Here is a 57,671-nt window from a genome sequence, read left to right on the forward strand (position 1 = left end):
TTCGACTGGGGGCGTAAGTCATGCCGGACCCGGCGACCACAGCTCCTTGATCAGGAACCACGAAGAAGGTAACGGGGGCGTCAGGTTGCCTGTTCGATCCGAACCGACCACGACAAGCGCTTCGTCGAGGTCTCCACCCGCGATGAAATGGGCAGCACAGCGTTCAGGGCACCCACAACCAAAGCTGGGACGTTTCAGTCGCGTTGTGCCCGCGCGACTTTGCTCGACACGGAACCGCGCGTGTATCCCCGCTAACAGGTGGGTACACATGCGCGGCTGACGAACCCAACGGAACCGCATCGCCACCGAGGTGGCAAACGAAGTCACGCGCTCCGCGACAGGTCTCCCCGGAGATGCGCGACCCGTCAGTCGGGTACGTCCACGCTCATGGCGACGATTCCCTCGGTCGCTCCGGGGCAGTAGGCGATGGAAGTCTCGTTCTTGTTCTCCCAGGAACCGTAGTACCAGTTGACGGTGTGGTTCGGCGCGACACGGCACTGTGCGGCCGCCCGGTGCGCCCGTTGGGTGCACCGGGACTGCACGGCCCAGCTCGCGTACGGGTAGCGCTTCACGGTGCAGTCCGCCGGAATGCTCAGCACCGAGTGGGTGTCGCTTCCCCGGACTGCCGCCGAAGCCGCCGAACCATCGGGATCGGATGTCGCGCCAGCCGGAATCGCTCCGGTGACGGCGAGCGCGGCGGCCGCAGCCCAGGCGCTCAGGGTGCGGGTGGTACGGGTCATGATGATCGTCCCCCTTCCCGCCGGCCGATGCGATGGGCCCACGGCCCCCCTCCCCTGGGGATGCCTGGTGTCGAACGCCTGGTGGCGCCCCTCGGCCGTTGGCGGTGACATGAACGTAAACCGATGATCATGGATGGTCGATGCCCTGATCAGGTGATCAGAACCGCGGACCCGGTGTGCGGGCTCGACAAAGCGGTGGGGTGCGGCATGAGCTGGTGCCTCGTGGCCGAACCAGTCGGGTGTCGAGGTGGAGGAAGTCCGCCGCGATGACGCCTCGGTTCGGGTGCTGGGGAACCGCGGTCAGGTCGGGCCGGTGCGGCGGGCGAAAACCCCTAGTTCGCCTCGCCCGTCAACGCGAACGACCGCAGCCGTCGGGTGGCGCCGACCACGCCCGCCACCACGAACACCGACGCCGTGATCAACGCGGTCGGCACCGACATCGTCGACGAGATCAGCGGGGTGTTGCCGATCGCGTCCGCGACGGCCGTCGCGTGCTGGCGGATGCTGAACACGCGCGCGCCGTCGACGAACGACACCAGCAGGTTCTCCCACAGCACGATGTAGACGAGGCCGACCGCGACCGGGCGCTTGGTCATCACGCTCAGGCAGAGGAACAGGGCGCCGTAGGCCAGCGCGCCGAGGGCGGTGCCGACGACCAGGCCGACCGCCAGCGTGCCGGAGCCCGCGATCACGGCCGCGACGGCCAGCGGCACGGCGGTGGCCGCCGTGGTCACCAGCCAGGCCACCAGGAGCTTGGACAGGACGATCTCCGAGCGCGGCAGCGGCTTGGTGATCAGGTGGGTGATGGTGCCGTCGTCGATCTCCAGGCCGAGCACGCTGCTGCCGACGATCAACGCGGTGAGCGGCAGGACGACCGCGAGCCCGAGGTTGGAGAAGACCAGCGGGCCCCAGTCGGACGGGGTGACGTACTCGTCCTCGCCGGCGACGCCCAGCAGGGTCAGCCCGATCAGGACGATCGGCATGGGGAGCAGCAGCAGCACGCGCCTGCGGCCGAGGAGCGCCCTCGCCGTGAGGCCGATGATCGTCGGGTTCATGTGGTCACCAGGTAGGAGAAGACCTTCTCGAGGGACTCGTCCGAAGGCAGGATCGTGGTCAGCCGGATGCCCCGCTCCCTGGCCAGCTTGGCCAGGACGCGGGTGAAGGTGCCGTAGTCGCTGGTGTGCACCTGCAACCCCGCCTCGGCGAGGCTCACCCCGGAGACCGACGATTCGCCCATCAGCGCCGTCGCGAGGAGGCGGTCGTCGGAGGAGGCGATGGTGAACACGTGCGGGCGGGTGGTCATCAACCGCCGGATGTGCCGGTAGTCGCCGGAGGCGGCGAGCCTGCCCGCCACGATCACCTGCACGGTGCCGGAGAGCTGCTCGACCTCCTCCAGGATGTGGGAGCTGAACACGATGGTCCGCCCCTGCCCGGCCATGCCGTCGAGCAGTTCCATCATGTGCATCCGCTGCCGGGGGTCCATGCCGTTGAACGGCTCGTCCAGCAGCAGCACGTCCGGGTCGTGCACCAGCGCCGCGGCGACCCGGCTCCGCTGGCGCATCCCCTTGGAGTAGGTGGAGATCCGGCGGTCCTGCGCGTCGCGCAGGTCCACGACGTCCAGCGCGGCGCGGGCGGCCGCCTCCGGGTCGGGGAGCTTGTGCAGCTCGGCACCGGCCAGGACGAACTCCCACGCGGTGAGGAACCCCGGCACGCTCTCGCGCTCGGTCACCAGGCCGAGCTTGCGGTACACGGCGGGGTTGGCCCACGCGGGCTCACCGCCGATCACGACCTCGCCCTGCGACGGGGCCAGCAGGCCCGCCATCAGGTGCAGGACGGTGGTCTTGCCCGCGCCGTTGGGGCCGAGCAGGCCGGTCAGGCCGGGGTCGATCGACAACGTCACGTCGTTGACCGCGACCACGTTGCCGTACCAGCGGGAGACACCCGCGAGTTCGATGGTGTTCACGACTCCACCCCCTTGTACCGCCACACCGCGGCCGCCGTGCCGAGCGCGACCAGCGCGACCGTGACCAGGCCGTACACCGGTCCGAACGAGTCGATCGGGACGAGCCTGACATCGGCTCCGAACAGCCACTGGTCCACGCCGTTGAGCAGGCTGTTCGGGTCGAGCAGCCCGGCGAGCCCGCCGATCGCCCCGGGGTTCAGCTCGCCCAGGACGGCCGAGATCGGGGCGGTGAGCAGGAAGACCGCGATGATCATGCCGGTGGCGAACACCCGGCGTCCCGACAGCGACGCGATCGGCAGTCCCAGCGCCGCCAGCAGCGAGGCGTGGACGACCGCGGCGACGAGGCCGACGAGCAGCCCGCCGAACTCGTCGAGCACCCCCGCGAGGCCGTCGTCGGTGTTGAAGGCCATGCCGATGAACATGATCAGCATGGGTGCCGCGAACAGCAGGAACGTCGCGGTGGCCAGCGCGGCGAGCTTGGCCAGCGCGTAGCTCGCCCGGCCCAGCGGGCGGGACAGGTACAGCTGGAGCAGGTTCGTGCGCAGGTCCACGGACACCAGTTCGGGCGCGACCACGGCGACGAACACCGCCGCGGCGAAGGTGAAGGTGGAGGCGATGCCGACGTAGTCGAGGACCGGCTCGGGCAGCTGGCTGTTGATGATCACGATGATCAGCGAGGCGAGGCCGGCCAGGCCGATCAGCCCGATCGGCAGCACCTTCGCCCACGGGCTGCGGCCGAGGCCGTAAGCGCTGCGGACACCGTGGACGTAGAGCGCGCGGGCCGAGTAGCCGGAACCGAGCCTCGGGCCGGTGTAGCGCTGGTAGCCGATGTCGTGGATGACGCCGGGCTCAGGCACGGGACACCTCCTCGGCCGGGCGGTCGCGGAACAGGTCGGCGACCTGGTACCGCTGGCGTTCGAGCCGGTGCAGACCGAGGTCGAGGTCCGCGACGGCGTCCCGGATGAGGTCGTACACCGCGCCGTCGTCCTGGCCGAGGCGGACGGTCAGCACGCGGTTCGCGCGGCGCACGTCCAGTCCTCCGGCGGTGAGCGCGGTGGCCAGCCGCTCGGCGCCCTCGTCGATCTCGACGACGAGCAGGTCGTTGTGCTCGGTCATCGACGACAGCGTGGCCGAGCGCAGGAGGGTGCCCGCGTCGATGGCGACCAGCGACGTGCAGATCCGCTCGATCTCGCCGAGCAGGTGGGAGCAGACCACCACCGAGATGCCGAACTCGGTGCCGATGCGGTGCACCAGGTCGAGCATCGCCCGCCTGCCCGCCGGGTCGAGCCCGTTGGTGGGTTCGTCGAGGAGCAGCAGCTCGGGGTCGTGGACCAGCGCTTGGGCGAGCTTGACCCGCTGCTTCATGCCGGTGGAGTACCCCCCGATCCGGCGGTAGCGCTCCTCGTAGAGCCCCACGTGCCGCAACGTCTCCGACGCCCGCTCCCGCGCCGCCGCGGCGGGCAGGCCGCTGACCCGCGCCATGTGCGTGACGAACTCCGCGGCGATCATGTCGGGCGGCAGGCAGTCGTGCTCGGGCATGTAGCCGACCTTCGCCCGGACCTGCTCCCCGTCCGCGATCGGGTCGAGGCCGAGCACGCGGATCCGCCCGCTGGTCGGCGTGAGCAGCCCCAGCGCGAGCTTGATCAGCGTGGTCTTCCCCGCCCCGTTGACCCCGACCAGGCCGACGACGCCCGCCTCGACGTCCAACGTCAGGTCCGTCAGGGCGGTCACCTTGCCGTCGTAGCGCATTCCCAGCGCGGTGGTCTCTATGAGTGGCACACGAGGACCCTAGGGCCGACCGCCCACCCGCCACATCCGGCCGCACCCCTGAGACCGGCGGCCCCCCGACCCCTAGGGGGTGAACGGCGCGGTGCGGTCGGCCCCGGTGCCGGCTGCTCGGTCGCCGGCCCGCGGCGGGAGTGCTCGCGCGGCGCGCGGTCGAGGCGCCTACCCGGTGCCGATGAGCTGGGTGGCGGCCAGTTCGGCGTAGACGCGGTCCGTGGCGACGAGGTGCGGGTGGGTGCCGACGGCGCGGACGCGGCCGGTGTCCATCACGATGATCCGGTCGGCCGTGGTGACCGTGGACAGCCGGTGGGCCACGACGAGCACGGTGGTGGTGCCGGCGACGTCGGCGATGGTGTCCCGCAGCGCGGCCTCGTTGACCGCGTCGAGCTGGGAGGTGACCTCGTCGAGCAGCAGCAGCCGCGGTCGGCGCAGCAGGGCGCGGGCGATGGCCACGCGTTGGCGCTCGCCGCCGGAGAGCTTGACGCCGCGGTGTCCGACCGCCGTGTCCAGCCCGTCGGGCAGGCGGGCCACCACGGCGTCGAGCCGGGTGGTGGTCAGCACCTCCGTGAGCTCTGCCCGGCCGGTGTGCGGCGCGCCGACGAGCAGGTTCTCGCGCAGGGTGCCCGACAGGACCGGGGCGTCCTGCTCGACGTAGCCGATCGCGGCGCGCAGGTCGGCGAGCGGCTGGTCCGCCAGGTCCTCCCCGTCGAGCAGGATTCGTCCGGAGTCGGGTTCGTAGAACCGTTCGAGCAGGGAGAACACGGTGGTCTTGCCCGCCCCGGACGGGCCGACGAAGGCGGTCATGCCGCCTGCCGGCACTTCGAAGGTCACGGCGTGGTGCACCTCGGGGAGGTCCGGGCGGTACCTGAACCGCACCTGCTCGAAGGCGACCGCGGCCGGTGAGGTCGCGACGCGTGGTGATGCGGCGGGCGGTGCGGTTGCGACGGGCGGTGACGCGACGCGTGGTGACGCGGCGGGTGGGGCGTGCGGTTCGGTGGGGAGGGCCTCGACCTCCTGGATGCGGGCGATCGCCGCGGCGGCAACCTGGTACTGACCGGCCACGTGCGTCAGTTCCCTCAGCGGCGGCATCAGGTAGTACAGGTAGAGCAGGAACGCGATCAGCGTGCCGACGTCGATGTCGCCGGAGACGACGCGGGCGCCCCCGAAGGCGAGCACCATGATGAACGACAGTTGCAGCGCCAGCCCGCCTGTGCTGCCCGCCACCGCGTGCCACGTGGCGGCCCGCACCCCACCCCGCCACGCCCGCACCGCCGAGTCGTGCAGCCGATCGCGTTCGCGCTCCTCGGCGCCGGACGCCTTGATGGTGCGCAGGTTCCCCAGCGCGCGCTCCATCGCCGCGCTCATCGCGCCGACCGATTCCTGCGTGTGCTCCGCGGCGCGCGCGATGCGCGGCACGACCACGCCGAGGACCACCTGCGCCACGCAGAGCACGGCCAGGACCACGACGAGCAGCACCGGGTCCAACAACGCCATCATGGTCATCGTGGCCAGGAGCGTCAGCACCCCCGTGACCCCGTAGACCACCGATCGGGTGCTCACCTCGCGCAGCAGCGTGGTGTCGGTGCTGACCCGCGACATCAGGTCACCCGGTTCGGTGTCGTCCAGGGTGGGGATCCGCAGCCACAGCAGCCGCGACACCAACCGCTGCCGGGCGGCCAGCACCACCGACTCGGCGGTGCGCTCCAGCAGGTACGCGCCGACCGCGCCGATCGCCGCGTGCGCGAGCACCAGCACGCTCATGAGCACCAGCAGGCCGGTGACGACGCCCCCCTCCGCCAGCCCGGTGATCAGGTCCCGCACGACCAGGGGCAGCGCCAGGCCGGTCGCCGCGGTGCCCGCGCTGAGCAGCCCGCCGAGCAGCAGGTTCGTCCGGAAGGGACGGACGTGGTCGAGCAGCACCCGCCACGCCGGTAGGTCGGGTCGTCCGCTCACCGCGGCCACGGTCCGCGATCGGCGGGCCGCGACCACGTCACCGGACCGGGGGATGCTGTTTCGTCACCAGGTGGTCCTCCAGGACGAGCGCGTCCAGCGGCATCGCGAGGAACGCCGCCACCGCGTCGGCCGGGGTCTCGACCAGCGGTTCGTCGCGCCGGTTGAAGGACGTGTTGAGCAGCACCGGAACGCCCGTCCGGTCCGCGAAGCGGCACAGCAGCCGGTGGCAGACCTCGTCCTGCTCCGCGCTCACGGTCTGGACGCGGGCGGTGCCGTCGACGTGGGTCACGGCCGGGATCACGGCGCGCGCGGCGGGGCGGACCGGGACCGCGAACGTCATCAGCGGGCTGGGTCGGTCCAGTTCGAAGAACTCGTGCGCGCGTTCCTCGACCACCACCGGGGCCAACGGACGGAACCACTCGCGCTCCTTGATGACCGAGTTGACGTGGTCGCGCACCTCGGGCTGCCGCGGGTCCGCCAGGATGCTGCGGTGCCCCAGCGCCCGCGGGCCGAGTTCCGAGCGCCCCCGGTACCAGCCGACGACCTCCCCGCGTTCGAGCCGGTCGACGACCTCGGCGAGCAGGTCGTCCTGGTCGAGGCGGGCGGACCGCACCCGCGACCGCACCGCGTCCAACGCCCGGTCGACCATCGACGTCGGGTACCGCGGCCCGTAGTACGCCGTGCGCATGGTCGTGTCCACCGGCAGCCTACGCCGCTTGACCTCCAGCAGCACCTTGCCGATCGCCTGGCCGTCGTCCCCCGGCGCGGGTACCACGAAGACCTGGTCGAACGCCGACTGCCGGGCGACCCGTCCGTTCACCACGCAGTTCAGCGCCACCCCGCCCGCCAGGCAGAGCCGGGTGGACCCGGTCAGGCGGCGCGCCCGCTCCGCCAGGCCCAGCACGATCTCCTCCAGGATCACCTGGCCGGCGTAGGCGGTGTCCATGTCCGCCCGCGTCACCGCGTGCCGGGCATTCCCCGGCGGAGCGCCGCGCGCGGCCACGAACCCGTCCCACAGCGCCTGGTCCTCCGGCGTCGCGGACCCCCACCCGAAGAACTCCCGGCCGAGGGTGTTGGCCAGCACGGCCCGGACGAAACCCGGGGCCACGCGGTACGTGCCGTCCGGCAGCGTCCCGGCGTGCTCCCGCAGGAGGTCCAGCAGCGGGGACGGCCGACCGTAGGCCGCCAGTGCCATCGTCTTGCCCTCGGCGTAGAGCTCCCGCATGCCCGCGAGCGCCCCGACGGCGGTGTAGAAGTGGCCGATCGACTCCGCGGCGAACGGGCCCGAGGACGGGTTGAGCTCTTCGACCAGGCGCAGGTCCGGTCCGACGCCGTGCCAGATGGACGTGGTCGCCAGGTGCCCGCCCGACTCGCCCTGACCGTCCAGCACCAGCACCGCGGCCTCGTCGTAGCCGGACCCGAAGAACGTGCTGGCGGCGTGGTACAGGTGGTGGTCGCAGGGCACCAACCCCACCGAGTTGTCGATGTAGTGGTCGTCGTCGCCGCCGAAAGATCGGCTGTACCGGTCGATGCCGCGGAGGTGGTGATAAGCCAGCCCCGAGTTCCAGTGGTGTTTGTAGCGCTCGCCCACCCGTTCCGAGGCCAGGGCGACGATCTCGCCCTCCGGGGTCAACAGCGCGATCCCGCCGTCGTGCCACGTGCTCGCGTGGCCGTGCACCACCGGGGGCGTCACCGCGAATTCGTGGACCGCTTTCCCCGGTAACCCGTCGACGGTTCCCGGTCCTGTGTCCGACATGCGGCGCACCCCCCAATGATCAAATGCCGACTCGCGGGTGTTCGAGGGAACCCGATTATCTCTACCACTCCGCCCGGGATGAGTAGTACCGTTCTGAGGGGGGCGGGCAGATATTCCACGTGCGATAAAAACCACGCTGCTCCGTCCGGGCTCCACGAGTTGCGTCGCGCGCAGGGGAGGCTGCGGTGGGAGTGCTCCCGTTCACGGATTCCACCGCGTTGCGCGACGACGCGCGCGCGCTGGCCGACCGGCTCGCGGAGGACGGTTATCTCCACGTGCGCGGCCTGCTGCCGGAACCGGACGTCGCCGCGGTCCGCGACCACGTCCTCGCGCTGGCGCGGGAGGCCGGCTGGCTCCTGCCCCCGGACGGCGCGGAACCGCCCCTGGCGAACCCGCGCGCGACCACCTGGTGGCCGGACCCCGACTACGTCGCCCTGCACGACCGGATGTGGCGCAACCGCGACCTCCACGCCCTGATGCACACCCCGGCGCTGCTCACCCTGCTGGGCGCGCTGTTCGGCGAGCCGGTCCTGGTCCACCCCCGCAAGGTGCTGCGGGTGGTGCACCCGCGGTGCGGCACGACGCCCCCCGAGACGGGCTGGCACCAGGACTACCCCGGCATCCAGGGCTCGAAGCGGGCGCTCGCCGTCTGGACCCCGCTGGCGCCGGTCGAGCCCGGGACCGGGGCGTTGACCGTGCTGCCCGGTTCGCACCGCGCGGGGCTGCTCCCGATGCGGCTCAGCAACGACGCGATGGTCGGCTGGGAGGCCGACACCGACACCTCCACCGTCCACACCGGGCACCTGGACCCCGGGGACGTGATCATCTTCACCGTCTTCACGGTGCACAGCGGCAGCGCCAACGAGGGTCCCCGGTTGAGGCTCTCGGTGGACTGCCGCTACCAGCCTGTGGGCGACCCGGTCTGCCCCGGCAGCCTTGAGTTCGACGACGGGAAAACCTGGGACGACGTCTACCGCACCTGGCCGAACGGTGGGCGGGGCGATCCGCTCTCGTACTACTGGCGCCGACTCCCGCTCACCCCCGCCGATTACGACTCCAGCCCGGACGCGGCCCGCGACCACGAGGTCATCGCCGCGGCCGAGGCCGGCAACCCCGATGCCCGACGGGCCCTCCGGATGATCGCCGTGTACGGCGTCGACCACGCGATCACGAGCCGGGCGAAAGCGCTGTTGCGGACGCTGCCCGTCGAGTCCCGGTCGGTTCCCGGGACCGGGCGGACGTGCTGCTGACCACCCCGGGTTCACCCGGCGCGCTGGACCGCGCGGTCGCGCTCGGGCGCACCGACCTCGACGGGGGCACGCTGGTCCCGGTGGCGGCCGATCACGCGGCCGGCGCGCACGGGGTGTCCGCCCACCCGGGCAGCGTGACGAGGGAGGTGCTGCGGGCGGGAGCGGCGATGGGGTGGCGGCCGCCAGGACGGCGGGGCTCGACGTGGACATCGTCGACGCGGGCGTGACCGGTCGGCCGGTCGCCGGCGTCGACCGGGTGACCTGCCGCGACGCCAGGGGGTGACCTCGTCGCGGCGAACGCCGTGTCCGACCGGGACACGGGGCTGCTGCTCGACGCCGGCCGGACCGTCGGGGCGCGCGTCGGCGGCCGGGCCTGGTCGTGCTCGGCGAGGTCGGCGTCGACAACACCACCGTGGCCGCCGCCTGCTGGACCTGCGCATCCGAGCCGGCGAGGGCGTTGGCGCCTGCCTCGCGGCCGGGCTGCTGCGCCGGGCCATGGCCGTCCGCGCGACCACCGCGCGGACGGCCGACCCGCCACCGGCGTCCTCCCCGTGAGAGGGCCGCGTCGGCCTCGCCGCGGCGCACGGCGACCGCGGGCGGGCGCTCAGGCGGCCGGGCGGGCAGCCGACCGGGCGCACGTGCCGGCGCCGGGACCCGCCGCCGAGCGGGTCGCGGTCACAGGCGGAAGCCGAAGGACGCGACGAAGGCGAAGTTGTCGGACGAGTTGCCCAGCCGCACCAGCAGGAAGTCGTCGTACAGACCGGGCGGCACGTCCGTGTCGACCTGGACGCGGACCCCGAGGTAGGCGGGGAACGCCAGGCCGGAGAGGTCGACCTCCACCTCCTTGAGGTTGTCGTCGGCGCTGGTGAGCCGCTCACTGGCCAGCACGACGCGGTCGGCGTGGTTCGGCTGGGCGGGGTCGGGCACGTAGGCGGCGACGGTGATGAGGTGCCCCGGGTAGCCCTGGAACGTCTGCACGTCCCTGGTGCGCACGACGATCGTCGTCGCGTCCGGGGCGGCCGGGTCGGTCTTCTCCAGGGTGAGGGGCAGCTCGACGGAGAGGCCGCTGTAGTTGGCGTCACCGTGGATGCCCGGCTCGTCGCCGAGGTGGATACGGCCCTGCCAGACGAGTTCCGCTTGCGGGGTCAACGCCATCATGTCCTCCTGGGTTCGTTGCCGGTGTCTGTCGTTGCCGGTGTCTGTCGTCGTCGTGCGGGCGGCCGTCGAGGCGCGGCCGGTGGTCGTCGTGGGGGAGCGCCGCGGCGGCGGGCCGTCACGGGTCCGGTGTGCCACGGCGACCTCCTCCACCTCAGCGCTTCCGGATCGGCACGACCACCGGTCGGTCGTCGACGTCGACCACCCGGACCCGCGCCTCGTAGTGGGTGGCGAGCACGTCCTCGGTGATCACCTCGCGCGGGGTGCCGCTGGCGACCACCCGGCCACCGGCCAGCAGGACGACCCGGTCGGCGTACGCGCCGGTGATCGACAGGTCGTGCATGGTCGTCAGCACGGTCAGCGCGCGGTCGCGGCGCAGCGCGTCCACGAGGTCGAGCACGTCCTGCTGGTGGCCGATGTCCAGCGCGCTGGTCGGCTCGTCCAGCAGCAGGAGCCGGGTCTCCTGGGCGAGGGCCCGGCCCAGGAACACCCGTTGCAGCTCGCCCCCGGACAACGTCCGCAGGGTGCGGTCGGCGAAGTCCAGCAGCTCCAGCCGCACCAGGACCTCCCGCACCACGTCGAGGTCCGCGGCCGACTCGCGGCCCAGCCGGGGCAGGTACGGCGTGCGGCCGAGCAGCACGTAGTCCGAGACCGTGATGCCCGCCGGCACGACCGGCGACTGGGCGACCGAGGCCAGGACGCGTGCCCGTTCGCGGTGCCGCATCCGCCGCACGTCCCGGCCGAACAGCCGCACGGCGCCGGTCGCGGGCACCAGGCCGCTGACCGCGTTGAGCAGGGTCGACTTGCCCGCGCCGTTGGGCCCGATGACCGCCACCCACTCGCCGGCGGCGACGGTCAGGTCCACCCCGTGCAGGATGCGGTTGCCGCCCAGCTCCACCCGGAGGTCGCGGGCGGTGACCACGGGCTCGGGGGTGGTCACAGCCGCGTCCTGGCCCCGGTGCGCAGCACCAGCACGAAGAACGGCGCGCCCAGGAACGCGGTGACGACGCCGATCGGGATCTCCGCGGGCGCGGCGGCGGTGCGCGCCACCAGGTCGGCCAGCACCAGGAACGCGCCGCCCACCAGCATCGAGACCGGCAGGATGGTGCGGTGGCTGGCGCCCGCGAGCAGCCGCACCGTGTGCGGCACGATGATGCCGACGAACCCGATCAGCCCGGAGACCGACACCGCCGCCGCCGTGCCCAGCGACGCCGCGGCCGTGAGCACGTACCGCGTGCGCTGCGGGTCCAGTCCCAGCCCCGCCGCTTCCGCGTCGCCCACCGCCAGCACGTCCAGGTCCCGCCGGTGCGCCAGCACGACCACCGCGGTCACGACCGCGTAGGGCAGCACCAGCAGGACGTCGCGCCAGCCCGCGGTGCCGAGCCTGCCCAGCAGCCACGAGTAGATCTCGCGGATGGCGTCGGCGTCGCGCTGCATCAGGAACGTCTGGCCGGCGGACAGGAAGGCGGACACCGCGACGCCCGCCAGGATCAGGGTGGCGGGCGAGCGGTCGCCACCGCCCGTCGCGAGCGCGTAGGTCAGGGCCACGGCGGCGACCGCGCCGACGAACGCGGCCAGCGGGGTGGCCAGCGGCAGCGCCGCCGTGGCGCTGCCGCCCGCGCCGCGCCGCAGCGTGATCACCGCGGTGACCCCGAGGCCCGCGCCCGCCGCCACGCCGAGGAGGTGCGGATCGGCCAGGGGGTTGCGGAACACGCCCTGGTAGCAGGCGCCGGCCAGGGCCAGCAGGCCGCCGACCAGCAGGCCCAGCACGACCCGGGGGAGCCGCAGTTCGACCAGCAGCGCCCGCTCCCGCTCCGACAGCCCGCTGTCCAGGTCGACGCCCGGCAGCAGGGAGAGCAGTTCCATGGCCACGCCGGGCAGGGGAAGGGCGACCGGCCCGGTGCTCACCCCCAGCACCAGCGCGGCGAGCACGGCCAGCAGGCCGATCACCAGCCACACCGGCCGCAACCGCGGGGGCCTCAGCGCCACCGGGTCGGACGCCTGCCCCGCGGGTCCGCCGCCGTCGACCGGCTTCACCACGAGCGGCCCCTCATCCGACCTCGCCCGCCGCGTCCGCGACCGCCCGGACCAGCTCCACCACGCGTGGGCCCCACCGCGAGGCGATGTCGTCGTCCAGGGCCACGATGCGGTTCGTGCGCACCGCCGTGATGTCGCCCCACCCCGGACGGGCCTTGACCGTGTCGGCGGACTGCTGGCAGCACTTGGTGTCGGCCAGGAAGATCAGGTCCGGATCGGCCTTGATCACGAACTCGGCGGACAGCTGCGGATAACCCGTGCCTGCCTGGCCGGAGTCCACCGCGTCGGCCACGTTGACGAGCCCGACCTGCTCGAAGAGCTTGCCGACGAACGTCTGGCCGGTCACCGAGTACAGCGTCTGGTCCAGCTCGTAGTAGTAGGTCGGCTTGTCCTGCCGCCGCGGCACGTCCGCGATGATCCCGGCGATGTCGTCCTTCATCCGCGTCACGAGGTCCGTCGCCTCGTCGACGTGGCCGGTGAGCCTGCCGAGGTCGCCGATCTGGGTGTAGGTGTCGTCCAGGGTGCGGGCCGGACCCGCCAGGTACACCGGGATCTTCAGCTTGCCGAGCTGGTCCACGATCTGGTTGAGGTCGTCGGAGATCACGACCAGGTCCGGCTCGTACCGCGCGATGGCCTCGGCGTTGGGCTGGAAGCCCGACAGGTCCGACCGGGGCGCCTCGGCGGGGTGGGTGGAGTTGTCGTCCACCGCCTCGACCTGCTCGCCCGCGCCGATCGCGAACAGCACCTCGGTCGCCGAGGGCGACAGCGCGACGATCCGGGTGGGCCGCTCGTCCAGGGTCAGCGAGCCGGCGGTGGCCGGGAACCCGGCCGTCCCGGGGGACGTTGTCGGCGCGTCCGCGGGGGTGGAGGTGCCGCAGGAACCGGCCACCAGGCCCAGCGCCAGCGCGGCCGCGACCAGCACGCGAGAATTCCTCGACATCGAGCTCCCCCTGTCGAACCGAACACCCCATATCCGCGGTAATCGCATTGCCGCCGATTCCGCGGGTCCCCGCGGACACTAGACCCCGGGGCAGAATCTAACCACCCCACCCCGAATTGGCGTGCCCCTTTCGGGGGAATCGACTGGTGAACCCCGTTCGGCGCAGCGTATTCCACGTCTCGGGTAACGCTCGTGCTCCCGCGCCGGTGGCTTTGGGGTGGGCTCCGGCGTATTTCACCCGGGCGGTGGGCTCGTCCGGGTCCGGCGGGTACCGGGTGCGGATCGGCGTGGACCCCGGCCGGCGGGTGTGGTGCGAACGACCGGTGCGGCCCGGTCGTCCCCCGGATACCCTCGCGGTCGCGAGATCGGGGTCGACCGTCGACGAACGACCCCGTCCGGCTTCGCACCGACGACCTCCGCCGTCACGGGCGTCGGTGACGTCATCGCGGCCGGCGGTCGAGCGCCCCGCCGGTCGCCGGGGAACCGGTCCACTTCCCGTTCGCGCCCGCTCCGGGTGGTGGTCGTGGACGTCGCGACCGGTACCCCGACCGCCACCGCGGGCAGACGGGCAGACGAGGGAGAACCGGATGACGAGGGACGACGACCCCGGGGTGGCCGCCGAGCTGGACCGCCTCGACGCGGCGGTCAGAGCGGCGCCCGCGGGGGACACGACGGCGCAGATCGCGCTGTGGCGGCGGGTGACCGCGTTGGAGCACTGGTTCTTCATCGCGCGGGGCTTGGCCGACCAACCCCGCCCCTACGCCGTGGCGGCCGGGCAGGGGCCGATGATCTGCCTCTACAGCAGCGCCGCGCGGGCGGACGAGGCCACCCGCGCCCTCGGGCTGGTCGACCCGGGTACCGGCACGGCGCCGTTGTTCAGCGTGCCGGTGCCGGCCGCGATCGACTACGTCGCCTCGTTCGGCGGGGGCGGCGTCTTCGGCGTGACCCTGGACCACCCGCGGCTCGGCCACTACATTCCGCTGGCGAACCTGGGTCTGCTCAAGGGCTGGGTCGAAGGAGCCGGGCGGTGACCGGCGCCGACCCGGGTGACAGCTTCGTCGAGGTGATCGCGCGCGAGGTGGAGGCCGACCCCGGCAACCCGGCGTTGCGCGAGGACTTCATCACGCTGCTGCTGGAGCAGGACCCGGACCGCGCCGCCGGCGAGCTGAAGGCGTTCGAGGCGCTCGGCGGGGATCCGGCGCGGGTCCGCGTGCTGCGCGCCCGGCTGGTGGCGGCGCGGTTGCGGACCTCGAACCCGCCGCCGCCCGCCGAGGCCACGCGCCCGGCCGCACCCGTGGTCAGGCCCGGTGCGGACGAGCCGACGCCGGTCCCGGTCCCCGCCCACGACGACCGCCGGGACAGCGGCGCCGCCGGGTCGGCGTCGCTGTGGGACGCCGAACGCCCGGCGGTGACGCTGGCCGACGTCGCGGGCCTCGCCGAGGTCAAGCGGCACCTGGACACCGCGTTCCTGGCCCCGCTGCGCAACCCCGAGCTGGCGGCGGCGTTCGGGCAGAAGCCGGGCGGGTCGCTGCTGATGTACGGCCCACCCGGGTGCGGCAAGACGTTCATCGCCAGGGCCATCGCCGGCGATCTCGGGGCGTCCTTCATCCACGTGACCCTCGCGGACCTGCTCGGCAAGTGGATCGGGGAGAGCGAGAAGGCGATCCGGAGCGTGTTCCGCAACGCCCGCGCGGCATCGCCGTGCGTGGTCTTCTTCGACGAGTTCGACGCGCTCGGCGGACGGCGGACCTCCGGTGGCGGCGGGTCGCAGGCGATGCGGATGCTCGTCACCCAGCTGCTGGAGGAGCTCGACGGCGTGGCCGGCGCGAACGACGGCGTCTACTTCCTGGCCGCCACGAACCGACCGTGGGACATCGACTCCGCGCTGCGCCGACCGGGCCGGATCGACAAGACGGTGCTGGTGCTGCCGCCGGACGCGGTCGCCAGGGCGGCGATCGTCCGGGGCGCGCTGGCGGGCAAGCCCGCCGGCGGTGTGGACGTCGTCGCCGTCGCGGCGGCCACGGAGGGGTTCTCCGGTGCCGACCTCGGCCACCTGACGACCACCGTGCTCCAGCAGGCCATGGTCGAGTCGATGAGCAGCGGCGAGCTGGTGCCGGTCACCACCGACGCGGTGCTGGCCGCGGTCGGCGGCATCACCCCGTCCACGGCGTCCTGGTTCGACCAGGTGGCGCCGGTGCTGGAGTACGGCGTCGACGACGGCACCTTCGACCAGCTCCGGGCGTACCGGGTCGGGCGAGGCATGGGGTGAGCGACTTCGGCCGCGCCGCCGCCGACGACGTGGAGCGGGACCTGGACCTGGCCTGGGAGCTCTTCGCCGCGCAACCGGCGCACCCGAAGGTCGCCGAGCTGGCGTTGCGGGTGCTCGCGGCCCAGCCGGAGCGGAGCAGCGTGACGCTGCTGCTCGCCAACCACCGCGAGGTCTGCGGCGAGGCCGGGGAAGCGCGGCGCCTCTACCTCCGGGTGGCCGGCCGCCGCGACCGGCAGTTCGTCAACGCGGCTCGTGCCCTCCGACACCTGGCGTTCGCCGAGCGCGACCACCCCGGGGCGCTGCGGTGGGCGCACACCGTGCTGGCCGAGGAGCACGAGAACTGGGACGACTGGGTGGAGCTGGGGTCCGCCCGGGCGCTCTGCGGGGAGCACGAGGACGGGTGGCGCCAACTCGACGAGGCGGTGGCGCTGTGCGCCCGGACGACACCGGACGAACTCCCCACCGCGCTCGGGAAACGCGCGGCGTACCTGTTGGCGAGCTTCGCACCACCCGACCGGTTCGTCCCCGCGGCCGAGGAGGCCGTCCGGGCCGATGCGGCGAACTCCTGGGTCGCCCTGATGCTCGGCTGGTCCTACCTGGTGCAGTACCGGTTCACCGACGCCGAACAACTCGGTCTGCGACTGCTGCGCGAGAACCCGACCGAAGGTCTGTCGCAGGGCCTGGTGGAGATGGCCCGGACGATGCTGCGGATCGTCGAGAACGCCCACGCCCAGGACATCACCCTGGAGGACATCCGCCGCACCGGGGTGATCGAGCTGGGGTGGCGCCAACTCCGCGACCAGGTGCTCGGCACCGACCTGGCTTCCGCGCTGGCGGCGTTGGACGACGTGGTGCCCGCCGACCTGCGCGCCGTGCTGCGACCGGGGGTTCCGATCTCCGACGTGCCCCGGGGCGACGAGCTCGGCTCCGGGGTGGCGGAGGACCTGGTGGCCTGGCACGACGGCCAGCAGCCCGGCTCCGGCGCCGCCTGGGGGTCGGCCGAGCCGTTCCGCCTGATGTCGGCGGCCGAGATCATCGCCATGAGCGCCGAGATCGAGGCCGACCAGGCAGCGCACCCGGACTGGCCCGAGAACGAGGTCTGGGAACAGGTGATGACCGACGACGCCGGGGCGTACCTGGTCATGGTCGCGTTCGGGGCGATCGTCAAGCGTCGACCCGGGCACCCCGACGAGCCCGTAGCCGAGTCGATGGCCGACTGGGTCTGGGACCGGGTGGCCGACTTCGGTGGTCGGGACCCGCGGCCGGCACCCCGGAAGACCGGGGCTTCCCCGACCGGCCTCACCCCCGTTCCCGGCACCCCGTCCCCGGGACGTCGTTGACCGGCGTCATCGCGACGATGTACGCCGTCCCGGGCGCGTCCGAGCGCTCCCGCCGTACCTCGACCTCGACGGGCACCGACTCGGCCCGCAGTGGCAGGCTGGGAGGCCGGCCCGGATCTTCGTGTCCGCGCTTCGACGATGACCAGGGGAGACGCGATGACCCGAACCGGCCAGGACACGGGCGCGCCGCGCGTTCTCGGCACGGGGCTGTGGGTCGGGAGCACCGATGGGCGGGTGGTCCGGGCGGTGTCCGCCGGCGGGTTCGACTGGGCGTGCGTCGACGAGCAGCACGGCGGGGCGGCCTGTGGGCGGGAGAACACCGACCTGGTCGCCGCTGTGCGTGCGGCGGGCATCCCGGCCTTCGTGCGCGTCGCCTGGAACCGGCCCGAGCTCATCGGCAGGGCCCTCGACAGCGGCGCCGACGGGATCATCGTGCCGATGGTCGACAGCGTCGAGCAGGCGCGGGCGGCCGCCGCGGCGGCGCGGTTCCCGCCACGGGGCACCCGCAGCTTCGGGCCGATCCGGTCCACCGACGCGGTGACGGCCCCGGTGCCGGCACGGGCGAACGCGGACGTCCTGTGCCTGGTGATGGTCGAAACGACCCGTGGCCTGGACGCGGTCGACGACATCGCGGCCGTGGACGGCGTGGACGGCGTCTTCGTCGGCCCGTTCGACCTGTCGCTGGCCCTCGGCGTGGAGGTGACCGGGTTGCTGACCGACGGCGGCGAGGACGCCCCGCTCCGACGGGTGGTTCGCGCCTGCCGGGCCAACGGGCTCGTGGCGGGCGCGTACGCGGGATCGGTGGAGCGCGTCGCCCACCTCCGGGCGGCGGGCTTCACGATGATCGCCGCGGTCGACGACCTGGCGATGATCGCGCGGAGCGCCGCCGAAGCCGCTGCCGAGGCGAAGGCGCGCTGAGCCTGTACCCGGCGGGCCTTCGCCACGGCAGAGGGCGTGCCCGCCGGGGGGTCAGGCGTCCTCGTCGGGTTCGACGAAGTAGTACAGCAGCACCGGGTCGGGCGCGCCGACGGCCTTGGTCCACTGCCGGCCGTCCCACCCGCACACGATGTTGATCGGGTCGAACCCGGTGCCGGTCGAGAACGCGCCGGGGTGCCGCGTGCGCACGAGGTCGCTCCACCACCCGGGGACCGCGGCGAGCAGGTCGGTCTCGCCGTTCGCGCCGAACCAGGGCACCGAGGCGGCGAAGAAGGTCTCGGTGTCCTCGGCGTCGAAGCCGACCAGCAGCGCGTGGTCCGCGTCGACGCGGTGCAGCCGGAACCAGTCACCGCCGCCCGCGACGTACCGCCCGTCGCGCTCGTCCAGCAGTTCCGCGCCGGCGAGCAGGTCGGCCAGCTCGTCCGGGGGCGGCAGCTCCACCACCGGACGCCCGTCCACCAGCGGCAGCGGCTCGTCGACCGGCGCCAGCAGGTAGCCGCGGACCACCATGGCGGCCGGCGGCACCGGGCGCTGGGGGATGCTGACCGCGAACAGCCACGACCGCGCCTCCTTCAGGTACGCGAACCGGGGGAACACCTCGTCGTCGGGACCGTCCAGGAACGGCTGCTCGAACGGCAGGGGTTCACCGCGGGCGGCCCCGCGCACGGCCCCGCGCGTGTCCCCGGGACCGATCTCGACGAACCGCTCGACCCCGGCGACGCGATCGACGAAGGCGAGCGTCGCCCGCTCGTCGTCGACCAGCTCGGCCCGCACCGGCCGATCCGCGCCGACGTGCCGGTTCACCCGCTGGTGCTCGACGTTCGACGGCACCATGCACACCACCGTGTCGCCGAACTCGCCCAGCCACACCTCCGCCGACTCCGGGTGGGACCTCTCGACCAGCGGACACGCGCACATGTGGTCGTACACCCGGCCGGGGAAGAGCTGGTCGACGACGGCCCAGCCGGAGCGGGTCCGCGCCGCGGCCGCCGCGATCGGGTCGTCGGGACCGGGCCGGAGGTACGCCTCCCGCATCGCCACGGGCGCGCGTTGTGATCCGAAGCTGAGGTAGGCGACCATGATCGGGAATTATGCCCGCGCGGCCCTGCGCCGGGTGGCGGTTCCGGATCTCCGCCCCGACCTCGCGGCGTCGTGGTCGGGCCCCTCCGGCGCCGGTCAGCGGCGGCCGGTGGCCAGGACGACGAGGAACTGGCCGCCGCCCGCCTCGACGTCGGCGGTCACCGGCAGCCCCGGCACCAGCCGGGTGAACCGGTCCACCAGCCACTCCGCCGCCTCTCGGGCGTCCTGCCCGGTCGGGCAGCGGGCCACCATCTCGCGGCCCCCCTTGCGCTCCAGCCGCCCGGCGACGGTGATCAGCGGCGCGGGCTCGGCCACGTGCAGGTGGTCCGGCCAGGGGATGACCACCTTGACCGCGCCCTTGCGGGTGTTGCACCCGCGGTGCGCGAGCCGCTCGGCGACCTTGGCCTTCCGGTCGGCGGTCCGGCTGTCGACGCTGGGCCCCCGCGGGTCGTTCACCGACATGTCGGGGTCGACCGGCTCGTCGCACACCCAGCACCGCCAGCCGTCGCGCTCGGCCACGTCATCGAGGAGGCTCATCCGGGCAAACTAGCCTGCGGGAACGCCGACCCCCGCACCGCACCCGGGCGCGACCGGCCCCGTGGCGTGGCGAAGCCCCACGGGCCGGCACGGTGGTCCGTGCCCGATCTCCGCGTCGATCGGGAGAACTCCCGCTTCGAGCGGTTCTCTGCTGTGGTGAGATTTCCGGGCCTGTTCGTGACCGCCGTTCCTGTTTCCTCTCGTCACGTGCCGACGCGGCGTGTGGAACTCGCCGTGCGCTTGACGTTCTGCTTTTTCGGAATTCACGTGGAAATGTCCTGTGCTGCGTTCGGTCAGGCCCGCACTACGCCGAAGGGTGCTTCCGGTAGGTCGATCGACCTAGTGACGGGGTTCGACGACCTGGTGGCCGCCGGTAGAGCTGTCCGCACAATTGCGGACTGACTGGATAACGGTGTGGTATCGGCTGTATCGCTCCAGCCCCCGCCGGCGATGAGCAGCGTGATCAGTTCGGTGGTGAGGTAGGGGGACGGTTGTGGTGAACAACGGCGCTGCTCCGGATTCGCGGGGTGCGGCGGTTGATCGAGCGGTGCGGCTTTTCGAGTTCCTCGCGCGGAGTCAGCAGCTCAAGTCGAACCCGCCCCGCACCACGGACAGCTACGAATCGGTGCTGTGGTTCGGTCGGCTGCCCGAGCACCCCGCCATCCGGTCCGCGCACCGCGAGGAAGCCCCCGAGCCCGGCACCCCCCTGCTCACGGTCGAGAGGATCCCGCACCAGGAGCCGCCTGAGCCGGCAGGGGAACTGCGGTCCTGGCTGGTCGGGGAGTGGGACGACCCCGACACCCCGCCGCTGTTGCGCGAGTCGATCGGCGAGGGGGAGCAGCGCACCGCGCTCGACGACGCGCCCGAGATCCGTGGCGTCCACGCCGAGTGGGAGGCGCGCTGGTCGGGGTGGGCCGAGCGCGAGCGGGGTGATCGACCGGCGCGGGACGTCTACAACGAGTTGTTCTCCGCCTACGTCACCGCGGCCGGGCACGCCGAGGAACTCGAACTCGTCGTCGGCGTCGGCTGCCTGTCGTGGTCCCCTCCGGGTCACCACGTCGTGCGCCGGCACCTCGCCACCGTGCCCGCTGTGATCCACTTCGACGACGCCACCGGACGGCTGGCCCTCCACCAGGCCGAGGTGGCGGACGGGCTGAACGTCGAGCTGGACATGCTCGACCCCGGTCGCGTGGCCAACCCGCAGCACGTCGTGCAGATCAGGAACGAAGCCCGCGAGGTCATCGCGACCGTCCTGCACCGCGAGGTCGTGGGCGGTGTGCTTCGTCGGCTGGCGCACGCCCTCGCCGGCGACGCCGCCTACCTCGACGAGGACGACGTGCAGAAGCCCGGCGCCCACGCGGTGGCCGCGTTCGCCCCGGCCGTCCTCCTGCGCAGGCGTTCACGGCAGGGGATCGTCGACATCCTGGACTCGGTCGCCGCGCAGCTCGGCGGGTCCGGTGTCGTCCCGGACGGGCTGCTCCCGCTCGTCGACCCGGACCACCGGCCGACCGCGGAGCGCTCGCCCGAGACCGGCGCCCTGGTCGAGGTCGACTCGGACCTCTTCCTGCCGCTCCCGGTCAACGACCGCCAGCTGCGCGTGCTCACGCAGGTCGACGCGAAGGCCCAGACCCTCGTTCAGGGGCCGCCCGGGACGGGGAAGACCCACACGGTCGCAGCCCTGCTGTCGCACCTGCTCGCGCAGGGCAAGCGGGTGCTCGTCACCGCGCACACGGACCGCGCCCTGAAGGAGGTGCGGGCGAAGCTGCCCGAGGCCATCGCGCCGCTGGCCGTCTCGGTCGTCGGCTCCTCGCGCTCGGACCTGGCCGACCTCAAGGTCGCCGTGGAGCGGATCAGCCACGTGGCCGGCGAGTACGACGCCGAGGTCGCGCGCCGAGCCGTCGAGGACCACGTCACGGCGATCGGGGAACTCCGCCGGCGCCGGGCCGGGTTGTACCGTCGCCTGCTCGACGCGCGCGGCGAAGAGGTGGTCGAGCACGAGGTCGGTGACTACCGGGGCACGCTCGCCGCCCTCGCACGGCGCGTGGAGGCGGAGCGGGAGCGGTTCGGCTGGGTGGCGGACCTGGTCACCGTGACCGGTGTCGCCCCGTCCCCGGTGCCGGCGGGTGACCTCGCCGAGTGGCGCCGGAACCTCGTGGACGACGCGTTGAACACCGATGAGCCCGAAGCGCGGCTCAAGCTGCTGCCCCTCGCGGACGTGCCCACCCCCGAGGCGTTCTTCGCCCTGGTGACCGCGGAGCGCCAGGCCATCGCCGCCGAGGAGGGGCACGGCAGCCTCACCCGGCACACCGCTTTCGACGCCGTCCGCCGGGTGGACCGGTCCACCCGTACCGTGCTGCGGCAGCGGCTCAACGGGCTCGCGCGGGAGGCCGAGGACCTGTCGCGGCGGCGCGAGCAGTGGATGAACGACGCGCTGTCCGACGTCCTCGCCGGCCGGGCGAACCACTGGCGGTCGCGCGGGAACCAGGTCGCCCAGCTCATCGGGCGCGTTGGTCCCCTGGTCGACCGCCTCGGCCCGCTCACCGAGGTGCGGGTCGGTCCCGCCGACACGGGCGTGCTCGTCGCCCTGGCCGGGGCGCTCCGCGCGCACGTCGGCGACGGCGGCAAGCTCAAGACCAACCCGGACGGCTCGCCCAGGACGGGGGCCTTCGCGCCCAAGGCGGTCAAGCAGGCCCAACCGCTGTTCCAGGCGGTGCGGGTGAACGGCGTTCCGCCCACCACGGCCGACCAGCTCGACGTGTTCCTGATGTGGGCCGAGGCCGGCAGGGCGCTGGACGCGCTGGACCGGGCGTGGCCCGACTCCGTGCACATCCCCGCCGAGGACACGCTGAGCGAGCGGCTCCAGTGGCACGTGACCGAGCTGGAGCAGCTGCGCCGGGTGCTGGCGCTGGGTCAATCCCTCGAAGCGGAGGAGCGCGGCCTGTCCGGGCTCGGCCTGCCCCGTCCGAACTGGACCGACCTCGACGCCGTGCAGACGTACGCCCGGCTCGTCGACGCCGCTGCCGCCTCCGACGCCCGCACCGCGGCCACCGTGCCGCTGCTGGAGGTCGTGGGGACCATCGCCGAGGTGGCGCAGTGGGCGGACGCCGCGCCGTGCGTGAAGCACCTGGCGCTGGCCGTCGAGGAGCGCGACCACGAGTCGTACGCGGTCGCGCACCACAGGCTGGCGCGCCTGACCGAGGTCGCCGGGCTGGCGCGTCGTCGCGACGAGGTGGCGGCGACGCTGGTCGGCCTGCTCCCGCGAGTGCGCGAGGCCGTGTCGGCGGACCCGCGCGACCCCGCGTGGGTGGAGAAGCTGGGCGACTGGGACGCCGCGTGGGCGTGGGCCGTGGCACGGGTGTGGGTGCTCGGGCGCGGCGACGAGGACGTCAACGCACTCCAAGCCGAGGTGCTGCGCGTCGAGGAGCAGCTGCGCGGCAGGGTCGAGCGGCTGGCCGCCGAGCGGGCGTGGGGGCACGCCGTGTCGCCGGAGCGGCTGTCCGGCAAGGCCCGCGCCGACCTGCTCCAGTACGCCCAGCTGGTCAAGCTCCTCGGCAAGGGCACCGGCGTCTACGCGAACCAGCGCAGGGCCGACATCAAGGCGGCCATGGACCGCTGTCGCCCTGCGGTGCCGGTGTGGATCATGCCCGTCTACCGGATCGCCGAGCAGTTCCGCGTCCAGCCGGACATGTTCGACGTCGTGATCGTCGACGAGGCGTCGCAGGCTGGGTTGGAGGCGACGTTCCTCCAGTACCTCGCGCCCAAGATCGTGGTCATCGGCGACGACAAGCAGGTCTCGCCCACCGCCGTCGGCACCGACCAGCAGCAGCTGCGCGACCTCGCCGAGCAGTACCTGTGGGACGACCCCTACCGCGCGTCGTGGCAGGACCCCAAGCGCAGCCTGTTCGACGAGGCGAAGATGCGCTTCGAGGGCATGACCACCCTCGTCGAGCACCGGCGCTGCGTGCCGGAGATCATCGGTTTCTCGAACCGGATCGCCTACGAGCCCGACGGCATCCGGCTGGTGCCCGTGCGCCAGTACGGCGCCGACCGCCTGGAGCCGATCAAGCCGGTCTTCCTCGACGACGGCTACGAGCGCGGCGTGACCGACAAGGTCAACCCGGTCGAGGCGGACGCCATCGTCGAGCAGGTCGAGAAGTGCATCGCCGACCCGCGGTACGACGGCCTCACGTTCGGCGTCGTGTCGCTGCTCGGCCGCGCCCAGGCGAAGAGGATCGAGAAGCGCCTGCTGGAGCGCATTCCCCCGGAGGAGTGGAAGGCTCGCGACCTGCGGTGCGGCGACTCGGCCGACTTCCAGGGCTCCGAGCGCGACGTGATGTTCCTGTCCATGGTCAAGGCCGCGGAGCCGGGCAAGCGCATCGGCGCGCTGACCCAGGACCTCTACGTCCAGCGCTTCAACGTCGCCGCGTCCCGCGCCAAGGACCAGATGTGGGTGTTCCACTCCCTGCGCCTGTCCGACCTCGGCAACCCCGAGGACATGCGGTTCCAGTTGCTCGACTACTGCTACGCGTTGTCCGGGCGCGTGGACGGTGTGGACGACGCCAGGCACACGGCCGTGCCCGAGGACCGGAAGGTGGCGCCCTTCGACTCGCTGTTCGAGCAGCGGGTGTTCAACCGCCTCGTCGACCGCGGCTACAGCGTCGTCCCGCAGTTCCCGGCGGAGGGTTACCGGATCGACCTGGTGGTCGTGGGGGCCAAGGCCAGGCTGGCGGTCGAGTGCGACGGTGACGCGTGGCACGGGCCCGACGCGTACGAGCGCGACCTGGCCCGGCAGCGCGACCTGGAGCGTTGCGGCTGGCGGTTCTTCCGCATCCGCGAGTCGGAGTTCTACGCCGACCGACCCGCGGTGCTGGCCCGGTTGTGGGAAGCGCTGCACGAGTTGGACGTTCACCCCTCCGGGTGGACGGCGGAGGACGGCGACCTGCCGGTGGTGGAGCGGAGCCGGTCGGTGGTGGTCGTCGAGCCGGTGGCGGCCGAGCCGGTGGCGGCCGAGCCGGTGGCGGCCGAGCCGGTGGCGGCCGAGCCGGTGGTGCCCGAGTTGGTGGCGGCTGAGCCGGTGGTGGCCGAGTCCGTCGTGGCGCCGGAGGTCGCGGAGGTCGCGGAACCGTCCCCGCCGGTGGTCGTGGAGCGCGTACCGCTTGTGGGGAGTTCCGTCCTCGCCGCGTACGACCGGTTCAGCGGAACCGTGGTTCAGGTGGCCGAGGCGTCGCGGCAGGACCTGCTCGACGGCGTGGTGCGCCTCGTCGAGGCCGAGGGACCTGTTCTGGGTGGCCGGCTGCACACCGCCTACATCCGGACGTCGGGCTCCAGCAGGGTCACGAAGCCGGCGGCGGGCGAGTTGAACAAGGCGATCTCGCAGGCGGTGCGCGAGGGACGGCTCATCGAGGACAACCCGCTCGGTGAGAGCGGTGTCAAGCCGCGCACCTACCGGCTGCCCGACCAGCCGGAGGTGCGGATGCGCCACCTGGGACCGCGGGCGTTCGAGGAGGTGCCCCCGGGCGAGTTGGCGGCCCTGCTCGACCACGTCGCCGAACGGGGTGGGAACACCGGTCAGGAGGCGTTGCAGCGCGCCGTGCTGGAGCTGCTCGGGTTGAAGCGGCTCACCGACAACGTCAAGAACCGCTTCGCCGCTGTGCAGGCTCTCCGGTCGTGAGTTGTTGATCGCCGCGCGGGTGGATGACGCTGGTCGGGGGACGGGAGGAACGGCCTGTTCGGGCTCGCGGAGTCGTGGCCCGGACGCTGAGGTCGGACGCGTCGAGGAGAGCTTCCGGGTGGCGCGGAACCTGCCTGGAGTTCGGCCGCCTTCTCGCCTTCCGCTCGATCGGCGAGGTGGAGGCGCTTGGCTGGACGGCCTCGTCAGGAGGGCTCAGGACCCGGTCGCCCTCTCGTGAACCATCGGCCATGCCGTTGCCGGAGGAGGGTTGGGGGCGCACGGTCGAGTGGTTCGGCGAAGCCCCACGGGCCGGTGCGGTGGGCACACCACCGCACCGGCCCGTGGGGCTTTACTTCGTGGCGCACAGGGCCTTGTCGAAGAAGGCGAGGACCTCGTACTGGTGGGCCTCGTCGTTCGTCACGGCCACGGTGACCGCCCGGCCGTCCGCGGTGATGGCGGCGCGGGTCTGGAAGCCGTCGGCGTCGCCGTGAGCCGGCCGCGACCTCCCCTCCGGCGGACCCGCCGACGCCACCCCCGTCACCGCGAGACCGACCGCCGCCACCGCCGCGGCGACCACGCCCCGACGCCGGCGCGCGGGACCCGGGCGAACCACTGAGACCTCTCAACAAGACGCACTCCCCACAATGGACTGTTCACGCCGACCCGCACAGTGTTTCGGGCATCCCGCCGCCTCACGATCCCCCGTGCTGCACACCTCCGGTACAGCCAGCACCACCTCCGCCCGCCGGGCCCGCTCCTGACCAGGTCAGGAGCGGGCCCGGTGCGGTCAAGCCCGGTCCGGGCTCACCTCAGGTGCCGGGCGAAGAACCGGTTGCCGTCGTCGCCCTCGAAGTGCGGGACGCCGGTGTGCCCGCCCGTGTTGGCGTGCAACGTCTTCTCGGTGGAGCCGAAGGCGTCGAACAGGTCCAGCGCCTGCTGCCGGTCGTTGCCCTCGTCGTCCCACTGGAGCAGGACCAGGAGCGGGACGGTGATCCGCCGGGCCTCCTCGACCAGGGCGCGGGGCACGAAGCTCCCGGCGAACAGGAGGGCGGCCGCGATGCGCGGCTCGACCACCGCCAGCCGGATGCCGATGCCCATCACCCCGCCCGCGTACCCGACCGGGCCGCCGATCCCGGGCAGCGGCAGCAGGGCGTCCAGGGCGGCCCGCCACTCCGGGACCGCCTGCTCGACCAGCGGGAGGACGAGCCGGTCCACGATCCCGTCGTCGACCCGCCCGCCGGCCTCCAGGGCCCGGCGCAGGTCGGCGCGGGCCTGCTCGGCATCGGCGGAGCGGGGGCGGTCACCGGCGCCGGGCAGTTCGAGGGTGGCGGCGGCGAAGCCCTCCGCCGCGGCGTGCCGGGCGCGGGCCGCCAGGCGGGGGTACATCCCGCGCAGGCCGCCGGGGTGGCCGAGCAGGATGAGCGGGGCCGGTGCGGCCGCGGGCGTCCACAGGATGCCGGGGATGTCGCCGAGGGCGAACCCGCGTTCCAGGACGCCGTCGTCGAGGCGTTGTTCGGAGGTGAATCGCACGGTGGTGCCTTTCGGAGTGCTCGTGAACGGCGCTCCTCGGACGACCTACCGCCCGACCGCGACCCCGGAGGGGAGCACCCATGTCGGTACTGCGTTCACGGGTACCACCTCCTCGATCCTCCGCACGGCCACCGGGAAAGTAGCAGCGGTCGCCGCGGTCCGCCACCGGGTTTCGCGCGGGCCCCGGGAAGCCCGGGAGTACTGGCGCGTCACCGTTCCGCCGGAGTGGTGGGCCGCGGGTCGCCGCCCGTGAGCCCGGTCAGGGGTTCGGTGGCCCGCCAGGTCTCCAGCGTCGACGCCAAGCCGTCGACCAGCAGGGGGAGCTGCGGGACCATCGCCAGGCAGGCGACCGCCTGGAGGTCGCGCAACCGCTCCACGACGCGCAGCACCTCGGTGTCGACCGTGCGCAGGCCCAGGTCTGCCGCGGCGGCGTCGTAGGCGGAGATCGCCTCCTCCCCGGTGTGCGCGAGGTCCCACTCGACCGGGGCGACGCCGACGTGCTCGTAGTCGGAGTACAGCACGGCGTCGGCGGTCTCGATCAGGTTGTAGGAGGGGGCGTCGCCGTGGACCACCTGGACGGGAACGCCGGGGAACGCCCGCGCGAAGGCCGAGGGCGACGTGACGAGGGGGGAGAGGACGGCCCACTCGGCGCGGGCGCGGGCCAGGTCGGCGGCGGGCAGCAGGTCCTCGCGACCGTCGAGGTCGTCGAAGGCGAGGTCGACGTACCCCTGCATCCCCGGGAAGAAGCCGGTCTCGCCCGGGTACCCGGCCAGGATCGAGTGCAGGCGGGCGACGGCGGGCATCCGCTTCACCGCGTCGTAGGCGGTGGGGACCACGCCCTCGACCTTCTCCCAGAAGGTCATCGCGAAACCGTCGCGCTCCACGGGCTCCGCCGGGACGAGCCCGCTCGGCACGACGGTCGGCTCGCCGCGCGACGCCATCCACCTCGACACGTCCAGCTCCGTGCGCTGGAAGCCCGCCGAGGTGGTGCCGCGCGGGGTCACCACCGGCACGCGCGCGACGACCGGCGACGGTGCGAGGTCCACCACCACCGAGAAGACGTCGTACAGGACCGTCGCCCCGGACGCGTCCAGCCCCAGCTCCGTCGCGGCGGCGACGGCGGCGTCACGGGCGCGTTGCGAGCGGGCGGCGCGTTCTTCCTCGGTGATCACGGGCACCACCCTAGGACCTCGTCCGACGGGTCGGGGCGGGGTGGCTGTCGCGGGAGGGGACGAGGCGGCCGGGGCACGCGGTTCGGCACGCCCCCGGTCACTTCTCGCGCGCGTACGCCTTCAGCACCTCGCCCTTGAGGTTCGCCTCCAGGAACGCGGCGCCGTAGTCGTCGATCAGGTACACCCTCAGCGACGCGGTCCCGTCGATGATGTCGGTGTCCACGATCACGTACCGCATGGTCGGCTTCGGGACGCCCAGGTCCTTGTCCGCCCGCTCGAACAGCGCGGGCAGCGCGTCCCAGTTGATCTCGTTCAGGTCGAGCACGGCGCGGTCGGCGTCGACCCCGTCCGGGCCCTGCCTGGTCGCCTTGCCGCCCCGGTACTCGAAGTTGTCGAAGCCGTGCGCGACCGCCGCGGTCGGGGCGGTCGTCGTCGCGCGGTCCGGCCACAGCGTCAGCTCGGACACCTTGGTGCCGCCCATCACCTCGCCGAGCGCGCTGGCCGCCTTGCGTGCGCCGGCGGGCGTGAGCAGGCTCTCCTCCACCGGGTCGGCCACCGCGGTCGTCGGGTCGGTGGGCAGGTCGACGCCCTGCCCGGTGGTCATCGGCGTGCCCGACGAGCCGGTGTCGGCGTTCGTCGAGTCCTTCCCGCGGGTCAGGTGGACCGCCAGCAGCGTGACCACGACGACCAGCGCCACCCCGAGCAGCGAGGACACCACGGCGCCGGTCCGCCCGCGCGTCGTCGGCCGCGGGGTCGGGTAGGACTGCGGGTAGCCGTGGAGGTGCGGTCCGCCCACCGGCGCCGGCGTGGGGCCGGACTGCCAGTGGGGGTGCCGCAGGTGCGGCTGGGGGCCGCTCGGCGGTCCCGGGACGGGGAACCCCGCAGGGGTGGGGGGTCCCGGCGTCGGGAGCGGGTTGCGCTCGGCCGCGGCGAACATCTGGTCCAGCACCTCGCCGGACGGCCGCTCGGCCGGGTCGTTGCGCAGGGCCGCGTTGAGCGCGGGTGCGAGGGCGCCCGCGCGCCGCGGCGGCGGGACCGGCTCGGTCATCACCGCGGCGAGGGTCGCCATCGTGCTCGCGCGGCGCATCGGGTGGTTGCCCTCGACGGCCACGTACAGCAGCATCGCCAGCGACCAGAAGTCCGACGCGGGGTGCGTCTCGTCGCCGCGCAGCCGCTCCGGGGCGATGTACTCCGGGGACCCGATGACGTCGCCGGTCGCGGTGAGCTGGGTCGAGCCCTGGAGGGCGGCGATGCCGAAGTCGGTGAGCACGGCGCTGCCGTCCGTGCGCAGCAGCACGTTGCCCGGCTTGACGTCGCGGTGCATCACGCCCGCGGAGTGGGCCGAGCGCAGCGCCGCGAGCACGTCCCGCCCGACCCGCGCCGCCTCGGTCGGGGGAAGCACGCCGTCGTCCAGCCGCGCGTCCAGCGACGTGCCGCGGACCAGCTCCATGACGATCCACGGGTACGGCGAGTCGGGCGACTCGATGATCTGGTAGATCGACACGACGTTCGGGTGCTGCAACCGGGCGAGCGCGCGGGACTCGCGCAGCACGCGCTCCCGCAGCTGGGCGGCCATCGCGGGGTTGCTCTCGACCTGGTCGGCGTCGGCCGGGCGGACCTCCTTGATGGCCACCTCGCGGTGCAGCCCCAGGTCGAGGGCGCGCCAGACCGTCCCCATGCCGCCGCTGCCCAGCCTCTCCAGCAGCTCGAACCGGCCGTCGAGGATCCGCCCGGTGTGCTCTCGCTCAGACACCGCGTCACGCTAGCAACCGGGCGCCGGGGGTCGGAGAACCGGCGGCACCTCGGCGGCCCTGGTCGCGGGCACCGCCGGGGCCGGGGCCCTCGCCGGTGTCGATGCGGTAGCCGACGCCGGGCACGGTGGCGATGAGCCAGGGTTGGCCGAGTCGTTTGCGCAGGGCGGAGACGGTGATGCGGACGGCGTTGGTGAAGGGGTCGGCGTTGTCGTCCCAGGCCCGTTCCAGCAGTTGCTCGGCGCTGACGACGCCGCCTTCGGCGGTGACGAGGACTTCGAGCACGGCGAACTGCTTGCGGGTGAGCGGGACGTAGCGGCCGTCGCGGAAGACCTCGCGGCGGAAGGGGTCCACCCGCAGGCCCGCGAGCTCGCGGACCGGGGGGCGGGGGTGGGCGCGCCTGCGGTCGAGCGCGCGCAGGCGCAGGACGAGCTCGCGGAGGTCGAAGGGCTTGGTGAGGTAGTCGTCGGCGCCGAGTTCGAACCCGGACGCCTTGTCGTCGATGCGGTCGGCGGCGGTGAGCATCAGGATCGGGGTGCCGCTGCCGGAGGCGACGATGTGCCGGGCGACCTCGTCGCCGGAGGGGCCGGGGACGTCGCGGTCGAGGACGGCGATGTCGTAGGCGTTGACGCAGAGCAGCGCCAGCGCGGTGTCGCCGTCACCGGCGATGTCGGCGGCGATCGCCTCCAGCCGCAGCCCGTCGCGGACGGCTTCGGCCAGGTAGGGCTCGTCCTCCACGATCAGCACCCGCATCCCCGCAGGCTAGGGGGCACGGCATATCGCCGACGTATGCGGATCGCGGGGCCGCCCGGTGCCGCGGGGCCGGCGGCGTCGCGCGGCACGTCGTCCACACAGGACGTATCGGGTTGACGAAACCTCGGTGCCGATCTTGTCACTGTGCGTGATTCCTCGAACACACAACATTTGTGACGGACCGGCTACGCACCGTGGGTGATACGGGATGTGACGCAACTGATTTGGATTCGATCCAGTCAAGAGACGTAAGGTCGGGGCGTGACACCCGACTTCGAGGCGCAGCTGCGGTCGGTCTCGTTGCGCGTGACCCGTCCGCGGTTGGCGGTGCTCAAGGCGCTGCACGACCACCCGCACGTCGACACCGAGACGGTGATCTCGCTCGTGCGGGTCGAGCACCCCACCGTGTCCCACCAGGCGGTTTACGACGTGTTGCGGGCGTTGACCGACACCGGGCTGGTGCGCCGCATCCAGCCCGCCGGCGTGACCGCCCGCTACGAGTCCCGGGTGGGGGACAACCACCACCACGTCGTGTGCCGCTCCTGCGGCACGATCGCGGACGTCGACTGCGCCGTCGGTCACAGCCCCTGTCTCACCGCCTCGGACGACCGCGGTTACGCGGTCGACGAGGCAGAGGTCGTCTTTTGGGGCACCTGCCCCGACTGCTCGGCCGACCACACCGCCGAAGATCAGCCAGCCGGAAGGACGTAGATGAGCGACCCCAGGCCAACGCCCACCTCCAGTGCGCAGGGCGTGGACCAGAAGGCCGCGGCAGGCTGCCCGGTCGCGCACGACTCCGCGACCTCGCACGGCAGCGAGAGCGAGAACCCGGCGATCGACTCGCCGACCCCGAAGACGGGCGGCCGCCCGCGCACCAACCGCGACTGGTGGCCGAACCAGCTCGACCTGTCGGTGCTGCACGCCCACTCGTCGAAGAGCAACCCGCTGGGTGCGGCCTTCAGCTACGCCGACGAGTTCGCCAGGCTCGACGTCGAGGCCCTCAAGCGCGACATCACCGAGGTGCTGACCACCTCGCAGGACTGGTGGCCCGCCGACTTCGGCCACTACGGCGGCCTCATGATCCGCATGAGCTGGCACGCCGCCGGCACCTACCGCACCCACGACGGGCGCGGCGGGGCCGGTGACGGCGGCCAGCGCTTCGCCCCGCTCAACAGCTGGCCCGACAACGCCAACCTGGACAAGGCGCGCCGGCTGCTGTGGCCGGTCAAGCAGAAGTACGGCCGGCAGCTCTCGTGGGCCGACCTGCTCGTGCTCGCCGGCAACGTCGCCCTGGAGTCCATGGGCTTCAAGACCTTCGGCTTCGGCTTCGGCCGCGAGGACGTCTGGGAGCCCGAGGAGATCTTCTGGGGCCCCGAGGACGCCTGGCTGGGCGACGAGCGCTACGTCAGCGAGGCCGAGATGGCGCCCGAGGTCGGGGCGACCGAGATGGGCCTGATCTACGTCAACCCCGAGGGGCCGCGCGGCAACGCGGACCCGCTGGCGGCGGCGCACTTCATCCGGGAGACCTTCGGCCGGATGGCGATGAACGACGAGGAGACCGTCGCCCTCATCGCCGGGGGCCACACCTTCGGCAAGACCCACGGCGCCGGCGTGGCCGACGGCCACGTGGGCGCGGAGCCCGAGGGCGCCCCGCTGGAGGCGCAGGGCCTGGGCTGGCTGAGCACCCACGGCAGCGGCAAGGGCGCGGACACGATCACCAGCGGTCTGGAGGTGACGTGGACCGACGTGCCGACGCAGTGGAGCAACCGGTTCTTCGAGATCCTCTTCGGCTACGAGTGGGAGCTCACCACGAGCCCCGGCGGCGCCAAGCAGTGGGTCGCCAAGGACGCCGAGGAGATCATCCCGGACGCCCACGACCCGGCGAAGAAGCACAGGCCGACGATGCTCACGACCGACCTGTCGCTGCGCGTCGACCCGGCGTACGAGAAGATCTCCCGCCGCTTCCTGGAGCACCCCGACGAGTTCGCGCTGGCCTTCGCCAAGGCGTGGTACAAGCTGCTGCACCGCGACATGGGCCCGGTCAGCCGCTTCCTCGGGCCGTGGGTGCCCGAGGTCCAGCTGTGGCAGGACCCGGTGCCGGCCGTCGACCACGAGCTCGTGGGTGACGCCGACATCGCCGCCCTCAAGGCGAAGGTCCTGGAGTCCGGCCTCACCACCGCCCAGCTGGTCACCACCGCCTGGGCCTCGGCCGCGAGCTTCCGCGCCACCGACAAGCGCGGCGGCGCCAACGGCGCCCGCATCCGCCTGGAGCCGCAGCGCGGCTGGGAGGTCAACCAGCCCGAGCAGCTCGGGAAGGTGCTGGAGGTGCTGGAGGGCGTCCGGCGCGACTTCAACGACGCGGGCGGCGCGAAGATCTCGCTCGCGGACCTGATCGTGCTGGCCGGCTCGGCGGCCGTCGAGAAGGCGGCGCACGACGCCGGCTTCCCGGTGACCGTGCCGTTCCGACCGGGCCGCACCGACGCCACGCAGGAGCAGACCGACGTCGAGTCGTTCGGGTTCCTCGAACCGCGCGCCGACGGGTTCCGCAACTACGTGCGCCCCGGCGAGAAGCTCCAGCCGGAGGTGCTGCTCGTCGACCGCGCCTACATGCTCGACCTGACCGCGCCCGAGATGACCGTCCTCGTCGGCGGCCTGCGCTCCCTCGGCGCCAACCACGGGGACACCCGGCACGGCGTCCTCACCGACCGGCCCGGCCTGCTCACCAACGACTTCTTCGTCAACCTGCTCTCGCCGGGCACCCGGTGGCGGGCGGCGGGGTCCGGGGAGCACGTCTACGAGATCCGCGACTCGGCCACCGACGAGCCGAGGTGGACCGCCACCTCGGTCGACCTCGTCTTCGGCTCGAACTCCCAGCTGCGGGCCCTCTCGGAGGTCTACGCGAGCCAGGACGCCGGCGAGAAGTTCGTGGCGGACTTCGTCGCGGCCTGGACCAAGGTCATGGAACTCGACCGGTTCGACCTCGCCTGATCCGGCTCCACCCGCGGGCCCGGCCGATCACGCGTGATCGGCCGGGCCCGTCCCGTTCCGGCGGGGCTCAGTCGACGCGGCGGGTCCGGTGCAGGGCGAACCACGCCAGCAGGGCCGCCAGCGCCAGGTAGAGGGCGGTCTCGGCCCACTGGAGGGACCAGAACCGGCTGTTCGGCTGGTGGGTGACGTGCTGCCGGTACCCCTCGGCGGCCAGGCGGTCGAAGCACGCCTCCCGGTCCACGGGGTCGTTCGCCACCGCCGTGCCCGCGCCGCTGCCCAGGCCGTTCGGGAACAGGCACCCGAAGAGCCAGGCGGGGGCGGCGACGGCGTTGCCCTCCCGGTCCACGGTCCGCTGCTCCAGCACCCAGGAGTGCTCGGGGACCGGCGCGTGGAGCTCCAGCTCCGAGCCGGCGCCGAGGAAGTACAGGGTCGTGCCCTCCGCGGAGGGGGCGCTGACCTGCTGCTCCGGCGGGAGCAGGTGGGGGCGGACCAGGTCGAGGGCGGAGACCTGGAAGACGGTGAAGAGCACGAGCGTGACCGCCATGGCCGGGACCGTGCGGCGCAGCAGGGCGCTGACGGCCACGCCCAGGGCGAAGGCGAAGACGGCGTGGGCGATGGGAACGACGCCCCGGGCGCCGAAGACCAGGGGTTCGATCCGCAGGGCGGCCGGGCCGTTCTCGGTGGCGATGGCGTCGACGGGGCTCGACCACCACCACACGAGCAGGCTGAACAGCCCGGTGGCGACCACCGCGGCCAGGGCGAGCAGCCCCGTCTTGGCGACCAGCCAGCGGGTGCGGGTCACGCCCTGGCTCCACACCAGCCGGTGGGTGCCGTGCTCCACCTCGCGGCTGATCAGCGGCGCGCCCCAGAACGCCCCGATGACGGCGGGGAACACGTGGAGGGCGGCGATGCCCAGGTAGTAGTAGGTGCTGTCGTCGGAGGTCAGCCCGGGGCCCGCCGCGGTGACGACCGGCCTGCCGACGCCCAGCAGCACGGCGGCGACGGCGGCCAGCAGGGCGGACACGGCGAGGGCGGACAGGCGGAACTGGCGCAGCGTCAGCCAGGTCACCGGAGGACCTCCAGGGTGGGGCGGGACGTCGCCGGCGCGGGCGGTTCCAGGTAGGCGATGACCAGGTCTTCGAGGCCGACCTCGCTCACCGCCCAGGCCGGGTCGAGGATCGGCGACCCCGTGCGCACGAGCAGCGTGCTCTGCCGGTCGGTGTGGCTCGCGGTGACGACGTGCTGGTCCGCGGGCAGCGTCGCGGGGTCGCGGCGCGGCCCGGTGAGCCTGCGGTGGGTGGCCAGCAGGTCGTCGATCTCCCCGGCGAGCACCACGCGGGAGCCGACCAGGGTGACGAGGTGGTCGCAGACCCGTTCGACGTCGGTGATCAGGTGCGACGAGAGGACGACGCCGACGCCGTGCTCCGCGACGGTCTCCATCAGGTCCTGGAGGAAACCGCGCCGGGCCAGCGGGTCGAGCGCGGCGACCGGTTCGTCCAGCAGCAGCACCTCGGGGCGCTTGGCGATGCCGAGGGTCAGGGCGAGCTGGGCCCGCTGGCCGCCGGAGAGCCGCCCCGCCCGCTGCGCCGGGTCGAGGCCGAGGCGCTCGACCCGGTCGCGGGCGAGGTCGGCGTCCCAGCCGGGGTTGAGCCGGGCGCCCAGGCGCAGGTGCTCGGCGACGGTCAGGCTCGCGTAGGTGGGGGCGTCCTGGGCGACGAAGCCGACCTTGGCCAGTTGGGCGGGGCCGCTGCCCGGCCGGCCGCCGCACACCTCGACCTCGCCCGCGGTGGGGGCGCTCATGCCGGCGGCGAGGTTGAGCAGGGTGGACTTGCCCGCGCCGTTGGGCCCGACCAGGCCGACGACGCGGCCCGCGGGGATCTCCAGCGTGCAGTCCGACAGGGCCCAGCGCTGTCGGTACCTCTTGCCCAGTCCCCGGGCTCGCAGCATCGCGGTCACGCCGTGTCCTCCACCGTCGAGGTGCGGAGGGTGGTCGTGATCAGCGCCTCGATGCCCTCGTCGTCCAGCCCGGACAGGCGGGCCTTGGCGATCCAGCGCCGCAGGTCCCTGGTGAGCGGGCCGAGCACGCCGGGCGCCACGCCGGGCAGGGTCGCGCAGACGAAGGTGCCGACGCCCGGACGCGCGGCGACCAGGCCCGCGTGCTCCAGCTCGCGGTACGCCTTGAGCACCGTGTTCGGGTTGATCGCCAACCGCGCGACGACGTCCTTGACCTTCGGCAGCTGGTCGCCCTCGCGCAGCAGGCCCAGCCTCAGCGCGTGGCGGACCTGCTGGACGACCTGCTGGTACGGCGACAGGCCGGACCCGCTGTCCAGGTGGAACTCGATCACTGCTTCCTCCATTTGACTAGCTGCCTAGCACTATAGGCAGCTAGTCGGAGGAGGAGCAACGGAGGGGGGCTCGGACGCGCGGACCCGGCTCAGCGCCAGCCGAGGGCGGGGGCGACGTGGGTGAGGATGTTGTCGAGCACGTGGGCGTTGTAGTCGACGCCGAGCTGGTTGGGCACGGTCAGCAGGAGCGTGTCGGCCTCGGCGATCGCCTCGTCCTCGGCCAGCTGCCCGACCAGGACGTCGGGCTCGGCGGCGTAGGTGCGGCCGAAGATCGCCCTGGTGTCGGCGTCGATGTGGCCGATGTGGTCGGCGCTGTCGCCGTCGCCGCCGAAGTAGGCCCGGTCGAGGTCGGAGGTGAGGGCGAAGATGCTGCGCGAGACCGAGACGCGGGGCCGGTGCTGCCACCCGGCCTCCGCCCACGCCTTGCGGAACGCCCGGACCTGCTCGGCCTGCTGCACGTGGAAGGGGGCCCCGCCCTCGTCGTTCTTGAGCGTCGAGCTCATCAGGTGCATGCCCTGCCGGGCCGCCCAGGCGGCGGTGGCGTTGGAGCCGGCGCCCCACCAGATCCGGTCCCGCAGACCCGGCGAGTGCGGCTCGACGCGCAGCAGCCCCGGCGGGTTGGGGAACATCGGGCGGGGGTTGGGCTGGGCGAAGCCCTTGCCCTCCAGCACCGCCAGCAGCACCTCGGTGTGCTTGCGGGCCATGTCGGCGTCGGTGTCGCCCTCGCCGGGCTGGTAGCCGAAGTAGCGCCACCCGTCGACGACCTGCTCGGGCGAGCCCCGGGAGAGGCCGAGCTGGAGCCTGCCGCCCGCGACGAGGTCGGCGGTGCCGGCGTCCTCGGCCATGTACATCGGGTTCTCGTAGCGCATGTCGACCACGCCGGTGCCGATCTCGATGCGCTCGGTCCTGGCGCCGATCGCGGCCAGCAGCGGGAACGGCGAGGCCAGCTGCCGGGCGAAGTGGTGGACCCGGAAGTAGGCGCCGTCCGCGCCGAGCTCCTCCGCGGCCACGGCCAGGTCGACGGCCTGCGCCACCGCGTCCGATGCCGTCCTGGTCCGCGAGTGCGGGCTGTCGGACCAGTGCCCGAAGGACAGGAAGCCGATTTTCTTCACGTCCGGGGGAACGCTTCACCGGGGTGGTTGATTCCTCAACCACCCCGGCGGGGTGGGAATCGGCGGGTCACGGACCTCGGCGGCGTCGAGACGGCGTGGGTGGTGGAGGTGAGGGGCCGTTGTCCGGGTGCTCCGCGGCGTTGCCGGACGTTGTCCGGGATCGGCGGCCCGAACGGTGGACGGGTGCGTTCCCGCTGGTCCGCAGGAGGTCGACCGGCCCGGACAACTGCCTTCGGGGTGGCCGTTGATCGACTTCGGTGCCTCGCCGGGCAACTGTCAACTGGGATCAGTCGTGACGAGGTTGTGACCACCTCACCCATGTGGCCCCGCCACCGTCCCAATAGCGTCCTCCCAACGCTGCGGAAGCGGTCAAACTCCGCTCGGGCACACCCGAACAGGTGGGAGGACCCATGTCACGTGCACGCTTAGTTCCCGCCGCACTCGCGGTCGCCGTGGTGGCGGCCGGCTGCGGTGCCGCCGAGAACGCCCCGTCGGGTTCGAACACCGACGCCGCCATCACCATCTTCAACACCGAGCCGGAGAACCCGCTCGTGCCCGGCAACACCACCGAGGTGGGCGGCAGCCGGGTCCTCGACCCGCTGTTCACCGGCCTCGTCGAGTACCGGGCGGAGGACGCGCAGCCCGCCAACGCGATGGCCGAGTCGATCGACACGACCGACTCGAAGGTCTTCACCGTGAAGATCAAGAGCGGCTGGACGTTCCACGACGGCACGCCGGTCACCGCCAAGAGCTTCGTGGACGCCTGGAACTGGACCGCCTACGGTCCCAACGCCACCCAGGGCGCCAGCTTCTTCTCCCAGATCGAGGGCTACGACGAGGTCCACCCGAAGGACCCCGACGGCGCGGACGGCCCGCAGGAGGCGCCGACGCCGACCGTCGAGGAGATGTCGGGCCTGGTGGTCGACCACGACCACCAGTTCACCATCACCCTGTCCGAGCCGTTCTCCGTGTTCCCGGTGACCATCGGCTACGAGGTGTTCGCCCCGCTGCCGGAGGCGTTCTTCAAGGACCGGGCGGCGTTCGAGGCCAACCCCATCGGCAACGGCCCGTTCAAGTACGTCTCGCGCACGGTCGGCACGGAGATCAAGCTGACCCGCTACGACGACTACAAGGGCGACGACAAGCCGAAGTTCAAGGACCTGACGCTGAAGGTCTACCAGAGCCGCGAGTCGGCCTACGCGGACCTCATCGCGAACAACCTCGACTTCATCGAGGAGCTGCCGCCGAACGCCCTGGCGGGGAAGAAGTACGAGACGGACCTCGGTGACCGGGTCGTGCAGCGCGAGACGCTGAACATGCAGACCATCGCGTTCCCGTTCTACCTCAAGCCCTACGACAACGCGGACCTGCGCCGCGCGATCTCCATGGCCATCAACCGCGAGGAGATCACCCAGCGCATCTTCGAGGGCACCCGCAAGCCGGCCGACGGCTGGGTGCACCCGCTGATGGAGGGCTACACCACCGGCCAGTGCGGCGACTACTGCACGTACGACCCGGCGAAGGCCAAGGAGGCGTTCGCGAAGTCCGGCCACACCGGGGACATCGTGCTGCTGTCCAACACGGACGGCGGCCACCAGGAGTGGGCCGAGGCGGTGGCGAACAGCATCAAGAACACGCTCGGCGTGGAGGCGCGGTTCGTGCCGTCGACGAGCTTCGGCGAGTTCCGCCAGAAGGTCAACGCGCACGAGATGACCGGCATGTACCGGGCGGGCTGGATCGCCGACTACCCGTCGATCGAGAACTGGCTCACGCCGCTGTACCGCACCGGTTCGTCCTCCAACGACGGGCTCTACTCGAACCCGGCGTTCGACGCGAAGCTGGCCGAGGCCGACCGGGCCCCCAGCGAGGAGAAGGCCATCGAGCTGTACCTGGAGGCCGAGCGGATCATGGCCCCGGACATGCCGACCATCCCGCTGTGGACCCAGTTCACCGTCGGCGGCAGGTCCGACCGGCTCAAGGTCGCGAACCTCGACCCGTTCCGCGCCCTCGACCTCGAAACCGTGGAAGTGGCGTAGCCCTCGGTGTGATCGGGCCGGTCCGGGCGCGCCCCGGGCCGGCCCCCGGCGGTGGGAGGCTCCGTTGGGGCGCTACGTGCTGCGCAGGCTGTTGCAGATGGTCCCGGTGTTCCTCGGGACCACGTTCCTGATCTACGTGATGGTGTGGGCGGTCCCCGGCGACCCGTTCGAGGGCAAGTGCGGCGACCGGGACTGCCCCGAGTCGTACGTGTCGGCGATGCGGGAGCGGTTCAACCTCGACGACCCGCTGCTCGTGCAGTACGCCAAGTACCTGGGCAACCTGGTGCGGGGCGACTTCGGGCTGACCTCGTCGGGGCTCCAGGTCGCGGACCGGATCGCGGCGACGTTCCCCGTCACGCTCAAGCTCGCCCTGGTGGCGCTGGCCGTCGAGGCGGTCATCGGCATCACCGCCGGCGTGGTGTCCGGGCTGCGCAACCGCGGGTTCCTGGACAGCCTGGTGCTGGTCTCGACGCTGTTCCTCATCTCCATCCCGGTGTTCGTCACCGGCTACGTGGTGCAGCTGGTGTTCGGCCTCCAGCTGGGCTGGATCTCACCGACCGTGACCAGCCCGACGATCGGCAACCTGATCGTGCCCGGCTTCGTGCTCGCGTCGCTGTCCATGGCCTACGTGGCGCGGCTGTCGCGGGCGAGCATCTCCGAGAACCGGCGGGCCGACTACGTGCGCACGGCGCTGGCCAAGGGCCTGCCGCCGCGCCGGGTGGTGGGCGTGCACCTGCTGCGGAACTCGCTGATCCCGGTGATCACGTTCCTCGGCACGGACCTGGGCGCGTTCCTGGGCGGCGCGATCGTCACCGAGGGCATCTTCAACGTGCCCGGCGTCGGCGGCCTGGTGTTCCGCTCGATCCTGACCAAGGACGGCGCGATGGTCACCGGCGTGGTCACCGTCCTGGTGCTCGTGTACCTGCTGATGACGCTGCTGGTGGACCTCCTCTACGCCGTCCTGGACCCGAGGATTCGCTATGACTGAGCAGATCGCTTCGCTGGTCGACGAACGTCCCCGCGGCCTGTTCGGCGACGCCTGGCACGCCCTGCGCCGCCGCGTGCTGTTCTGGGCGGCCGTGTCGATCATCTCCCTGGTCGTGCTGATGGCGCTGTTCCCCGGCCTGTTCGCGGCCGGCGACCCGAACCTGGCGCAGCTGTCCCGCTCGCGCGGCGCGCCGTCGGCCGAGGCGTGGTTCGGCTACGACAACCAGGGCTACGACATCTACACGCGGGTCGTGCACGGCGCGCGGGCGTCCATCGTGGTCGGCCTGCTGTCCACGGTGGGCGTGGTGCTGGTGGGCGCGACGATCGGCATGTTCGCCGGGTTCTACGGCGGGTGGCTCGACGCGGTGGTCTCGCGCATCGCGGACGTGTTCGTGGGCGTGCCGTTCGTGCTGGGCGCGATCGTCATCCTGACCACGCTGAACGCGGGCGGCGACGCGGGCACGGTGCGGATCGTCGCGCAGGTCGTGCTGTCGCTGTCGGTGCTGTCCTGGCCGGTGGCGATGCGGATCATGCGGTCCACCGCCATCGCCGCCAAGCAGCAGGACTACGTGAAGGCGGCGCGGGCGCTCGGCGCGTCGCCGTCGCGGATCATCACCAAGCACATGCTGCCCAACTGCGTGGCGCCCGTGCTGGTGTACTCGACGATCGCGCTCGGCGCGTTCATCGGCGCCGAGGCGACCCTGTCCTACCTGGGCATCGGGTTGCGCCAACCGGTCGTGTCGTGGGGCGTGATGATCAACAGCGCCAAGGACTACCTGCGCGTCGCGCCGCACGCGCTGCTGTTCCCGGCCGGGTTCCTGACCGCCACCGTGCTGGCGTTCGTGATGCTGGGCGACGCCGTGCGCGAAGCCCTCGACCCCAAGTTGCGGTGAGGTGGGCTGTGCTGGAAGTGGAGGACCTGCACGTCGAGTTCCGCACGCGCGACGGCGTGGCGCGGGTGCTCAACGGCGTGAGCTACCGGGTGGCGGCGGGCGAGACGCTGGCCGTGCTCGGGGAGTCGGGGTCGGGCAAGAGCGTCACCGCCCAGGCCGTCATGGGCATCCTGGACACGCCGCCCGCGTTCGTCACCCGCGGCTCGGTGCGGTTCCACGGCGAGGAGCTGCTGACCGCCTCGCCGGAACGGCGGCGCGCGGTGCGGGCGTCCGGCGTGGCGATGATCTTCCAGGACGCGCTGTCCGCGCTGAACCCGGTGTTCACCGTCGGGTTCCAGATCGAGGAGCAGCTGCGGCTGCGGCGCGGCCTGAGCCGCAAGGACGCGCGGACGCGGGCGATCGAGCTGCTGGACCTCGTGCGCATCCCGTCGGCCAAGCAGCGGGTCCGCGAGTACCCGCACCAGTTCTCCGGCGGCATGAGGCAGCGGGCGATGATCGCGATGGCGCTCGCGCTCAACCCCGAGGTGCTCATCGCCGACGAGCCGACGACCGCGCTCGACGTGACCGTGCAGGCGCAGATCATGGACCTGCTGCGGGAGATCCAGCGCGAGCGGTCCATGGGCCTGGTGCTGATCACGCACGACCTGGGCGTGGTCGCGGAGGTCGCGGACCGGATCGCGGTCATGTACGCGGGGCGCATCGTGGAGGAGGCCGACGCGGTGTCGCTGTTCCGCTCGCCCGGCCACCCCTACACGGCCGCGCTGATGCGGTCGCTGCCCCGCCTGGACTCGTCGAAGCACTCGGCGCTGGAGACCATCAAGGGGCTGCCGCCGAGCCTGCTGCGCATCCCGCCGGGGTGCCCGTTCCACCCGCGGTGCCCGCGCGCCGAGGCCGTGTGCGCGGTGGACGTGCCCGCGTTCGTGCCGCTGGGGCCGGGGCGGGGCAGTGCGTGCCACTTCGCGGAGGAGGTCGTCCGTGGCTGAGCTGCTGGAGGTCCGGGACCTGGTCAAGCACTTCCCGGTGACGCGCGGGGTGCTGTTCCGGCGCACGATCGGCCAGGTGCGCGCCGTGGACGGCGTGTCGTTCTCGCTGGCGGCGGGGGAGACGCTGGGCGTGGTCGGCGAGTCGGGCTGCGGGAAGTCGACGCTGGCCCAGGTGCTGATGCGCCTGGAACCGCCCACGTCCGGCACGGCCCTGTTCGAGGGCGAGCCGATGTTCCCGCTCCGGGGCGCGGCGCTGAAGGCGTGGCGGCGGGACATGCAGATCGTGCTCCAGGACCCGTACACCTCGCTCAACCCGAGGATGACCGTCGGCGACATCGTCGGCGAGCCGTTCGACATCCACCCGGAGGTCGCGCCGAAGGGGTCGCGGGCGGGGCGGGTGCGGGAGCTGCTCGACGTGGTCGGCCTGAACCCGGAGCACCTCAACCGCTACCCGCACCAGTTCTCCGGCGGGCAGCGGCAGCGGATCGGGATCGCGCGGGCGCTGGCGCTGCGGCCGAAGGTGATCGTGTGCGACGAGCCGGTGTCCGCGCTGGACGTGTCCATCCAGGCGCAGGTGATGAACCTGCTGGCGGGGTTGCAGGGCGAGTTCGGGCTGTCGTACGTGTTCATCGCGCACGACCTGTCCGTGGTGCGGCACCTGTCCGACCGGGTGGCCGTGATGTACCTCGGGAAGATCGTGGAGATCGGCACCGAGCGGGAGATCTACGAGCACCCCACGCACCCGTACACGCAGGCCCTGCTGTCGGCCGTGCCGGTGCCCGACCCGGAGCTGCGCGGGCAGCGGGACGTGATCCGGCTGACCGGTGACGTGCCGTCGCCGATCGACCCGCCGTCGGGCTGCCGGTTCCGCACCCGGTGCTGGAAGGCGCGCGACGTGTGCGCGACCGAGGAGCCGCTCCTGGTGGACCGCGGCGGCCACCCCAGCGCGTGCCACTTCGCGGAGGAGCGCCACGTCGTCCCCTGAGCCGGGTCGCCGGACACGAGGCCGACGCCCGGGGGACCGGCGTGGCCGTGGGCGCCGGTCCCCCGGGTGACCCCCGTCCCGGGGACCGGCGTCGGCGCGGCCGATCGGCGGCACCCGGCCGCACCCCGGTGAGCCGGACGGCGACCGTGCCGTCGGTCTGGTACTCCCGCACCCCCGCCGTGACGACGTCGGCGACGACAACCCCGTGGACAACGTCCTGGAGGCCGCGACGACCACCGTGCGCGCCGCGGCCAACCGCGTGATCCGACGGGGGTGGCGGGGGAGCGGCGTTCCCCCGCCACCCCCGCTGCCCCAGGATGGGGGCGTGCAGCGGGCCGACGACACGCGGAACTCCTTCTCGGGCAACGCCGGCGCGGTGGTGCAGGCCGGTGGCATCCACGGCGGGCTGCACCTCCACCGGTCGGGGGAACCGGTCCTGCCGGTCCCCCGTCAGCTCCCGCTCGACGTCCCCGACTTCACCGGCCGCGCGGACGACCTGCGGCGGCTCGACGGGTTCCTCGCGGCGGGCCGGGCGGTCGCGGTCGCCGTGGTCACGGGCCCGCCGGGGGTGGGCAAGACCACCCTGGCCGTCCACTGGGCCCACCGCGGGAGCCCGCGCTTCCCCGACGGCCAGCTGTACGTGGACCTGCGCGGGTTCGACCCGACCGCGCCGGTGCCCGCGCACCAGGCGCTCGACTCGTTCGTCCGGGCCCTCGGCGTCGCGCCCGAGCGGATTCCCGGGCCGCTGGACGAGACGGCCGCGCTGTACCGCTCGCTGCTGGCGGACCGGCGGGTGCTGGTGGTGCTGGACAACGCGGTCGACGTCGGCCAGGTCCGCCCCCTGCTGCCCGGCTCCGCCACGTGCGCGGTCGTCGTGACGAGCCGCAACCGCCTGGCCGGGCTGGTCGCGGGCGCGGGCGCCCGGCGGGTCGTGCTGGACGTGCTGCCCCCGGCCGAGTCGGTGGCGCTGCTGGGTGCCGCCGCGGGGGCCGAGCGGCTGGCCGCCGAGCCGGAGGCCGCCGGTGAGCTGGCGCGGCTGTGCGGGCACCTGCCGCTGGCGCTGGGGATCGCGGGGGAACGGGTCGCGCGGAGCGCGCACTGGACCGTCTCCGACCTGGTCGGCGAGTTCGCCGCCGAACAGCACCGGCTCGACCTGCTCGCCACCGGCTCCACCGCCACTGGCTCCACCGCCACCGCGACTGCCTCCGCCGACGACGGGGCTGCCACCGCCTCCACCTCTGCCGCCTCCACCTCTGCCGCCTCCACCTCTGCCGCCTCCACCTCTGCCGCCTCCGCCGACGACGGGGCCGGGGCCGTGCGCGCGGTGTTCTCCTGGTCCTACCGGAAACTGCCCGCCGGCGTGGCGCGCGTGTTCCGCGGGCTCGGCCGGCACCCCGGTCCCGAGTTCGGCGTCCCGGCCGCCGCCGCGCTGGCGGGCGTGCCGGAGTCCGAGGCCCGGTCGGCGCTGGAGGCGCTGGTGGACGCCAACCTGCTCATCGAGGTCGACCGGGGGCGCTACGGGTTCCACGACCTGCTGCGGCTGTACGCGGTCGAGCGGGCCGGGGCCGAGGAGACGACGGCCGACGGCGCGGCGGCGGTGCGCCGCCTGCTGGAGTGGTACCTGCGGGTGGCCGACGCCGCCGACCACCTGCTGACCCGCCGGTCGTACTGCGTGCCGTTCGACCACCGGGGGGCCGACGTCCCGCCCGCGCCCTTCACCGACCACCGGGGCGCCGCGGCGTGGTGCGATCGCGAGCACGTCAACCTGATGGCCGCGATCCGGCTCGCGGCCGACCGCGGCGAGCACTCGCTCGCCTGGCGGCTGCCGGTCGCGCTGTGGGGGTTCTTCTTCCTCCGCAAGCACTGGCGGGACTGGATCGCCGCGCTGACCACCGGCCTGGCGTCGGCCAGGGCGATCGGCGACCGCCGCGGCGAGGGGTGGACGCTGCACTCGCTCCGGGAGGCCCACTTCAGCATGCACCGGACGGGCGAGGCCCCCGAGTACGGGCGGCAGGCGCTGGACCTCTTCCGCGAGGTCGGGGACGGGTGGGGGATCAGGGAGGCGCTGAGCAACCTGGGCTACGCCCACCGCCTCCAGGGACGTCCCGACGAGGCGTTGGCGCACCTGGGCGAGGCGCTGGCGCTGTGGCGGCGCGGCGACAGCCGGTGGGGGCAGGCGTGGACGCTGCACAGCCTCGGCGAGACCTACCTGGACCTGGGTCGGTGGGACGACGCGGAACAGGTCCTGCGCGAGGCGCTCGGCCTGTTCGGCGACATCGGGCACCGGCAGGCCGAGGGCTTCGCCCGGGGCGGCATCGGTCACGTCCACCTCGGGCGGGGGTCGTCCGAGGCGGCCGTGGCCGAGTTCCGGCGGGCCGCGGCCCTGCACGAGGAGGTCGGCGACCGCTGGAGCGCGGTCCGCACCCTGACCGGTCTCGGTCGCGCCCTGCGCGCCACCGGTGAGACCGCGGCGGCCCTCGACTGCCGGCGGGAGGCCCTCGCGCTGTGCGAGGACCTGAACGACCCGGTGACCGCGGCCGGGATACGCGCGCTGCTCGGACCGTGAGCGCGGCGGGGGCGGTCGAGCCGACCGGTGCGCCGTTCGCCGCTGGTGCTTGGATCCTCACCATGGGTGATGCGGAGCAGATGTGGGTCGCCGTCGTGCCGGCCTTCGACGAGGACGAGGACGAGGACGAGGACGGAGACGGGGCCGGGACCGGCGAGGGCGGCGAGGCCGAACTGGTCGTGATCGGGATCGACCCGACCGCGGACGACCCGGGCCAGTGGGTGGTCAACGCCCTGATGGACCGGGGCCACGAGGCCGAGGAGTGCGTGTTCTACCTGCTCCCGTTCGACCTGGGGATGCGCTACGAGCGCGCCGGCGACCGGCTGGGCGTGCTCCTGCTGACCTCGCCCGGGGTGTTCGACGAGGTGGTGCCGAAGTACGGGGAGGAACTCGTCGCCGCCGCCGCGCACCTGCGCGCGGCCCCGCTGGTGGACGGCGGTGTGCCGCTGCTGCGCCGGGAAATCGCCACCGGCTTCGACCCCGGCACCGAGGACGGCGGGCAGCCGGTGGTGCTGCTGGTGCGCGAGGGTCCGGCGGCGGGGGCGGACCTGTTCTCGGCGTTCGAGGAGGGCGAGGCGGCGCTCGCGGTCGTCGGCCCGTGGGGGAGCGACGAGGGCGGCGAGGACGACTGACCCGGCGCGCGGGTCAGCCCGCTCGCCACTGCGCCGGCCGTGAGGCCCGGTGATCGCCGGGCCGCACGCCGCGCAGCCGCTTGAACGCCACGCTGAGCGCGAAAGCGTTGGCGTAGCCCACTTTCCTCGCGATCGTGGCCACCGTGTCGTCGGTCCGCCGCAGCAGGTCCGCGGCCAGCGCGATCCGCCAACCCGTGAGGTAGGTCATCGGCGGTTCGCCGACCGCGGCGGTGAACCGCCGGGCGAGCGCGGCCCGCGACACCCCGACCCCGCCCGCCAGGGCCGCCACCGTCCACGGGTGCGCGGGCGCGTCGTGCAGCAGCCGGAGCGCGGCGCCCGCCACCGGGTCGGCCGGCGCGCGGCACCAGGCCGGGACGTCGGCGCCCGGGGTGTCGAACCAGCCGCGCAGCGCGGAGACCAGCATCAGGTCCAGCAGCCGGTCCAGCACGACCTGCTGCCCCGGCCGCTCCTCGGCGACCTCCTCGGCCACCGACTCCACCGAGGGGGAGGGACCCGCCGGCACCACCAGCACGGGGGGCAGCGCGCGCAGCAGCCGTTCGCTGAGCTCCCCCCGGCGCTCGAACGCCCCGCTGAGCAGCACGGCGGCCCCTTCGTCCGGGGTGCCGCAGGTCCGGGCGGGCCCCGGCGCGTACTCGACGCCCCGGGCACTCGGGCAGTAGTCGGCGCTGGTCACCACCAGGGACGGGGTGGTCGAGGGGTCGTCGGCCACCGCGTAGGGCACGTCGCCGCGGACCAGGGCGACGTCGCCGGTCCCGACGGCCACCGGCTCGTGCCGGTCGGGGACGATCCAGGCCCGGCCACGCAGCATCGTGGCCAGCGTCAACGGGGCGCCGCCGGCCATCCGCAGGGCCCAGGGCGGTCGCATGGTCGTGCGGCGGAAGACCGCGCCGCGCGCCCGCACGTCCGCCAACAGCTCCGACACGACGTCCACGTCCCCAGCGTAGCCGGCGTGGACGCCCTGACATCGAAGTGAGCTGCTCAGCCATGGATCGTCTCAGGCGAGGCCGGTTGACTGGGGTCATGGCTGAACACCCCGTCCTGGTCACCGGGGCGACCGGCAAGTCCGGTCGCCGCGTCGTCGCCCGACTGCGGGCCGCGGGGCTGCCCGTCCGCGCGGCGGCCCGCACCGGCGAGCACCCCTTCGACTGGCACGACCGCGGCACCTGGGACGCCGCCCTGGAGGGCGTGCGGTCCGCGTACGTCGTGCAGCTGGACGGCACGAAGCTCGTCCGCCCGTTCGTCGAACTGGCGGTGCGGCACGGGGTGCGGCGGGTCGTGCTGGCCTCGGGGCGCGGTATCGACGACCCGGACTACGTCCGGGACGGCGGCGGGGTCCTGGAGGGTCTCCTCGACAGCGAGGCCGCCGTGCGGGGGAGCGGTCTGGAGTGGACGATCAGCCGGCCCGGCTGGTTCGCGCAGAACTTCAGCGAGGGCTTCTTCGCCGACGCCGTGCGCGCCGGGGAGCTGCGGCTGCCCGCCGGCGACGGGGCCGCGAGCTTCGTCGACGCCGAGGACATCGCCGCCGTGGTGGTCGCCGCGCTGACCGAGGACCGGCACGCGGGCCAGGTCTACGAGCTGTCCGGACCCCGGGCGGTGACGCTGGCCGAGGCGGTCGCGACGATCTCCGGGGCCACCGGGCGCGACATCCGCTACGTGCCGCTGTCCACTGAGGACTACATCGCGGAACTCGGCGGGCAGGGGGTGCCGCGCGCGGACGCCGAGGTCTTCGCCGATGTCGTGGAGCCGCTGGGGAAGGGCGCGGACGAGTACGTCTCCGACGGCGTGTGGCGGGCCCTCGGCCGCCCGCCGCGGACCTTCGCCGAGTTCGCCGCGTCCACCGCCGCCGCGGGTGGTTGGCCGGCCTGAGCGTCAGCGGGGGATCGGCGGCCCGGCGGCCGCCGGTTTCCCGGTGCCGGGGGCACGACCGGGGTCGCTCGCGCCCGGCCGCACGCTCGCGCCCGGCCGCCCGCGCCCACCCATCCGCCCGTGCCTGGCCGCCCGCGCCCGGCGATTCGCGCCTGCCCCCTTGCACCCGGCCGGCCGCCCGCGCCGCGCCCGGCCGCGCTCCTCGACGTGGCCGTCATGGCGCGTCCACGGGGTTTGGCGGTGCCGCGGGGCGGGGTACGGGACCTGTGATCACAACCCTGCCGATGGAGGTACCGTGACGTCTGCCACCCGTCAACGCTTCATCCCCTCCAGCACCCGCCTGTCGGCGCTCTACCTGCTGGTCGGGGTGCTCTTCACGGCCCTCAACGGCTGGCGGATGGCCCGAGCCGGCGAGGTCGCCGTCTTCCCGGCCATCGGTCTCGTGGCGGGCCTGGCGCTCGTCGTCGTCGCCGTGGTGGGCCTGGCGACGCACCGCCGGAGCGCCCGGTAGGTCCCGGGGGTCGTGGGACCTACGCCGGCTTCTCCGCGAACACCCAGCGGTTGTCGCCGAGCGGGTCGTCCGCCTCCGGTTCGGGGCCGCGGCCGTGCCGGGCGGTGAACTCGAACGGCGTGCGGGTGGTCGTGGACCAGCCGCGGCCGGCGAGGTCGGCCGCCGAGTCGGGCCGGGGGCCCGGGTCGAACAGCGCGACCAGGTCCACGCCGATCCTGGTCGCCGCCCCGGTGTAGAGGGGGTGGGCGACGATGGCCGGCGAGGTCGGGCGCGACTTGGTCTCGTAGGCCAGCGCGCTGCCCGCCGCCGACAGCCGGTCGGCGGTGGCCACCAGCCGCTGCTCGGCGGCGGGCGTCAGGTACATGATCAGGCCCTCCACCAGCCAGGCCGTGGGTTCACCCGGGACGAAGCCGCCCGCGGTCAGCACCGACGCCCAGTCGTGCCCCAGGTCGACGGCCACCGGCACGCGCGCGGCCCGCGGGCGCGCCCCCAGCCCGTCGAGGACCCGCTGCTTGAACGCCAGCACCGGTCCCCGGTCGAGCTCGAACACGCTGACGCCCGCCGGCCAGTCCAGGCGCAGCGCCCGCGTGTCCAGCCCCGCGCCCAGCAGCACGACCTGCCGCGCGCCCGCGTGCGCCGACCGCAGCAGGAAGTCGTCGAACACCCTCGTGCGCAACCCGAAGTAGCGGGCCAGTCGCCCCCACAGCGGGTCGGCGTCGCCGTCGGGCACCTCCTCGGGGCGCACCGGCCACCCGGCCGAGGCCGGCGCCGCCCGCACGAAGTGCTCGGCGTACACGTCTTCGGCGAGCCGGTCGGCGCGGCGCGCCTCGATCGCCCTCGCCGCGGCGACCAGCAACGCGGTTCGGCCGACCCCGACGTCGATCCCGTCCTGCCCGGTGGACACGGGGACGTCCCCTCCCGTCGTCACGCGCCCGCCTCAGCCCGTCCCGCCGACCAGGAGGTCACCGGAGATGCCCGCCTTGTCCGGCCGGTAGTAGTCCTTGATCGCCTCGACCCACGTGGGCACCTCGACCTCGTCGGCCCCGGAGGGGCCGAACGCGTCGAACAGCGCGTTGGTGTTCGCCGTCTCGAAGCCGATCGCGGTCATCAGGTCGATGAACAGCGGGCGCTCGATGCGGCCGTCGCCGTCCGGGTCGCCCAGCGCGGCGAGTGACTCGGCGAACTCCGCCACGGTGTCCTCGAACCGCTCCGGCGACAGCACGCACGCGGCGAACTCGTCGGGGGTGACCGAGCCGTCGCGGTCGGTGTCCAGCTCGGTGGCCAGCGTCTCCCAGTAGCCGCGGAAGGCGGCGGTCATCCGCGCGCGCGCCGCGTCGTCGGACGCGGTGGCCACCGCGTCGACGCGCCCGGCCATCGCCTCGAAGTCGTCGGCCTCGACCCGGCCGTTCCCGTTGACGTCGAACAGGGAGAACACGAGTCCGATCCGGGCCTGGGCTTCGGTCTGCATGGGGGACGGTCCCTTCATCGTGCGGGTGGGTGGGTGGCCGGTGGCCGGTGGGTCACTGTGCCACGGTTCGGGGGCTCACCCACCCGGACGACGACCGCGTTCCGGGAGCGCGCAGCGCAGTGTTGCCGGTGGACTCATCCCGTGCTCCTGTCCGACCCCCGATGTGCCTCACCCGGACGTGTTGAAGACACCCGGTGAGTGGGTGACCCCCGCACCAACAGGGAGGTGTCCCTCCGAACGGGTGATTTCGTTGCGCTATGGGCGTGTCCGGCTCGCCCGCCTGCGGAGGTCCGCGCGGTGACCGGACCGGTCAGCGGACCGCCCGGGTGGTGTCGACCGCGGTGATGTCGCGGAACCGGAGTCGCCCGCGCAGGGGCTCTCCCGGGTGGTCCGGTCGGTGATGGCGAGGTGGCGGAGGAGGGGCCGGTTGTCGTTCGGGGAGCCGGTGCGCGCGGCCGGGCGGATCACGCCGTCGCCGGGCGGCCGACCGCCCGGGGCAGCGGTCGTGACGTCGCGGCGGTTCTCGACCAGGACGGCGTCGGCGCGGTGCGCGACCGCGACGTCACCGCGCGGCGAGGGCGCAGGGGATCTCGGCCCAGACCGTCTTGCCGTGCGGGTGGTGGTCCACCCCCCAGTCCTCGGACAGGTTGGCGACGAGGACCAGGCCCCGCCCGCGGTGGGGACCGAGCCGGGAGCGGCCGAGGGTGGGGCGCTCGGAGGACACGTCGTCGACCTCGATGCGGACCACGCAGGGCTCGGACGAGCGCCGCAGGCGGACGCGGCGGGGCGCGTGACCGTGGTCGTAGGCGTTGGCGACCAGTTCGGTCACCACCAGGACGCAGTCGTCCAGGTCGTCGTCGACCAGGTCGGCCAGCTCGCCTCCCGCCCACCGGCGCACCGACACCAGCGGGGTGACGTCGTCGCCCAGCTCCAGGGTCGGGGACCGCAGCGGTCCGGGGCGATCGTCGATGTCCACGATTGTCACGTTCTCCTCCGGTGACGACTCCTCACCCGATGAGGTACCCGTTTACCCGACGAGCACACTGATCGTGTTGGGGACGACCAACCGTGGGACGGTGGTGTGTCACAGGGTGGGCAGCAGGGTGACCTGGTCGGTCGTCGTCCACTCCACCATCAGGAGGGTGGCGTCGTCCTGGAGGTGGTCGCGCTGGTGGTCGAGCACGGCGCGCACGACACGGCGCAGCGTCTCGGGCGCGGGCAGGCCGGCGGCTTCGTGGCGCTCGGTGAGGTCGACCAGCCGGTCCAGGCCGAAGAACTCGCCACCGGGGCTGCGGGCCTCGACCACGCCGTCGCTGTAGAACAGCACGCGGTCGCCGGGTTGCAGCTGCTCGTGCTGCACCTCGGGCTTGGCGGTGTCGATGGAGCCCAGGCCCAGGGCGGTGCGTCCGCCGCCGTCGAGCAGCCGGACCACGCGGCCCTCCCGCAGCACCACGGGCGGCGGGTGCCCGGCGTTGAGGTAGTGCAGCTCGCCGGTGTCCAGGTCCAGGTGCGTCAGGAACGCGGTGGCGTAGGTGAAGGTGTCGGCCGGGCGGTGGGCGGCGATGGTGTCGTCGGCCAGCTCGGCGGCGGCGATCAGGTCGGCGCCCGCCCGGCGGGCGTTGCGGGTGGCGGCCAGGGCGATGGAGGTGGTCAGGCCCGCGTGCAGGTCGTGGCCCATCGCGTCGAAGATCGCCACGTAGGCGTGGCCGTCGTCCACGGCGTAGTCGAAGCCGTCGCCGCCGACCCGGTCGTAGGGCTCCATCGCCGCGGCGATGACCACCCGGTCGCTGGCGAACACCTTCGGCGGCAGCAGCTGCCACAGCAGCTCGGCGGCCACCGACAGCGGCCTGGTGCGGCGCACGCGGTGGAACAGGTCGCTGTAGAGCTGCTTGCTCAGCACGAGGTGCGCGAGCTGCCCGGCCAGCGCCCAGCAGTACCCGCGCAGCACCCGGTCGTGCGGGTCGGCGTCCGGGGGCAGGGTCATCCGGGCCACGCCGAGCCGTTCGGTGCCGTCGAGCACCGGCACCCACAGGTGCGGGGCCTCGCCCTCGACCACCGAGACGGCGATGTCCAGCCGGGCGAACACCCGGCCCGCCAGGGTGGCCTCCACCGACAGCGACGGCCCGGCGCCCCGGCGCACCGGGTGCAGCTCCCGCTCGCCGAGGTCGACCAGGTAGAGCTCCACCGCCACCCCGACCAGCGCGGCCGCCCCGTCCACGATGCCCATCAGGTCGTCGGCGGTGGCGAGGTGCGACTGGTTGACGATGCGCGCGAACACCGCCTGCCAGGGTCCCTCTTCTTCGAGCACCGCAAAAGCGTAGGTGAACCCCGGGGGAAGGGCTCGGAGGTGTCCCCGCCGGGCCGATCAGGTTTCGACGGACGTCGAAGTCGTGTGGGTCACCCGTTGGTGGGTAACCGGGGAGTGCCGCACTCGCGCGAGGTGCGGTAGGACCGCGTTGCCGGGGGTCCTCACCAGACCGCTCGGTGTTGAAAACACAGCACCCGCACCGGTCTGGACGCGCGGTGCGGGCCGGCGCCGGAGTACGGGTCGCCGGCCCGCACCGCGCCTCCCGAACCCCGGGGTCAGGAGCCGTGCGGGGTCACCAGGCCGGACTCGTGCGCGAGGACCACGAGCTGGGCGCGGTCACGGGCCCGGAGCTTGGTCATCGCCCGGTTGACGTGTGTCTTCGCGGTCAGCGGGCTGATCACCACCTGCTCGGCCACCCCGGCGCGCAGCGCGTGGAAGACGTGCTCGTCGAAGCGGTGGTTGGTGAGGACGACCACGTGCACGGCGGCCAGGGCCGGGTCCGCGGCGATCCGCCGGGTCGCCTCGATGCCGTCGACGAGCGGCATCGAGATGTCGACGAGCGCGATGTCGGGCAGGTGCTCCCGGGCCGGCGCCACGCCCGCGGCGCGGCGTCCGGCGTGGCCCCGCCGTCGTCGTCGACCCGGATCGCCAGGGCGTCGGGGCGGTGGTCGATCCGGACCGACGCGGTGGTGGCCGCGGCGTGGCGGGCGATGTCGGTCAGCGACTCCTGGACGACCCGGTAGGCGGTCCGCCCCACCGAGGCCGGCACGTCCTCGCGCTCCCCGTCGATCGTCAGCTCCGCGTCCAGGCCGGCGCTCCGGGCCCGCCGCACCGGTTCCGGGACGTGGTCGAGCCCGTGCGGCGGGTGCGCGTAGTCGTCGCGCAGCGCCTCCAGGGTCGCCCGCAGCTCGCGGGCCGCCTCGCGACCGGCCTCCCGGATCGCCGGCAGCGCCTCCGGCACCTGCTCGCCCCGCTTGCGCGGCCAGGTGGACGGCGACCTCGGACCGCACCTCGATGACCGAGATCCGGTGGGTGAGCGAGTCGTGCGGCTCCCGCGCGATGTGCAGCCGCTCCTCGTCGGCGCGGCGGCGCGCGGTCTCCTCGCGGCTGCGCTCGGCCTCGTCCGCCCGGCGCTCGGCCTGCCGCAGCGCCTCGCCCGCCGCGCCGGCGGCGATCAGCCAGGCCGGCTGGAGGACGTCCCGGGACTGCGTGAGCACCTCACCCACGGGCCAGTCGTGGGGGGAGGCCAGGATCGCCGGCGGCAGGGCGACCAGCATGACCACCGACCCCGCCACCGCGACGGCCCGGTGCCCCGCCCGCACCGCGGCGTACACCGCGAACAGGTACGCGACCGCGGGCACGTCGAACCCGACCCGGTGGCGGCGGGAGAAGTCGCAGGAGGAGCACCCCATGTCCGTATGTGACCTGGTCGCCGTCGCCACCGCCCGGTTCGGCGGGACCGCGCTCGCCGAACCGGTTCCGGGCCTGCCCTCGGCCGCCGACGCCTACGCCGTGGGCGCCGGGCGGACCGCGGCCCTGCTCGCGGGGCTGCTGGGGTTGGCCGGCGTGGTCCTCGGGTGGCGGGCGGTGGCCGCGCCGGGCGGGGCGGAGCCGTGGCGGCCGTCGTGCCGGGAGTGGCCGGTGCGGTGCGCGATCGGCCGGCGCGGCGCGGGTCCGCTGTGCCACTGTGGAGGCCATGCCTGTCGTCCCCGAGAGTTCCACCACCTCCGTCGACGAGGTCGAGGTCGCGGCCAACGACTACGACGCCTTCGGCGAGGCTTACGCGGTCGAGAACGAGACCAGCCTCGTCAACGCCCACTACACGCTGCCCGCCATGCTGGACCTGGCCGGGGACGTGGCCGGCCGGAAGGTGCTCGACGCCGGGTGCGGCTCCGGCCCCCTGTTCGCGGCGCTGCGCGACCGGGGCGCCGACGTCAGCGGCTTCGACGCCAGCACCACGATGGTGGGGCTGGCCCGGCGGCGGCTCGGCGCCGACGCGGACCTGCGGGTCGCGGACCTGGCCGACCCCCTGCCGTTCCCGGACGGCGCGTTCGACGACGTCGTCTCGGCGCTGGTGCTGCACTACCTGGAGGACTGGACCGCGCCGCTGGCCGAGCTGCGGCGCGTGCTCAAGCCAGGCGGCCGGCTGATCATCGCCGTCAACCACCCCGGCGTCTACAAGCTGATGTTCCCCGGGGCCGACTACTTCGCGACCACCCTGTGGTCCGACGAGCACACCTTCAACGGCCGCCAGGCTGTGCTCGCGAACTGGCACCGGCCGCTGCACGCGATGACCGACGCCTTCACCGCCGCCGGCTTCCGCACGGCCGTGATCGGCGAGCCGCCCCCCGGGCCGCGCGCCCGCGAGCTGTTCCCCGAGGAGTTCGTGGACCGGGAAGCCTTCCTGTGCTTCCTGTTCTTCGTCCTGGAGGCCGCCTGACCGCCGCGCACGGCTGCCCCGCCCCTCCCACGGCCCGGTGAGGCCGCGGGAGGACCGCCGGTCCCGGGTCAGGCGTCGGACTCGACGGATTCGCCGGACTCCACGGCCTTGACCGCTTCCAGGACGAGGTCGGCCACGGCGTCGGGGCGGGAGACCGCGACGGCGTGGGAGGCGTCCACGCGGACGGTCCGCGAGCCGGCGCGCTCGGCCATGAACTCCTGCGCCCGCGCCGGGATGGCGTTGTCCCGCGCGGCCACCAGCGCCCAGGACGGCAGGCCGCGCCACGCGGGCTCGCCGGGCAGGCCGGTGGTCAGGGCCCGCTCGGCGACCGGGCGCTGGGTGACCGCCAGGGTGGCGGTGGTCTCGGCGGGCAGGTCGCCGGCGAAGACCCGGCGGAAGTCCTCGGGCCGGATCCGCAGCTCGGGCTCGCCGTCGTGCACGAGCACGGTGGTGGTGTCCGGGCCCAGCTCCGCGCCGGGGAAGCGGGTCGCCAGCCCGAGCGCGCTCTCGCCGGTGTCGGGCTGGAACGCGGCGATGTAGACCAGGGCCTCCACGTTCGGCAGGTCCCGCGCCGCCCGGCTGATCAGCACGCCGCCGTAGGAGTGGCCGACCAGGACGACCGGGCCGTCCACGGCCGCGACCGCGGAGGCGACGTAGGCCGCGTCGCCGTCGAGGCCGCGCAGGGGGTTCGCCACCGCGAGGGTCCGGTGGCCCCGCTCGTGGAGGCGGGCCACCACGTCGTTCCAGCTGGAGGAGTCGGCGAAGGCGCCGTGGACGAGGACGACGGTCGGGTTCTTGCTCATGGGGTCCACCTTCAACGAGAGAGAACGATCGGTCTTTCTGGTAGAGAGAATATTCGTTCTCCCTCGGGAGGCAAGGTGATGGGCACCACGAAGCAGAACGACTGGTCTTTCTCTAAGATGCGGGCGTGGGAACCACCCGAGAGCCGCACCCGAGGGAACGGCTGCTGCGCACGGCGTCGCGCCTGTTCTACGCCGAGGGCATCCACGCCGTGGGGGTGGACCGCCTGGTCACCGAGGCCGCGGTGACCAGGGCGACGTTCTACCGGCACTTCCCCGGCAAGGACGACCTCGTCGCCGCCTACCTGGGGGCGACCGGCGCGGCCATCCGCGAGGCCGTCGCCGGGGCGCGGGAGGGCAAGCCGCCGCGCGAGGCCCTGCACGCCACCATGGGCGTGGTCGGCGACGCGACCCGCGCCGAGGACTTCCGGGGCTGCCAGTTCCTCAACGCCGCCGCGGAGTACCCGGACCCGGACCACCCGGTGCGCGCGGTGATCGACGACCACCGCGCCTGGTTCCTCGGGGTCCTGCGCGACCTGGCCGCCGACCTCGGGCACCCCGACCCGGACCACGCCGCGCGCGTGCTCGTGCTGCTGCGGGACGGCGCCCTCGGGGGCGGGGACCTCGACGACCCGACCGTGGTCCGCGAGACCCTGCGCCGGGCCGTCGAGGACTTCCTGCCCGCCTGATCACCCCGGGAGGGCCGCCGGAACCGCTCCGGCGGCCCTCCCGCCCGTCAGCGGCGGTGGACCTGCCGGAACGACGCCGGCTCGGCCGCCACGGCGGTGGCGAGCACCGGCTTGCCCGCGCCGAACACCCAGGTGCCGAACAGGCCGTCCAGGTCGCGGCCCGCCACCTCCTCGGCCAGCGCGGCGAACCCGACCGACGTGCCGTGGCCGCCCGCCCCGCGCCCGGCCCACGTCCGCAGCGTCCGGAAGAACACCTCGTCGCCGACCTCGGTGCGCAGCGCCTGGAGCGCCAGCGCCCCGCGCTCGTGCACCGCGGCCCCGTACTGGTAGCGCGGCGTCGGGTCCGCCACCGCCACGTCCCACACCTCGTGGTCGGCCGGGTAGTGGCGGTGGGTCCAGTCCGCCAGCTCGCGCGCGGTGCCCTGGCCGTTGGCCTCCGACCACAGCCACTCCGCGTAGGTGGCGAACCCCTCGCCCAGCCAGATGTCGCTCCACCGGCTCATCGACACCGAGTTGCCGAACCACTGGTGCGCCAGCTCGTGCACGACCACGTAGGTGTTCGGCCCGTCCCGGAACGCCCGCGCCGGGTACGCCGGCCGGGTCCGCGTCTCCAGGGCCGACGAGGTGTGCGGCGTGACCAGTCCGCCCAGGTCGGCGAACGGGTACGGGCCGAACCGACCCTCCAGGAACCGCACCAGCTCCGGCGTCCGCTCCACGCTCTCCCGCGCCGCCGTCCCGCTCAGGGCGGTCGAGTACGCGGTCAGGACCCGCCTGCCGTCCCCGGTGGTGGACCGCCGCACGTCGAACTGCCCGATCGCGAGGAACGTCGCGTAGGTGGTCTGCGGCTCGCCGCTGAACCAGCCCCACGTGGTCCGGCCGTCGCCCCGCGGGTACGTGCCCAGCAGCTCGCCGTTGGAGATCGCCTCCACGCCGTCGGGCACCGTGATCGACACGTCGTAGGTGGCCTTGTCGCCGGGGTGGTCGTTGCTCGGGTACCACCACGGCGACATGGTCGGCGCGGCGATCGCCAGCGCCCCGTCCGGCGTCCGCTTCCACCGGGTGACCGGCACCTCGGCGTGGGTGTCCGACGGCGAGGCCGAGTAGCCGATCACGAACGTCAGCTCCGTCCCGGCCGGCACGTCGCCGCCCGCGCCGACCAGCAGTTCGTGGTCGTGCTGCGCGAACCCGACGTCCCGCCCGTTCACCCTGGCCGACCGCACCGGCAGGGCGAAGTCGAAGTTGACCGACGACAGCCCGGTCGTGGTGGTCAGCCGGACGGTGGTGGTCCCGGTCAGCACGTCCGTCGCGGGCTCGTAGGCCAGGCGCAGGTCGTAGTGCCCCACGTCGTAGCCCCCACCGCCCGCCAGCGGGTAGTACGGGTCCCCGAACCCGGCCGGACCCGGCCCGGCCGCGTGCGCCGGGG

General features: G+C 73.5%; 49 protein-coding genes and 2 pseudogenes (1 of these 51 running past the window's edge). 20 read left to right on the forward strand and 31 right to left on the reverse strand.

The window, feature by feature from the left end; all coding sequences use genetic code 11:
* Positions 1–365: 365 nt before the first annotated feature.
* The 7 genes from ACFP3R_RS29275 to ACFP3R_RS29305 form a co-directional block, all read right to left on the reverse strand.
* Positions 366–740, reverse strand: coding sequence for a hypothetical protein (locus tag ACFP3R_RS29275; protein WP_380640539.1), 375 nt, complete (start codon positions 738–740; stop codon positions 366–368).
* Positions 741–1,072: 332 nt separating this feature from the next.
* Positions 1,073–1,795, reverse strand: a complete 723-nt coding sequence (locus ACFP3R_RS29280) for an ABC transporter permease (protein ID WP_380640541.1) — start codon at positions 1,793–1,795, stop codon at positions 1,073–1,075.
* Positions 1,792–2,703 carry an ABC transporter ATP-binding protein gene (locus tag ACFP3R_RS29285; RefSeq protein ID WP_380640543.1) on the reverse strand — a complete coding sequence of 304 codons (912 nt, stop codon included), beginning with the start codon at positions 2,701–2,703 and terminating at the stop codon, positions 1,792–1,794. Before ACFP3R_RS29285 ends, ACFP3R_RS29280 begins: the two co-directional genes overlap by 4 nt.
* The gene (locus tag ACFP3R_RS29290; RefSeq protein WP_380640545.1) at positions 2,700–3,560 is read right to left on the reverse strand and encodes a hypothetical protein; all 861 of its coding nucleotides are present in this window, start codon (positions 3,558–3,560) and stop codon (positions 2,700–2,702) included. Before ACFP3R_RS29290 ends, ACFP3R_RS29285 begins: the two co-directional genes overlap by 4 nt.
* The gene (locus ACFP3R_RS29295; RefSeq protein ID WP_380640547.1) at positions 3,553–4,482 is read right to left on the reverse strand and encodes an ABC transporter ATP-binding protein; all 930 of its coding nucleotides are present in this window, start codon (positions 4,480–4,482) and stop codon (positions 3,553–3,555) included. Before ACFP3R_RS29295 ends, ACFP3R_RS29290 begins: the two co-directional genes overlap by 8 nt.
* A 168-nt stretch (positions 4,483–4,650) precedes the next feature.
* The gene (locus ACFP3R_RS29300) at positions 4,651–6,441 is read right to left on the reverse strand and encodes an ABC transporter ATP-binding protein (RefSeq protein WP_380640549.1); all 1,791 of its coding nucleotides are present in this window, start codon (positions 6,439–6,441) and stop codon (positions 4,651–4,653) included.
* Positions 6,442–6,478: 37 nt separating this feature from the next.
* Positions 6,479–8,134, reverse strand: a complete 1,656-nt coding sequence (locus ACFP3R_RS29305) for a carbamoyltransferase family protein (protein ID WP_380640551.1) — start codon at positions 8,132–8,134, stop codon at positions 6,479–6,481.
* Positions 8,135–8,382: 248 nt separating this feature from the next.
* Here ACFP3R_RS29305 and ACFP3R_RS29310 point away from each other — a divergent pair, with 248 nt between their 5' ends.
* Positions 8,383–9,447 carry a phytanoyl-CoA dioxygenase family protein gene (locus ACFP3R_RS29310; protein WP_380640553.1) on the forward strand — a complete coding sequence of 355 codons (1,065 nt, stop codon included), beginning with the start codon at positions 8,383–8,385 and terminating at the stop codon, positions 9,445–9,447.
* A complete protein-coding gene (locus tag ACFP3R_RS29315; RefSeq protein ID WP_380640555.1) occupies positions 9,438–9,674 on the forward strand; it encodes a hypothetical protein in 237 nt (78 codons plus the stop codon). The genes ACFP3R_RS29310 and ACFP3R_RS29315 overlap by 10 nt, the downstream gene beginning before the upstream one ends.
* Positions 9,675–10,122: 448 nt before the next feature.
* On the opposite strand, the gene ACFP3R_RS29320 is transcribed toward ACFP3R_RS29315, so the two are convergent.
* The 4 genes from ACFP3R_RS29320 to ACFP3R_RS29335 form a co-directional block, all read right to left on the reverse strand.
* Positions 10,123–10,740: a hypothetical protein gene (locus tag ACFP3R_RS29320; protein WP_380640557.1), complete on the reverse strand. Its 618-nt coding sequence runs from the start codon at positions 10,738–10,740 to the stop codon at positions 10,123–10,125.
* A 16-nt stretch (positions 10,741–10,756) separates the two neighbouring features.
* Positions 10,757–11,542: an ABC transporter ATP-binding protein gene (locus ACFP3R_RS29325; RefSeq protein ID WP_380640559.1), complete on the reverse strand. Its 786-nt coding sequence runs from the start codon at positions 11,540–11,542 to the stop codon at positions 10,757–10,759.
* Positions 11,539–12,591 (reverse strand): FecCD family ABC transporter permease, encoded by a 1,053-nt coding sequence (locus tag ACFP3R_RS29330; protein ID WP_380640654.1) that lies wholly within the window; start codon positions 12,589–12,591, stop codon positions 11,539–11,541. The genes ACFP3R_RS29325 and ACFP3R_RS29330 overlap by 4 nt, the downstream gene beginning before the upstream one ends.
* A gap of 61 nt (positions 12,592–12,652) precedes the next feature.
* A complete protein-coding gene (locus ACFP3R_RS29335) occupies positions 12,653–13,579 on the reverse strand; it encodes an ABC transporter substrate-binding protein (protein ID WP_380640561.1) in 927 nt (308 codons plus the stop codon).
* Between the two features lie 587 nt (positions 13,580–14,166).
* Here ACFP3R_RS29335 and ACFP3R_RS29340 point away from each other — a divergent pair.
* The 4 genes from ACFP3R_RS29340 to ACFP3R_RS29355 all read left to right on the forward strand — a co-directional run bounded on the left by ACFP3R_RS29340 (position 14,167) and on the right by ACFP3R_RS29355 (position 18,106).
* Positions 14,167–14,610 carry a hypothetical protein gene (locus ACFP3R_RS29340; protein ID WP_380640563.1) on the forward strand — a complete coding sequence of 148 codons (444 nt, stop codon included), beginning with the start codon at positions 14,167–14,169 and terminating at the stop codon, positions 14,608–14,610.
* Positions 14,607–15,848 carry an ATP-binding protein gene (locus ACFP3R_RS29345; protein WP_380640565.1) on the forward strand — a complete coding sequence of 414 codons (1,242 nt, stop codon included), beginning with the start codon at positions 14,607–14,609 and terminating at the stop codon, positions 15,846–15,848. The genes ACFP3R_RS29340 and ACFP3R_RS29345 overlap by 4 nt, the downstream gene beginning before the upstream one ends.
* Complete coding sequence (locus tag ACFP3R_RS29350) at positions 15,845–17,188, forward strand: tetratricopeptide repeat protein (RefSeq protein WP_380640567.1); 1,344 nt, start codon at positions 15,845–15,847, stop codon at positions 17,186–17,188. Before ACFP3R_RS29345 ends, ACFP3R_RS29350 begins: the two co-directional genes overlap by 4 nt.
* A gap of 156 nt (positions 17,189–17,344) precedes the next feature.
* Positions 17,345–18,106 (forward strand): HpcH/HpaI aldolase family protein, encoded by a 762-nt coding sequence (locus ACFP3R_RS29355; RefSeq protein ID WP_380640569.1) that lies wholly within the window; start codon positions 17,345–17,347, stop codon positions 18,104–18,106.
* Positions 18,107–18,157: 51 nt separating this feature from the next.
* On the opposite strand, the gene ACFP3R_RS29360 is transcribed toward ACFP3R_RS29355, so the two are convergent.
* Together ACFP3R_RS29360 and ACFP3R_RS29365 are read right to left on the reverse strand one after the other, a co-directional pair.
* Positions 18,158–19,204: a hypothetical protein gene (locus ACFP3R_RS29360; RefSeq protein WP_380640571.1), complete on the reverse strand. Its 1,047-nt coding sequence runs from the start codon at positions 19,202–19,204 to the stop codon at positions 18,158–18,160.
* Between the two features lie 96 nt (positions 19,205–19,300).
* Positions 19,301–19,741, reverse strand: a complete 441-nt coding sequence (locus tag ACFP3R_RS29365; RefSeq protein ID WP_380640573.1) for a hypothetical protein — start codon at positions 19,739–19,741, stop codon at positions 19,301–19,303.
* A 547-nt stretch (positions 19,742–20,288) separates the two neighbouring features.
* On the opposite strand from ACFP3R_RS29365, the gene ACFP3R_RS29370 reads away from it, so the two are divergent.
* Entirely contained in the window at positions 20,289–25,412 is a 5,124-nt protein-coding gene (locus ACFP3R_RS29370) for an AAA domain-containing protein (RefSeq protein WP_380640575.1), read from the forward strand.
* A gap of 349 nt (positions 25,413–25,761) precedes the next feature.
* Here ACFP3R_RS29370 and ACFP3R_RS29375 read toward each other — a convergent pair whose 3' ends face one another.
* The 5 genes from ACFP3R_RS29375 to ACFP3R_RS29395 all read right to left on the reverse strand — a co-directional run bounded on the left by ACFP3R_RS29375 (position 25,762) and on the right by ACFP3R_RS29395 (position 30,618).
* Positions 25,762–25,989, reverse strand: a complete 228-nt coding sequence (locus ACFP3R_RS29375; RefSeq protein WP_380640577.1) for a hypothetical protein — start codon at positions 25,987–25,989, stop codon at positions 25,762–25,764.
* Positions 25,990–26,216: 227 nt separating this feature from the next.
* Positions 26,217–26,942 carry a dienelactone hydrolase family protein gene (locus tag ACFP3R_RS29380; protein ID WP_380640578.1) on the reverse strand — a complete coding sequence of 242 codons (726 nt, stop codon included), beginning with the start codon at positions 26,940–26,942 and terminating at the stop codon, positions 26,217–26,219.
* Between the two features lie 209 nt (positions 26,943–27,151).
* Positions 27,152–28,114: an aminoglycoside phosphotransferase family protein gene (locus ACFP3R_RS29385; RefSeq protein ID WP_380640580.1), complete on the reverse strand. Its 963-nt coding sequence runs from the start codon at positions 28,112–28,114 to the stop codon at positions 27,152–27,154.
* A gap of 97 nt (positions 28,115–28,211) precedes the next feature.
* Positions 28,212–29,867 carry a serine/threonine-protein kinase gene (locus tag ACFP3R_RS29390; RefSeq protein ID WP_380640582.1) on the reverse strand — a complete coding sequence of 552 codons (1,656 nt, stop codon included), beginning with the start codon at positions 29,865–29,867 and terminating at the stop codon, positions 28,212–28,214.
* A 4-nt stretch (positions 29,868–29,871) separates the two neighbouring features.
* On the reverse strand, positions 29,872–30,618 hold the full coding sequence (locus ACFP3R_RS29395; RefSeq protein ID WP_380640584.1) for a response regulator transcription factor: 747 nt from the start codon (positions 30,616–30,618) through the stop codon (positions 29,872–29,874).
* Positions 30,619–30,879: 261 nt separating this feature from the next.
* Between ACFP3R_RS29395 and ACFP3R_RS29400 the strand changes: the two genes are divergently transcribed.
* Together ACFP3R_RS29400 and katG are read left to right on the forward strand one after the other, a co-directional pair.
* Positions 30,880–31,329, forward strand: a complete 450-nt coding sequence (locus tag ACFP3R_RS29400; RefSeq protein WP_380640586.1) for a Fur family transcriptional regulator — start codon at positions 30,880–30,882, stop codon at positions 31,327–31,329.
* Complete coding sequence (katG, locus tag ACFP3R_RS29405; RefSeq protein ID WP_380640588.1) at positions 31,330–33,606, forward strand: catalase/peroxidase HPI; 2,277 nt, start codon at positions 31,330–31,332, stop codon at positions 33,604–33,606. It abuts the gene before it with no gap.
* 67 nt (positions 33,607–33,673) lie between these two features.
* Here katG and ACFP3R_RS29410 read toward each other — a convergent pair whose 3' ends face one another.
* The 4 genes from ACFP3R_RS29410 to ACFP3R_RS29425 form a co-directional block, all read right to left on the reverse strand.
* On the reverse strand, positions 33,674–34,675 hold the full coding sequence (locus ACFP3R_RS29410) for an ABC transporter permease subunit (RefSeq protein WP_380640590.1): 1,002 nt from the start codon (positions 34,673–34,675) through the stop codon (positions 33,674–33,676).
* Positions 34,672–35,553, reverse strand: a complete 882-nt coding sequence (locus tag ACFP3R_RS29415) for an ABC transporter ATP-binding protein (RefSeq protein ID WP_380640656.1) — start codon at positions 35,551–35,553, stop codon at positions 34,672–34,674. Before ACFP3R_RS29415 ends, ACFP3R_RS29410 begins: the two co-directional genes overlap by 4 nt.
* A 5-nt stretch (positions 35,554–35,558) precedes the next feature.
* A complete protein-coding gene (locus ACFP3R_RS29420) occupies positions 35,559–35,963 on the reverse strand; it encodes a GntR family transcriptional regulator (protein WP_380640592.1) in 405 nt (134 codons plus the stop codon).
* A gap of 77 nt (positions 35,964–36,040) precedes the next feature.
* Positions 36,041–37,063: an LLM class flavin-dependent oxidoreductase gene (locus ACFP3R_RS29425; protein WP_380640594.1), complete on the reverse strand. Its 1,023-nt coding sequence runs from the start codon at positions 37,061–37,063 to the stop codon at positions 36,041–36,043.
* 410 nt (positions 37,064–37,473) lie between these two features.
* Here ACFP3R_RS29425 and ACFP3R_RS29430 point away from each other — a divergent pair, with 410 nt between their 5' ends.
* The 7 genes from ACFP3R_RS29430 to ACFP3R_RS29460 all read left to right on the forward strand — a co-directional run bounded on the left by ACFP3R_RS29430 (position 37,474) and on the right by ACFP3R_RS29460 (position 46,145).
* On the forward strand, positions 37,474–39,099 hold the full coding sequence (locus ACFP3R_RS29430; protein WP_380640596.1) for a peptide ABC transporter substrate-binding protein: 1,626 nt from the start codon (positions 37,474–37,476) through the stop codon (positions 39,097–39,099).
* A gap of 64 nt (positions 39,100–39,163) precedes the next feature.
* Positions 39,164–40,087 carry an ABC transporter permease gene (locus ACFP3R_RS29435; RefSeq protein ID WP_380640598.1) on the forward strand — a complete coding sequence of 308 codons (924 nt, stop codon included), beginning with the start codon at positions 39,164–39,166 and terminating at the stop codon, positions 40,085–40,087.
* The gene (locus tag ACFP3R_RS29440; RefSeq protein WP_380640600.1) at positions 40,080–40,979 is read left to right on the forward strand and encodes an ABC transporter permease; all 900 of its coding nucleotides are present in this window, start codon (positions 40,080–40,082) and stop codon (positions 40,977–40,979) included. The genes ACFP3R_RS29435 and ACFP3R_RS29440 overlap by 8 nt, the downstream gene beginning before the upstream one ends.
* A gap of 8 nt (positions 40,980–40,987) precedes the next feature.
* Entirely contained in the window at positions 40,988–41,962 is a 975-nt protein-coding gene (locus ACFP3R_RS29445) for an ABC transporter ATP-binding protein (RefSeq protein WP_380640602.1), read from the forward strand.
* Complete coding sequence (locus tag ACFP3R_RS29450; RefSeq protein ID WP_380640604.1) at positions 41,955–42,947, forward strand: ABC transporter ATP-binding protein; 993 nt, start codon at positions 41,955–41,957, stop codon at positions 42,945–42,947. The genes ACFP3R_RS29445 and ACFP3R_RS29450 overlap by 8 nt, the downstream gene beginning before the upstream one ends.
* A gap of 205 nt (positions 42,948–43,152) precedes the next feature.
* Positions 43,153–45,513 (forward strand): ATP-binding protein, encoded by a 2,361-nt coding sequence (locus ACFP3R_RS29455; protein ID WP_380640606.1) that lies wholly within the window; start codon positions 43,153–43,155, stop codon positions 45,511–45,513.
* Positions 45,514–45,575: 62 nt separating this feature from the next.
* Positions 45,576–46,145, forward strand: coding sequence for a hypothetical protein (locus tag ACFP3R_RS29460; protein WP_380640608.1), 570 nt, complete (start codon positions 45,576–45,578; stop codon positions 46,143–46,145).
* Positions 46,146–46,158: 13 nt separating this feature from the next.
* Here the strand turns inward: ACFP3R_RS29460 and ACFP3R_RS29465 are convergent, their stop codons facing one another.
* Positions 46,159–47,097, reverse strand: coding sequence for an AraC family transcriptional regulator (locus tag ACFP3R_RS29465; RefSeq protein ID WP_380640610.1), 939 nt, complete (start codon positions 47,095–47,097; stop codon positions 46,159–46,161).
* An 89-nt stretch (positions 47,098–47,186) separates the two neighbouring features.
* On the opposite strand from ACFP3R_RS29465, the gene ACFP3R_RS29470 reads away from it, so the two are divergent.
* Both ACFP3R_RS29470 and ACFP3R_RS29475 read left to right on the forward strand, forming a co-directional pair.
* Entirely contained in the window at positions 47,187–48,032 is an 846-nt protein-coding gene (locus ACFP3R_RS29470) for an NAD(P)H-binding protein (RefSeq protein WP_380640612.1), read from the forward strand.
* A 295-nt stretch (positions 48,033–48,327) separates the two neighbouring features.
* On the forward strand, positions 48,328–48,543 hold the full coding sequence (locus ACFP3R_RS29475; protein ID WP_380640614.1) for a hypothetical protein: 216 nt from the start codon (positions 48,328–48,330) through the stop codon (positions 48,541–48,543).
* 19 nt (positions 48,544–48,562) lie between these two features.
* On the opposite strand, the gene ACFP3R_RS29480 is transcribed toward ACFP3R_RS29475, so the two are convergent.
* From ACFP3R_RS29480 to ACFP3R_RS29505, 6 genes and pseudogenes are all read right to left on the reverse strand, one after another.
* Entirely contained in the window at positions 48,563–49,471 is a 909-nt protein-coding gene (locus ACFP3R_RS29480) for an SAM-dependent methyltransferase (RefSeq protein ID WP_380640616.1), read from the reverse strand.
* A gap of 9 nt (positions 49,472–49,480) precedes the next feature.
* The gene (locus ACFP3R_RS29485; protein ID WP_380640618.1) at positions 49,481–50,011 is read right to left on the reverse strand and encodes an EF-hand domain-containing protein; all 531 of its coding nucleotides are present in this window, start codon (positions 50,009–50,011) and stop codon (positions 49,481–49,483) included.
* 562 nt (positions 50,012–50,573) lie between these two features.
* Positions 50,574–50,987, reverse strand: a complete 414-nt coding sequence (locus ACFP3R_RS29490) for an ATP-binding protein (RefSeq protein WP_380640620.1) — start codon at positions 50,985–50,987, stop codon at positions 50,574–50,576.
* 108 nt (positions 50,988–51,095) lie between these two features.
* Positions 51,096–52,319, reverse strand: a complete 1,224-nt coding sequence (locus tag ACFP3R_RS29495) for a PP2C family protein-serine/threonine phosphatase (RefSeq protein WP_380640622.1) — start codon at positions 52,317–52,319, stop codon at positions 51,096–51,098.
* 275 nt (positions 52,320–52,594) lie between these two features.
* A pseudogene (locus ACFP3R_RS29500) lies at positions 52,595–52,924 on the reverse strand (response regulator transcription factor); the annotation flags it as partial.
* Positions 52,921–53,692, reverse strand: a pseudogene (locus ACFP3R_RS29505) (sensor histidine kinase); the annotation flags it as partial. The pseudogenes ACFP3R_RS29500 and ACFP3R_RS29505, both read right to left, overlap by 4 nt.
* A gap of 323 nt (positions 53,693–54,015) precedes the next feature.
* On the opposite strand from ACFP3R_RS29505, the gene ACFP3R_RS29510 reads away from it, so the two are divergent.
* Positions 54,016–54,759: a class I SAM-dependent methyltransferase gene (locus ACFP3R_RS29510; protein ID WP_380640624.1), complete on the forward strand. Its 744-nt coding sequence runs from the start codon at positions 54,016–54,018 to the stop codon at positions 54,757–54,759.
* Between the two features lie 68 nt (positions 54,760–54,827).
* Here the strand turns inward: ACFP3R_RS29510 and ACFP3R_RS29515 are convergent, their stop codons facing one another.
* On the reverse strand, positions 54,828–55,562 hold the full coding sequence (locus ACFP3R_RS29515; protein ID WP_380640626.1) for an alpha/beta fold hydrolase: 735 nt from the start codon (positions 55,560–55,562) through the stop codon (positions 54,828–54,830).
* 125 nt (positions 55,563–55,687) lie between these two features.
* On the opposite strand from ACFP3R_RS29515, the gene ACFP3R_RS29520 reads away from it, so the two are divergent.
* On the forward strand, positions 55,688–56,248 hold the full coding sequence (locus ACFP3R_RS29520; protein ID WP_380640628.1) for a TetR/AcrR family transcriptional regulator: 561 nt from the start codon (positions 55,688–55,690) through the stop codon (positions 56,246–56,248).
* Positions 56,249–56,295: 47 nt separating this feature from the next.
* Here ACFP3R_RS29520 and ACFP3R_RS29525 read toward each other — a convergent pair whose 3' ends face one another.
* Positions 56,296–57,671, reverse strand: partial view of a M1 family metallopeptidase gene (locus ACFP3R_RS29525; protein ID WP_380640630.1) — the 3' portion only. Its footprint extends 55 nt past the window's final position; 1,376 of the gene's 1,431 nt are visible here — the last part of the coding sequence; its start codon lies off the right edge, out of view; the stop codon is at positions 56,296–56,298.

The organism is Saccharothrix lopnurensis (assembly GCF_042658445.1).
In the GTDB taxonomy this organism is placed as follows: Bacteria; Actinomycetota; Actinomycetes; order Mycobacteriales; family Pseudonocardiaceae; genus Actinosynnema; species Actinosynnema lopnurensis.

Coding starts and splice junctions, on each gene's coding strand:
- ACFP3R_RS29395 (WP_380640584.1), bottom strand. CDS start 30,618: ATGCGGGTGCTGATCGTGGAGGACGAGCCCTACCTGGCCGAAGCCGTC.
- ACFP3R_RS29470 (WP_380640612.1), top strand. CDS start 47,187: ATGGCTGAACACCCCGTCCTGGTCACCGGGGCGACCGGCAAGTCCGGT.
- ACFP3R_RS29420 (WP_380640592.1), bottom strand. CDS start 35,963: ATGGAGGAAGCAGTGATCGAGTTCCACCTGGACAGCGGGTCCGGCCTG.
- ACFP3R_RS29515 (WP_380640626.1), bottom strand. CDS start 55,562: ATGAGCAAGAACCCGACCGTCGTCCTCGTCCACGGCGCCTTCGCCGAC.
- ACFP3R_RS29510 (WP_380640624.1), top strand. CDS start 54,016: ATGCCTGTCGTCCCCGAGAGTTCCACCACCTCCGTCGACGAGGTCGAG.
- ACFP3R_RS29460 (WP_380640608.1), top strand. CDS start 45,576: ATGGGTGATGCGGAGCAGATGTGGGTCGCCGTCGTGCCGGCCTTCGAC.
- ACFP3R_RS29360 (WP_380640571.1), bottom strand. CDS start 19,204: ATGGTCGCCTACCTCAGCTTCGGATCACAACGCGCGCCCGTGGCGATG.
- ACFP3R_RS29355 (WP_380640569.1), top strand. CDS start 17,345: ATGACCCGAACCGGCCAGGACACGGGCGCGCCGCGCGTTCTCGGCACG.
- ACFP3R_RS29280 (WP_380640541.1), bottom strand. CDS start 1,795: ATGAACCCGACGATCATCGGCCTCACGGCGAGGGCGCTCCTCGGCCGC.
- ACFP3R_RS29485 (WP_380640618.1), bottom strand. CDS start 50,011: ATGCAGACCGAAGCCCAGGCCCGGATCGGACTCGTGTTCTCCCTGTTC.
- ACFP3R_RS29415 (WP_380640656.1), bottom strand. CDS start 35,553: ATGCTGCGAGCCCGGGGACTGGGCAAGAGGTACCGACAGCGCTGGGCC.
- ACFP3R_RS29340 (WP_380640563.1), top strand. CDS start 14,167: ATGACGAGGGACGACGACCCCGGGGTGGCCGCCGAGCTGGACCGCCTC.
- ACFP3R_RS29430 (WP_380640596.1), top strand. CDS start 37,474: ATGTCACGTGCACGCTTAGTTCCCGCCGCACTCGCGGTCGCCGTGGTG.
- ACFP3R_RS29440 (WP_380640600.1), top strand. CDS start 40,080: ATGACTGAGCAGATCGCTTCGCTGGTCGACGAACGTCCCCGCGGCCTG.
- ACFP3R_RS29275 (WP_380640539.1), bottom strand. CDS start 740: ATGACCCGTACCACCCGCACCCTGAGCGCCTGGGCTGCGGCCGCCGCG.
- katG (WP_380640588.1), top strand. CDS start 31,330: ATGAGCGACCCCAGGCCAACGCCCACCTCCAGTGCGCAGGGCGTGGAC.
- ACFP3R_RS29365 (WP_380640573.1), bottom strand. CDS start 19,741: ATGAGCCTCCTCGATGACGTGGCCGAGCGCGACGGCTGGCGGTGCTGG.
- ACFP3R_RS29335 (WP_380640561.1), bottom strand. CDS start 13,579: ATGTCGAGGAATTCTCGCGTGCTGGTCGCGGCCGCGCTGGCGCTGGGC.